Source organism: Burkholderia sp. E168m15, from assembly GCF_016586105.1.
GTDB classification, from domain to species: domain Bacteria; phylum Pseudomonadota; class Gammaproteobacteria; order Burkholderiales; family Burkholderiaceae; genus Burkholderia; species Burkholderia orbicola.
On the sequence record NZ_BCPO01000086.1, the window covers coordinates 1 to 44,036 of the forward strand.

General features: G+C 67.8%; 35 protein-coding genes. 27 read left to right on the forward strand and 8 right to left on the reverse strand.

Annotated elements, in window-relative coordinates; genetic code table 11:
* From JMF86_RS14535 to JMF86_RS14555, 5 genes are all read left to right on the forward strand, one after another.
* On the forward strand, window positions 1-855 hold an 855-nt coding region (locus tag JMF86_RS14535), incomplete at its 5' end, for a DUF3108 domain-containing protein (protein ID WP_201317028.1).
* 253 nt (window positions 856-1,108) lie between these two features.
* Window positions 1,109-1,366 carry a DUF3567 domain-containing protein gene (locus tag JMF86_RS14540; protein ID WP_006477667.1) on the forward strand — a complete coding sequence of 86 codons (258 nt, stop codon included), beginning with the start codon at window positions 1,109-1,111 and terminating at the stop codon, window positions 1,364-1,366.
* Window positions 1,367-1,567: 201 nt separating this feature from the next.
* Entirely contained in the window at window positions 1,568-2,635 is a 1,068-nt protein-coding gene (locus tag JMF86_RS14545; RefSeq protein WP_006477666.1) for a homocysteine S-methyltransferase family protein, read from the forward strand.
* Window positions 2,636-2,664: 29 nt separating this feature from the next.
* Window positions 2,665-5,394, forward strand: coding sequence for a methionine synthase (gene metH, locus JMF86_RS14550; RefSeq protein WP_372237119.1), 2,730 nt, complete (start codon window positions 2,665-2,667; stop codon window positions 5,392-5,394).
* 187 nt (window positions 5,395-5,581) lie between these two features.
* A complete protein-coding gene (locus tag JMF86_RS14555; protein ID WP_054928091.1) occupies window positions 5,582-6,169 on the forward strand; it encodes a hypothetical protein in 588 nt (195 codons plus the stop codon).
* Between the two features lie 314 nt (window positions 6,170-6,483).
* Here the strand turns inward: JMF86_RS14555 and JMF86_RS14560 are convergent, their stop codons facing one another.
* Window positions 6,484-6,807, reverse strand: a complete 324-nt coding sequence (locus JMF86_RS14560; RefSeq protein ID WP_006489103.1) for a DUF1840 domain-containing protein — start codon at window positions 6,805-6,807, stop codon at window positions 6,484-6,486.
* 200 nt (window positions 6,808-7,007) lie between these two features.
* On the opposite strand from JMF86_RS14560, the gene argS reads away from it, so the two are divergent.
* The 6 genes from argS to JMF86_RS14590 all read left to right on the forward strand — a co-directional run bounded on the left by argS (window position 7,008) and on the right by JMF86_RS14590 (window position 15,247).
* Window positions 7,008-8,789 (forward strand): arginine--tRNA ligase, encoded by a 1,782-nt coding sequence (argS, locus tag JMF86_RS14565; protein ID WP_054928092.1) that lies wholly within the window; start codon window positions 7,008-7,010, stop codon window positions 8,787-8,789.
* Between the two features lie 120 nt (window positions 8,790-8,909).
* A complete protein-coding gene (locus tag JMF86_RS14570; protein WP_027809035.1) occupies window positions 8,910-9,806 on the forward strand; it encodes an SPOR domain-containing protein in 897 nt (298 codons plus the stop codon).
* Window positions 9,807-9,876: 70 nt separating this feature from the next.
* Entirely contained in the window at window positions 9,877-10,515 is a 639-nt protein-coding gene (locus JMF86_RS14575) for a thiol:disulfide interchange protein DsbA/DsbL (RefSeq protein WP_011694426.1), read from the forward strand.
* Between the two features lie 19 nt (window positions 10,516-10,534).
* Window positions 10,535-11,308 (forward strand): SDR family oxidoreductase, encoded by a 774-nt coding sequence (locus JMF86_RS14580; RefSeq protein ID WP_077180394.1) that lies wholly within the window; start codon window positions 10,535-10,537, stop codon window positions 11,306-11,308.
* A gap of 486 nt (window positions 11,309-11,794) precedes the next feature.
* On the forward strand, window positions 11,795-13,399 hold the full coding sequence (locus tag JMF86_RS14585; RefSeq protein WP_054928094.1) for an ABC transporter substrate-binding protein: 1,605 nt from the start codon (window positions 11,795-11,797) through the stop codon (window positions 13,397-13,399).
* A gap of 192 nt (window positions 13,400-13,591) precedes the next feature.
* On the forward strand, window positions 13,592-15,247 hold the full coding sequence (locus tag JMF86_RS14590) for an ABC-F family ATP-binding cassette domain-containing protein (RefSeq protein WP_054928095.1): 1,656 nt from the start codon (window positions 13,592-13,594) through the stop codon (window positions 15,245-15,247).
* 16 nt (window positions 15,248-15,263) lie between these two features.
* Here the strand turns inward: JMF86_RS14590 and JMF86_RS14595 are convergent, their stop codons facing one another.
* A complete protein-coding gene (locus JMF86_RS14595; RefSeq protein WP_054928096.1) occupies window positions 15,264-16,343 on the reverse strand; it encodes an MBL fold metallo-hydrolase in 1,080 nt (359 codons plus the stop codon).
* Window positions 16,344-16,645: 302 nt separating this feature from the next.
* On the opposite strand from JMF86_RS14595, the gene aceK reads away from it, so the two are divergent.
* The 9 genes from aceK to bioB all read left to right on the forward strand — a co-directional run bounded on the left by aceK (window position 16,646) and on the right by bioB (window position 26,789).
* Window positions 16,646-18,463 (forward strand): bifunctional isocitrate dehydrogenase kinase/phosphatase, encoded by a 1,818-nt coding sequence (gene aceK / locus JMF86_RS14600; RefSeq protein WP_054928097.1) that lies wholly within the window; start codon window positions 16,646-16,648, stop codon window positions 18,461-18,463.
* A gap of 56 nt (window positions 18,464-18,519) precedes the next feature.
* Window positions 18,520-19,287: a carbonate dehydratase gene (can, locus tag JMF86_RS14605; RefSeq protein ID WP_011546334.1), complete on the forward strand. Its 768-nt coding sequence runs from the start codon at window positions 18,520-18,522 to the stop codon at window positions 19,285-19,287.
* A 112-nt stretch (window positions 19,288-19,399) separates the two neighbouring features.
* Window positions 19,400-20,077, forward strand: coding sequence for an SDR family oxidoreductase (locus JMF86_RS14610; RefSeq protein ID WP_011546335.1), 678 nt, complete (start codon window positions 19,400-19,402; stop codon window positions 20,075-20,077).
* 42 nt (window positions 20,078-20,119) lie between these two features.
* Window positions 20,120-20,554 (forward strand): YchJ family protein, encoded by a 435-nt coding sequence (locus JMF86_RS14615; protein WP_175809922.1) that lies wholly within the window; start codon window positions 20,120-20,122, stop codon window positions 20,552-20,554.
* Between the two features lie 106 nt (window positions 20,555-20,660).
* Window positions 20,661-21,932, forward strand: coding sequence for a dienelactone hydrolase family protein (locus JMF86_RS14620; RefSeq protein WP_201317029.1), 1,272 nt, complete (start codon window positions 20,661-20,663; stop codon window positions 21,930-21,932).
* Between the two features lie 516 nt (window positions 21,933-22,448).
* Window positions 22,449-23,795 (forward strand): adenosylmethionine--8-amino-7-oxononanoate transaminase, encoded by a 1,347-nt coding sequence (bioA, locus tag JMF86_RS14625; RefSeq protein WP_171984273.1) that lies wholly within the window; start codon window positions 22,449-22,451, stop codon window positions 23,793-23,795.
* Complete coding sequence (gene bioF / locus JMF86_RS14630; RefSeq protein WP_077180400.1) at window positions 23,792-25,012, forward strand: 8-amino-7-oxononanoate synthase; 1,221 nt, start codon at window positions 23,792-23,794, stop codon at window positions 25,010-25,012. Before bioA ends, bioF begins: the two co-directional genes overlap by 4 nt.
* Complete coding sequence (gene bioD, locus JMF86_RS14635; RefSeq protein WP_077180401.1) at window positions 25,009-25,728, forward strand: dethiobiotin synthase; 720 nt, start codon at window positions 25,009-25,011, stop codon at window positions 25,726-25,728. Before bioF ends, bioD begins: the two co-directional genes overlap by 4 nt.
* Before the next feature lie 41 nt (window positions 25,729-25,769).
* Complete coding sequence (gene bioB, locus JMF86_RS14640; protein ID WP_074802124.1) at window positions 25,770-26,789, forward strand: biotin synthase BioB; 1,020 nt, start codon at window positions 25,770-25,772, stop codon at window positions 26,787-26,789.
* Between the two features lie 79 nt (window positions 26,790-26,868).
* On the opposite strand, the gene JMF86_RS14645 is transcribed toward bioB, so the two are convergent.
* A complete protein-coding gene (locus JMF86_RS14645; protein ID WP_006483476.1) occupies window positions 26,869-27,786 on the reverse strand; it encodes a LysR family transcriptional regulator in 918 nt (305 codons plus the stop codon).
* A gap of 259 nt (window positions 27,787-28,045) precedes the next feature.
* Between JMF86_RS14645 and JMF86_RS14650 the strand changes: the two genes are divergently transcribed.
* The 6 genes from JMF86_RS14650 (at window position 28,046) to JMF86_RS14675 (ending at window position 33,989) form a co-directional block, all read left to right on the forward strand.
* On the forward strand, window positions 28,046-28,828 hold the full coding sequence (locus JMF86_RS14650; protein WP_077180402.1) for a 5-oxoprolinase subunit PxpA: 783 nt from the start codon (window positions 28,046-28,048) through the stop codon (window positions 28,826-28,828).
* Between the two features lie 22 nt (window positions 28,829-28,850).
* A complete protein-coding gene (locus JMF86_RS14655) occupies window positions 28,851-29,093 on the forward strand; it encodes an acetyl-CoA carboxylase (RefSeq protein ID WP_077180403.1) in 243 nt (80 codons plus the stop codon).
* A gap of 4 nt (window positions 29,094-29,097) precedes the next feature.
* Window positions 29,098-30,555 carry an acetyl-CoA carboxylase biotin carboxylase subunit gene (locus JMF86_RS14660; RefSeq protein ID WP_077180404.1) on the forward strand — a complete coding sequence of 486 codons (1,458 nt, stop codon included), beginning with the start codon at window positions 29,098-29,100 and terminating at the stop codon, window positions 30,553-30,555.
* Window positions 30,552-31,427 (forward strand): allophanate hydrolase subunit 1, encoded by an 876-nt coding sequence (locus JMF86_RS14665; RefSeq protein ID WP_006495445.1) that lies wholly within the window; start codon window positions 30,552-30,554, stop codon window positions 31,425-31,427. Before JMF86_RS14660 ends, JMF86_RS14665 begins: the two co-directional genes overlap by 4 nt.
* The gene (locus JMF86_RS14670) at window positions 31,417-32,412 is read left to right on the forward strand and encodes a biotin-dependent carboxyltransferase family protein (protein ID WP_077180405.1); all 996 of its coding nucleotides are present in this window, start codon (window positions 31,417-31,419) and stop codon (window positions 32,410-32,412) included. The genes JMF86_RS14665 and JMF86_RS14670 overlap by 11 nt, the downstream gene beginning before the upstream one ends.
* A 221-nt stretch (window positions 32,413-32,633) precedes the next feature.
* On the forward strand, window positions 32,634-33,989 hold the full coding sequence (locus JMF86_RS14675) for a cytosine permease (RefSeq protein WP_077180406.1): 1,356 nt from the start codon (window positions 32,634-32,636) through the stop codon (window positions 33,987-33,989).
* A 97-nt stretch (window positions 33,990-34,086) separates the two neighbouring features.
* Here the strand turns inward: JMF86_RS14675 and JMF86_RS14680 are convergent, their stop codons facing one another.
* The 4 genes from JMF86_RS14680 to JMF86_RS14695 all read right to left on the reverse strand — a co-directional run bounded on the left by JMF86_RS14680 (window position 34,087) and on the right by JMF86_RS14695 (window position 37,140).
* A complete protein-coding gene (locus JMF86_RS14680) occupies window positions 34,087-34,812 on the reverse strand; it encodes a copper homeostasis protein CutC (protein ID WP_053524072.1) in 726 nt (241 codons plus the stop codon).
* 96 nt (window positions 34,813-34,908) lie between these two features.
* The gene (locus JMF86_RS14685; RefSeq protein ID WP_077180407.1) at window positions 34,909-35,313 is read right to left on the reverse strand and encodes a hypothetical protein; all 405 of its coding nucleotides are present in this window, start codon (window positions 35,311-35,313) and stop codon (window positions 34,909-34,911) included.
* Window positions 35,310-35,696, reverse strand: a complete 387-nt coding sequence (locus JMF86_RS14690) for a hypothetical protein (protein ID WP_077180408.1) — start codon at window positions 35,694-35,696, stop codon at window positions 35,310-35,312. The genes JMF86_RS14685 and JMF86_RS14690 overlap by 4 nt, the downstream gene beginning before the upstream one ends.
* Window positions 35,697-35,853: 157 nt before the next feature.
* Window positions 35,854-37,140 carry an EAL domain-containing protein gene (locus JMF86_RS14695; RefSeq protein ID WP_011546344.1) on the reverse strand — a complete coding sequence of 429 codons (1,287 nt, stop codon included), beginning with the start codon at window positions 37,138-37,140 and terminating at the stop codon, window positions 35,854-35,856.
* 306 nt (window positions 37,141-37,446) lie between these two features.
* Between JMF86_RS14695 and JMF86_RS14700 the strand changes: the two genes are divergently transcribed.
* Window positions 37,447-39,114 carry a Na+/H+ antiporter gene (locus JMF86_RS14700; protein ID WP_054928153.1) on the forward strand — a complete coding sequence of 556 codons (1,668 nt, stop codon included), beginning with the start codon at window positions 37,447-37,449 and terminating at the stop codon, window positions 39,112-39,114.
* A 96-nt stretch (window positions 39,115-39,210) separates the two neighbouring features.
* On the opposite strand, the gene JMF86_RS14705 is transcribed toward JMF86_RS14700, so the two are convergent.
* The gene (locus JMF86_RS14705) at window positions 39,211-42,783 is read right to left on the reverse strand and encodes an indolepyruvate ferredoxin oxidoreductase family protein (protein ID WP_077180409.1); all 3,573 of its coding nucleotides are present in this window, start codon (window positions 42,781-42,783) and stop codon (window positions 39,211-39,213) included.
* Window positions 42,784-44,036 lie beyond the last annotated feature (1,253 nt).

The window sequence follows — 44,036 nt, forward strand, 5'->3', positions numbered from 1 at the left end:
GCCGCGTCGGCCGCGGGCGCCAGCGCCGCGACACCCGGCCCCGCGACGAGCGGCGTGAAGTTCGCCGCGCCGCCGTCCGGCGACCTGCAGTACGACACGTTCTACAACGGCATGCAGAACATGATCGGCACGATCCACTGGCGCACCGACGGGCACACGTACGACCTGTCGGTGTCGATGCCCGTGCCGTTCGTGGGCCCGTTCACCTATCGCAGCGAAGGCCGCATCGATGCGTTCGGCGTCGCGCCCGACCGTTACGTCGAGAAGCGCGGCAAGCGGCCGGAAGACATCGCGATCTTCAACCGCGAGATCCGGCAAGTCGTGTTCACGCGCACGCCGAACAACGCGCCGCTGCCCGACGGCGTGCAGGACCGCTTCAGCATGCTGATGCAGTTGTCGGGGCTCGTGCGCGGCAATCCCGCCGCCTACAAGCCGGGCGTCACGCAGCAGTTCTTCGTGATCGACAACAACAGCGGCGAGACCTGGCCGATCACCGTGATCGGCGACGAGCAGGTGCAGACGCAGGCCGGCATCATCGCGGCGCGGCACTTCATGCGCCTGCCGCGGCGCGACGGCGACACGCGTCGCATCGACATGTGGCTCGCGCCGTCGCTCGGCTGGCTGCCCGCGCGACTCGTGCAGAGCGAGCCGAACGGGGCGCAGATCGAGCTGCTGTGGCACGGCCGCCTCGCCGCACCGAGCGTGCCTGCCGATGTCGCCCCGCCCGCCGGCGCAACGAACGCGCCTGCCGCCGCGCCGACACCCGATGCATCGCCCGCGCAGCCAGCGGAACCGGCGCAAGCGGCACCGCCCGCGACGCTGCAACCCCCTGCCTCGTCGACTGTCACACAGTGAACGCGCGTGAATCCGCGCCAATCGGCAATTTCGACCGATTACAGATTTCCCGGAAATGGCCGATGACACTCTTTAACAACTATTTCAGTCCACCGGCTCACAATGAGAAACGTTTGATAGACATCGGCTTCTAACCGATACACCCCACGCAACGGGAGAACGGGGTGTGCAGCGCAAGCCCCTTGAAACCGGCAAGGCTTGCCCCACCTAGGGGACAACAAGGCCAGATGCCACTGCGAAGAGGAGTGCCGCCATGCAAATGATCTACAACAGCCCCAACTACTGCGTCGTCGAATTTGCGCCGCAGGCCGGCCATCACCTGATGAATGCCGGCGGATACGAAATCGTCGACAAGAACGCGCAGCGCGAAATCTTCATCGACGGCGAACTTGCCGAACGATTCCGCGCACACGTGAAGCAGCTGATCGAGGATGAACCGTCGCTCGACGAGGTCGACGAATTCCTCGGACAATTCGACAGCCTGATGATGATGCCCGTCGTGCTGCACTGACGAGCGCGGCCCGGCGCGTCACGCGGCCGGGCCATTCGCCGCGCATCGATGCGGCGCCGCGTGCACTCCGATCCTGCCCCCGTCCGGCTCGCCGGCGGGGGCTTTCATTTGGCGGGCCGCCAGGCCGGCACGGCGAGGGCCCGCGCCCCCTTGACGCACCGGCTACAATGACGGTTTTCCGTCTTCGCCGGTCTTCCGCCCATGTCTGCGACTCCTCTCGCCGCTTCCGTCCCGCTCGACGCGCGCTACACGCGCGGCGCCGCCCTGCCCGCGCTGCTGAAATCGCGCATCCTGATCCTCGACGGCGCGATGGGCACGATGATCCAGCGCTACAAGCTCGACGAGGCCGCGTATCGCGGCGAGCGCTTCAAGGATTTTCCGCGCGACATCAAGGGCAACAACGAGCTGCTGTCGCTCACGCAACCGCAGATCATCCGCGAGATCCACGACCAGTACTTCGCGGCCGGCGCCGACATCGTCGAAACCAACACGTTCGGCGCGACGACCGTCGCGCAGGCCGACTACGGGATGGAAGATCTCGTCGTCGAGATGAACGTCGCATCGGCGAAGCTCGCACGCGAATCGGCCGCGAAATACGCGACGCCGGACAAGCCGCGCTTCGTCGCCGGCGCGATCGGGCCGACGCCGAAGACGGCCAGCATCTCGCCGGACGTCAACGATCCGGGCGCGCGCAACGTCACGTTCGACGAGCTGCGCACGTCGTACTACCAGCAGGCGAAGGCGCTGCTCGACGGCGGCGTCGACCTGTTCCTCGTCGAGACGATCTTCGACACGCTGAACGCCAAGGCCGCGCTGTTCGCGCTCGACGAGCTGTTCGAGGACACCGGCGAGCGCCTGCCGATCATGATCTCGGGCACCGTCACCGATGCGTCGGGCCGCATTCTGTCGGGCCAGACCGTCGAGGCGTTCTGGAATTCGCTGCGTCATGCGAAGCCGCTCACGTTCGGCCTGAACTGCGCGCTCGGCGCGGCGCTGATGCGCCCGTACATCGCCGAGCTCGCGAAGCTGTGCGACACCTACGTGTCGTGCTACCCGAACGCGGGCCTGCCGAACCCGATGAGCGACACCGGCTTCGACGAAACCCCCGACGTCACGTCGGGCCTGCTGAAGGAATTCGCGCAGGCCGGGCTCGTGAACCTCGCGGGCGGCTGCTGCGGCACGACGCCCGAACACATCGCCGAGATCGCGAAGGCGCTCGCCGACGTGAAGCCGCGTCGCTGGCCGAACCAGTACAGCGACAACGCCTGACCGACCGCCCCACGTCCTTCATCAAAAGAATTCGCACCGCCATGACCGATCACATGATGCGCCTTGCCGGCCTCGAGCCGTTCAACGTCACGCCCGGGACGCTCTTCATCAACGTCGGCGAACGCACCAACGTCACCGGCTCGAAGGCGTTCGCACGGATGATCCTCAACGGCCAGTTCGACGAGGCGCTCGCCGTCGCGCGCCAGCAGGTCGAGAACGGCGCGCAGGTGATCGACATCAACATGGACGAAGCGATGCTCGATTCGAAGGCGGCGATGGTGCGCTTCCTGAACCTGATCGCGTCGGAGCCGGACATCGCGCGCGTGCCGATCATGATCGACTCGTCGAAGTGGGAGGTGATCGAAGCCGGCCTCAAGTGCGTGCAGGGCAAGGCGATCGTGAACTCGATCTCGCTGAAGGAAGGCGAGGACGCGTTCCGCCACCACGCGAACCTGATCCGCCGCTACGGCGCGGCCGCGGTCGTGATGGCGTTCGACGAAACCGGCCAGGCCGATACCTACGCGCGCAAGACCGAGATCTGCAAGCGCTCGTACGACTTCCTCGTGAATGAAGTCGGCTTCCCGCCCGAAGACATCATCTTCGACCCGAACATCTTCGCGGTCGCGACCGGCATCGAGGAGCACAACAACTACGCGGTCGACTTCATCGAGGCGACCCGCTGGATCAAGCAGAACCTGCCGCACGCGAAGGTGAGCGGCGGCGTGTCGAACGTGTCGTTCTCGTTCCGCGGCAACGACCCGGTGCGCGAGGCGATCCACACCGTGTTCCTGTATCACGCGATCCAGGCCGGCATGGACATGGGCATCGTGAACGCGGGCCAGCTCGGCGTGTACGCCGATCTCGACCCCGAACTGCGCGAGCGCGTCGAGGACGTGATCCTAAACCGCCGCGACGACTCCACCGATCGCCTGCTGGAGATCGCCGACAAGTTCAAGGCAGGCGGCGCGAAGAAGGAAGAGAACCTCGAGTGGCGCAACCAGCCGGTCGAGAAGCGGCTCTCGCATGCGCTCGTGCACGGCATCACGACCTTCATCGTCGAGGATACCGAGGAAGTGCGCGCGAAGATCGCCGCGGCCGGCGGCCGTCCGATCAACGTGATCGAAGGGCCGCTGATGGACGGGATGAACATCGTCGGCGACCTGTTCGGCCAGGGCAAGATGTTCCTGCCGCAGGTCGTGAAGTCGGCGCGCGTGATGAAGCAGGCGGTCGCGCACCTGATCCCGTTCATCGAGGAAGAAAAGCGCCTGCTCGCGGAAGCGGGCGGCGACGTGCGCGCGAAGGGCAAGATCGTCATCGCGACCGTGAAGGGCGACGTGCACGACATCGGCAAGAACATCGTGTCGGTCGTGCTCCAGTGCAACAACTTCGAAGTGGTCAACATGGGCGTGATGGTCCCGTGCAACGAGATCCTCGCGAAGGCGAAGGTCGAGGGCGCAGACATCATCGGGCTGTCGGGCCTCATCACGCCGAGCCTCGAGGAAATGGCGTACGTCGCGTCCGAAATGCAGCGCGACGACTACTTCCGCGTGAAGAAGATTCCGCTGCTGATCGGCGGCGCCACGACGTCGCGCGTGCACACGGCCGTGAAGATCGCGCCGCACTACGAGGGCCCGGTCGTCTACGTGCCGGATGCGTCGCGCTCGGTGTCGGTCGCGTCGAACCTGCTGTCCGACGAAGGCGCGGCGAAGTATCTGGACGAGCTGAAGTCCGACTACGAACGCATCCGCGACCAGCACGCGAACCGCAAGGCGCAGCCGATGGTCACGCTCACCGAAGCACGCGCGAACAAGACCAAGGTCGACTGGGCCGGCTACCAGCCGGTGAAGCCGAAGTTCATCGGCCGCCGCGTGTTCAAGAATTACGACCTGAACGAGCTCGCGAACTACATCGACTGGGGCCCGTTCTTCCAGACCTGGGACCTCGCGGGCCCGTACCCGGCGATCCTGAACGACGAGATCGTCGGCGAATCGGCGCGGCGCGTGTTCTCCGACGCGAAGTCGATGCTCGCGCGCCTGATCCAGGGCCGCTGGCTGACCGCGAACGGCGTGATCGCGCTGCTGCCGGCCAATACGGTCAACGACGACGACATCGAGATCTACAGCGACGAGTCACGCTCGGAAGTGCTGCTCACGTGGCGCAACCTGCGCCAGCAGAGCGTGCGCCCGGTGGTCGACGGCGTGATGCGGCCGAACCGTTCGCTCGCCGACTTCATCGCGCCGAAGGAGTCGGGGGTGGCCGACTACATCGGGATGTTCGCGGTAACGGCCGGCCTCGGCGTCGACGTGAAGGAAAAGCAGTTCGAAGCCGACCACGACGACTACAGCGCGATCATGCTGAAGGCGCTCGCCGACCGTTTCGCGGAAGCGTTCGCCGAAGCGATGCACGCGCGCGTGCGGCGCGAACTGTGGGGCTATGCGAGCGGCGAGACGCTCGACAACGACGCGCTGATCGCCGAGAAGTACGCGGGCATCCGCCCGGCGCCCGGCTATCCGGCTTGCCCCGACCACCTCGTGAAGCGCGACATGTTCGACGTGCTGCACGCGGACGAGATCGGCATGAGCGTGACGGATTCGCTCGCGATGCTGCCGGCGGCGAGCGTGTCGGGTTTCTATCTCGCGCACCCGGACAGCCGCTACTTCTCGGTCGGCAAAATCGGGCAGGATCAGCTCGAAGACTACGCGCAACGCATGGCGCTGTCGCTGGACGACGCGCGCCGCGCGCTCGCGCCGCAACTGTAACCGCGTCGACTGCGGCGACCCGCCGCTTCCATCGCCACGCGCCCCGATCCAGGGGCGCGTCGCACAACGACTTGATTTATCAGGATAACTAATCTCAATAATCGAGATCGAAGTCCTGCAACGCCGGGCTTTCGGGCCAACGCGCGTGGGCGACATAACGCGCCCTTCTCCCTCAGTTCTTCCTGCCATGTCGACCTTCGAGATCCGGATCACCGAAACGCCAGCGGACAGCGCGAGCCCGTTCCCGCCGACGATCTACCGCGGCGAGCGCTGGGATCTGAGCCATCTGCGTCCGTTGGCATTCACCTGCGATCTGGAAACCGGCTTCGACGTGACGGTTCTGGTCCTGTTCTCCTGCCACTGCTTTACGCGCAGCCTCAAATGGGACGGACGCACCCGCGACACCATTCCGGATGACGAGATCTACGACGATGGCCGCGAAACGCGCGTGCTCTGCGCAGACCGGTACCGCGCGTCACGGGAGCTGCTGCGCGGCGTGATCGTCGGGCTGGCGACGCGCCGGATCGTCGTCGCGGATGAACGGCAACCCAATTTCGTGACGGTGGAAGCGGTCGCATCGGACGGCACGCAACGCGTGTATGCGGTGTTCTTCGAGGTTTCGAAGGACCGGATCAGGAAACGCCGGCTCATCCTGCGCGTACAGTCGGCCTACATGCTGGATGGCGGCCTGAACCGGCGCCAGCGGGAAGCCCGGAAAGTCGCGCTGCGCACGTTGCTGCGAGCAAGCCTCGAAGGCCGCAAGATCCGGGCGTAGAAAAACCAACGGCCGCCTTTCGGCAGCCGTCGCATGCGGGATTCTCTTTCCGTCGTTCGACGAAATACCCACTCCAGGTGGGACCCGGTTGCCCGGGCGGCGCTATGTTTTCGCACCCGCTTTCACATAGTCTTGCGTTGAATTATAAGGGATTTCATCCTTCGGTCAAGGCAGGCGCCGCGCTACCGCCCCGATTTCGCGCACGCCATCCGCTCGACATAAATTTTCATCAGACAAAAGAAAAAGCCCGCTCGAAAGCGGGCTTTTTCCTGTCTGGCGAACCTTTCGATCTGCCAAGCAAGGAAGAAGGAAGCTCAGAAGCCCCAGTGCACGTCGGCCTGGCCGGCCTTCGCTTCGCGCAGCATCGTCAGGAACGGCGCGACGCGTTGCGCCAGGCTCGGCGGCACTTCATGGTGCGCGTGGTCGGCTTCGTCCTCGTGGAAATGGCCGGCGTGCTCGGCGCGCTCCTGCTTCGCCTGCGCGACCGCGCCTTCCAGCTTGGCGATCGCGTGGTCCAGTTCGTCGTGCGTGATCACACCGCGCTCGCCCAGCTGCTTGCCGACGAGACCCAGCACATACACGGCGAAATCCTTCAGCACGTCGAGATCCTGTGCCGCCTTGCTCTTGAACGTAATCATGACAATTCCCTTTTCATCTTGTTGTGCCTGCGCGGCGCGGTTGGGGAACGCCGGCAGACCGGCGTCCGGCCTCGCGGACGCGGGCCGCCTGAGCGGCATATTAGCACCTGTTAAAATTCTGCGATCCCTGAAACGCGCGCTTAAAAAGCGTGCCGGCGGGCCGGCGTTTCCGGCCGCCACCAACGAAGCCTTCTACCAGCATGCTGCCAGCACACAAACAGACCCTCGAAGCCCTGCTCGCGGATAGCGTCAAGCAGGTCGCACACGCGCTGAAAGGCGCCGACGCAGCATTCGTCGCCCCCGCCATCACGCTGGAGCGCCCGAAGGTCGCCGCGCACGGCGACGTCGCGTGCAACGTCGCGATGCAGCTCGCGAAGCCGCTCGGCACGAATCCGCGCCAGCTCGCCGAGCAGATCGTCGCCGCCCTCACCGCGCAGCCGGCCGCGCAAGGCCTCGTCGAAGCCGCCGAGATCGCCGGGCCCGGCTTCATCAACCTGCGCCTGTCGGCCGCCGCGAAACAGGCGGTGATCGCCGCCGTGTTCGAGCAGGGCCGCGCGTTCGGCACGTCGGATCGCGAGAAAGGCAAGCAAGTGTTGCTGGAATTCGTGTCGGCCAACCCGACCGGCCCGCTGCACGTCGGTCACGGCCGTCAGGCCGCGCTCGGCGACGTGCTCGCGAACGTGATCGCGAGCCAGGGCTACGCGGTGCACCGCGAGTTCTACTACAACGACGCGGGCGTGCAGATCGGCAACCTGGCGATCTCGACGCAGGCGCGCGCGCGCGGCCTGAAGCCGGGCGACGCGGGCTGGCCGGAAGCCGCGTACAACGGCGAGTACATCGCCGACATCGCGCGCGACTACCTGAACGGCGAAACGGTCGCCGCATCCGACGGCGAGCCGGTCAAGGGCACGGGCGACGTCGAGGATCTCGACGCGATCCGCAAGTTCGCGGTCACCTACCTGCGTCGCGAGCAGGACATGGATCTGCAGGCGTTCGGCGTGAAGTTCGACCAGTACTACCTCGAGTCGTCGCTGTACAGCGAAGGCCGCGTCGAGAAGACGGTCGACGCGCTGGTCAAGGCCGGCATGACCTACGAGCAGGACGGCGCGCTGTGGCTGCGCACGACCGACGAAGGCGACGACAAGGATCGCGTGATGCGCAAGTCGGACGGCACGTACACGTACTTCGTGCCGGACGTCGCTTACCACGTGACGAAGTGGGAGCGCGGCTTCACGAAGGTGATCAACATCCAGGGTTCGGACCACCACGGCACGATCGCGCGCGTGCGCGCCGGCCTGCAGGGGCTGCATATCGGTATCCCGAAGGGCTATCCCGACTACGTGCTGCACAAGATGGTCACCGTGATGCGCGACGGCCAGGAAGTGAAGATCTCGAAGCGCGCGGGCAGCTACGTGACGGTGCGCGACCTGATCGAATGGTCGGGCGGCGCGGCCGCGGGCCAGGAAGCGGCCCCCGACCTGATCGACGAGGCAACCATCACGCGCGGCCGCGACGCGGTGCGTTTCTTCCTGATCTCGCGCAAGGCCGATACCGAGTTCGTGTTCGACATCGACCTCGCGCTGAAACAGAACGACGAAAACCCGGTCTATTACGTCCAGTACGCGCATGCGCGGATCTGCTCGGTGCTCAACGAACTGAAGTCGCGCTACAACGTCGACGTCGCGCAACTGCCGGGCGCCGACCTGTCGCAGCTGACGAGCACGCAAGCGGCGTCGCTGATGCAGAAGCTGGCCGAGTATCCGGACATGCTCACGCACGCAGCGAACGAGCTGGCACCGCACGCGGTCGCGTTCTACCTGCGCGATCTCGCTGGCGAATTCCACTCGTTCTACAATGCGGAGCGCGTGCTGGTCGACGACGAGGCGCCGCGCAATGCGCGCGCCGCGCTGCTCGCCGCGACCCGGCAGGTGCTCGAGAACGGCCTGGCGGTGCTCGGCGTATCCGCGCCCGCCAAGATGTAAGGATGTCAGCGCGGCCCCGAACCGGGCCGCGAATGGCTGCGGCAGCGGCCGCCGTCGGATGCGCGTCGTCGGATACCCGCCGCAGCCTTTTCACGATTCTTTTTGCAGGTGACTCAAGCAATGGCACAACCACGCCGAACTTCGAAGCAGTCGAAACAAGCCGGAGGGACATTTCTTGGAATCGTGCTGGGCCTGATCGTCGGCCTCGCAATCGCCGTGGTGGTGGCGCTCTACATCACGCGTTCGCCGTCGCCGTTCGTGTCGAAAGTCGCGCCGCCGCCGGCCGACAACGGCGCGAGCCAGCCGCAGCAGTTCGACCCGAACCGCGCGCTGCAGGGCAAGACGCCCGGCCAGCCGGTGCCGCAGGCCGCGCAATCGGCGCCGCCGAACACCGCGCCCGGCCAGGCCGCGAACCAGACCCAGGGCGGCCTGCTGCCCGAGCCGCAGATCGTCGAAGTGCCGCCGTCGGGTAACACGAACGGCGCCACCGGCTCGAGCAACACCACCGCGTCGAACACGCCGTCGTCGGGCAACGGCGTCGCCGTCGCGCCGAAGCCGGCCGATACCACGCCGCCGCCGAAGAAGACGCAACAGGCGCAGCAACAGCAGCAAGGCGGCGAGGACGACCTCGCCCGCTTCGCCGCGCAGAAGCAGGCGCAACAAGCCGCCGCGCAAAAGCAGCAGCAACAGCAGCAGGCCGCGAACACGCCGAAGCCGACGTCGTCGGCCGGGGCCGCGGCAGCAGCAGCGGCGAAGCCGCCGACCGCGAACGACGCGAACACCGGCTACTTCCTGCAGGTCGGTGCGTACAAGACGGAAGGCGATGCCGAGCAGCAGCGTGCGCGCCTCGGCTTCCAGGGCTTCGAATCGAAGGTGTCGAAGCGCGACGTCAGTGGCGTGACCTATTTCCGCGTGCGGGTCGGCCCGTTCTCGAAGTTCGAGGATATGAACTCGGCCCGCCAGCGCCTGTCCGATGCAGGTGTCGACACGGCGGTGATCCGCTTCACGAAGCAGTAAGCCAACCGGCCGAGCCCACGCAGAACCCGTTACGTTCCGTAACCCGAGCAACTGATTCGACGTTCACAACATGAAAAAACTGCTTAGCACGCTCCTTCTGTCCCTGGGCCTGGCCGCCGGCCTCGCCCAGGCTTCGCCCGCCGCGCCGGCCGCCGGCAAGGACTTCGAGGTGATGAAGTCGCCGCAGCCGGTATCCGCGCCGGCCGGCAAGGTCGAGGTGATCGAGTTCTTCTGGTACGGCTGCCCGCACTGCTACGAATTCGAGCCGACGATCGAGGCCTGGGTGAAGAAGCAGGGCAACAACATCGACTTCAAGCGCGTGCCGGTCGCATTCCGTGACGATTTCCTCCCGCACTCGAAGCTGTTCTATGCGGTGTCCGCGCTCGGCATCTCCGAGAAGGTCACGCCGGCGATCTTCAACGCGATCCACAAGCAGAAGAACTACCTGCTGACGCCGCAGGCGCAGGCCGACTTCCTGGCCACGCAGGGCGTCGACAAGAAGAAGTTCATGGACGCGTACAACTCGTTCAGCGTGCAGGGCGAGGTGAACCAGTCGGCCAAGCTGCTGAAGGACTACGCGATCGACGGCGTGCCGACGGTCGTCGTCCAGGGCAAGTACAAGACGGGCCCGGCTTACACGAACAGCATCCCGGGTACCGCGCAGGTGCTCGACTTCCTCGTGAAGCAAGTTCAGGACAAGAAGCTCTGATCCCCGTCCGCGCGCCGGCATGACTACTCCGCTGAAGGTCTTCATCACCGGCGCGTCGAGCGGCCTCGGCCTTGCGATGGCCGAGGAATACGCCCGCCAGGGCGCCACGCTCGCCCTCGTCGCGCGACGCACCGATGCACTCGATGCGTTCGCGCGGCGGTTCCCGAAGCTGTCCATCTCCGTCTATTCCGCCGACGTGCGCGACGCCGAGGCGCTCGCGACGGCCGCCGCGTCGTTCATCGCCGCGCACGGCTGCCCCGACGTCGTGATCGCGAACGCGGGCATCAGCCAGGGCGCCGTCACGGGCCAGGGCGATCTCGCGGCGTTCCGCGACGTAATGGACATCAACTACTACGGGATGGTCGCGACGTTCGAGCCGTTCGTCGGCCCGATGACGGCCGCGCGCCACGGCACGCTGGTCGGCGTCGCGAGCGTCGCCGGCGTGCGCGGCCTGCCCGGCTCCGGCGCGTACAGCGCGTCGAAATCGGCCGCGATCAAGTATCTGGAAGCGCTGCGCGTCGAGCTGCGCCCGGCCGGCGTCGGCGTCGTGACGATCGCGCCCGGCTACATCCGCACGCCGATGACCGCGCACAACCCGTACCGGATGCCGTTCCTGATGGACGCCGATCGCTTCGCCGCGCGTGCGGCACGCGCGATCGCCCGGCAGCACGCATTCCGCGTGATTCCGTGGCAGATGGGCGTCGTCGCGAAGGTGCTGCACGTGCTGCCGCGCTGGCTGTACGACCGCCTGTTCGAAAAGGCGCCGCGCAAGCCGAAGGCCGGCGCGCACTGAGCGCGTCGTGGATCCCGGCGCACGTCTCGCGCCGGGGCGCGGCTTGATCGCCGCGGTCGGATCGCGCGGAGCCGAGCGGATTCCCGCCCTCCTGCGTTTCTGCGTTTCTGCGTTTCTGCGTTCTTGCGTTCTTGCGTTCCCGCGTTCCGGACTCCGTGGCGCACCACATGTCACGCATCGCTGGCGCGATCGTATCTGTTTCGTCGCTCGAGTCGCGCCACGCATGTGCTCAGCGCCTCGCGTTCGACCGCCGTCTCGGCGCCGTTGCCTCGCGCATCGCTCTTGACCTGCCCACACCGCCGCCCCAACACGCATTCCGTCGCGAACGCAGCCGTTTTTCGGTCAATTCACCGCGTTCCGGCGCCTTTTTTCGCGCGTCGCACGCTTTGACGGTATGCTATTCGCCAGCCGCGTCGGCCCTGCCCGCTTCCGGGCCGCGCCTGCCTCCGTCATTCAGCGAAAAACACACGCCACGTGGGAGATCCTATGCACGTCAAGCTGTTCGCCGCGGCCGCCGTGGCCACGGCCCTCGCCGCCCTTGCCGTCCCCGGCCTCGCCGCCGCCAAGCCGCTCACCGTCTGCACGGAATCGAGCCCGGACGGCTTCGACGTCGTGCAGTACAACTCGCTCGTCACGACCAACGCATCGGCCGACGTGATCTTCAACACACTCGTGTCCTACGACGAAGCCGCGAAGAAGGTCGTGCCCGCGCTCGCGGACAAATGGGAAGCGAGCGCCGACGGCCTCACGTACACGTTCCACCTGCGCCCGAACGTCGCGTTCCAGACCACCGACTATTTCAAGCCGGGCCGTGCGCTGAACGCGGACGATGTCGTGTTCACGTTCACGCGGATGCTCGACGATGCGAATCCGTGGCACAAGGTGGCCGGCGCGAGCGGCTTTCCGCACGCGCAGTCGATGGGCCTCGTGAAGCTCGTGAAGTCGGTCACGAAGGTCGACGACAGCACGGTGAAATTCGTGCTGAACGAGCCGAACGCGACCTTCGTGCCGATCCTGACGATGGGCTTCGCGTCGATCTACTCGGCCGAATACGCGGACCAGCTGCTGAAGGCCGGCAAGCAGGCCGACCTGAACGCGAAGCCGGTCGGCACCGGCCCGTTCGTGCTGAAGAGCTACACGAAGGACGCGCTGATCCGCTACGACGCGAATCCGACGTACTGGGGCGCGAAGCCGAAGGTCGACCGGCTGATCTACGCGATCACGCCCGACCCGTCGGTGCGCCTGCAGAAGGTGAAGGCCGGCGAATGCCAGATCGCGCTGTCGCCGAAGCCGCAGGACGTGCTCGCCGCGAAAGGCGAAAGCGCGCTGAAGGTCGTGCAAACGCCCGCGTTCATGACCGCGTTCGTCGCGCTGAACACGCAGAAGAAGCCGCTCGACAACGACAAGGTGCGCGAGGCGCTGAACCTCGCGTTCGACCGCGCGACCTACCTGAAGGTCGTGTTCGACAACACCGCGACGGCCGCGAACAACCCGTATCCGCCGAATACGTGGAGCTATGCGAAGGACGTCGCGCCGTATGCGTACGATCCCGCGAAGGCGAAGCAGTTGCTCGCGCAGGCAGGCTTCCCGAACGGCTTCTCGACCACCATCTGGACGCGCCCGACCGGCAGCGTGCTGAACCCGAACCCGAAGGTCGGCGCGGAACTGCTGCAGGCCGACCTCGCGAAGATCGGCGTGAAGGCCGAGGTGAAGGTGATCGAATGGGGCGAGCTGATCAAGCAGGCGAAGCTCGGCCAGCATGACATGCTGTTCATGGGCTGGGCCGGCGACAACGGCGATCCGGACAACTACCTGTCGCCGCTGTTCAGCTGTAATGCGGTGAAGTCGGGCATCAACTTCGCGCGCTTCTGCGATGCGCAGCTCGACAAGCTGATCGCCGACGGCAAGTCGACCGCCGACCAAGCCAAGCGCGCGAAGCTCTATGAAAGCGCGCAGAAGATCATCCACGACCAGGCGCTGTGGATCCCGCTCGGCTACCCGACCGCGGCCGCGTTGACGCGCACGAACGTGAGCGGCTATCACGTGAGTCCGTTCGGACGGCAGAACTTCACGACGGTCGCCATGCAGTAACCGTGCGTGGCGCGCAAGCGACGGCGTGCACGCCGCTCGCTTGCGGCCCGCGCGCCGCGCTTGCTACACTGCGCGCCTGTTCCTCATACCGGACGCCAGCCAAAGTGAACCACTAAGCCTTCCCGAAATGTTTTCGCCGCCCGTGCCACGCACGCCGCGCGCGAAGGTCTTCACGCATTTTTGGAGGTGCTCATGGCTGCTGCCACGCCCACCGGCGCGCTCGTCGCGCTTCATCACGTTTCCTTCCGCTTCGACGACGGCATCACGCTGTTCGATTCGCTCGACCTGTCCATCGATCGCACGCCCACCGGCATCGTCGGCCGCAACGGCGTCGGCAAGAGCCTGCTCGCGCAACTGATCGCCGGTTGCCGTACACCCAGCGCGGGAACGATCGAGCGGCATGCGCACGTCGTCTACGTCGCACAGCAGCATGATCATGACCGCGACGACACGGCGGCGGCGGCCCCGCGGACCGTCGCGCAGATCGCCGCGCTCGATGCACCGCTCAGCGCGCTCGCGCGTCTCGCGGACGGCCACGCAACACCGAACGACTTCGACCTGATCGGCGATCGCTGGGATCTCGCGGAACGCCTGCGCATGGCACTCGACGCGGCCGGCCTGCACGACGTCCACGCCGACACGCCCGCGCACGCGCTAAGCGGCGGCCAGGTCGCACGCGTGGCGCTGATCGGCGCGCTGCTGTCCGGCGCCGGCCTGCTCGTACTCGACGAACCGACCAACCATCTCGATGCACCGGGCCGCGCGTGGCTGCGCACGGCGCTCGACGGCTGGCGCGGCGGCGTCGTCATCGTCAGCCACGACCGTGCGCTGCTCGCCGGCGTGCAACGCATCGTCGAGCTGACGCCGCACGGCGCGCGTTCATATGGCGGCAACTATGCGCTCTATCGCGCGCAGCGCGACGCGGAACAGGACGCCGCGCACGCGGCGCTCGACCATGCGCGCACCGAGCGCGGGCGCGTACGGCGCAGGCTCGAACAGGAACACGACACGACCCAGCGTCACGCGGCCGCGTCGCTGCGCGACGCGAAGACGGCCAACCTGTCGTCGATGGCGCGTCAGAGCCGCAAGGGCGCCGCGCGCGCGATCATGGGGACCGTCCGGCGTCATCAGAGCGACTTCAAGGCGACGCTCGACGCGCGCGTGCAGGAAGCGGCCGCGCGCGTCGAAGCCGACGCACCGGTGCTGGTATCGCTGCCGGGCACCGAGGTCAGCGCGCGCCGCCAGCTGTTCACGCTCGAACGCGCGCAACTGCCGTGGCGGGTGGCGGGCGACGCCGACGCGATCACGTGGTCCGCAAGCGGCGCCGTGCGCATCGCGCTGACAGGCCCGAACGGCTGCGGCAAGTCGACGTTGCTGAGAATGCTCGCGGGCGAGCTCGCGCCGCGTTCGGGTACCTGCACGACGCACGTGAGCGCCGCGTATCTCGACCAGCGGCTCGCGCTGCTCGACGCCGAGCGCTCGATCGTCGAGCAACTGGGCCTGCTCGATACGCCCCTTGCCGAAGGTGATCTGCGCAGCCGTCTCGCGCTGCTGCAACTCGACGCGACGCGTGCGACGCAACCCGCGCGGCAACTGAGCGGCGGCGAACGGCTGAAGGCCGCGCTCGCGTGCGCGTTGTGGCGCGGCACGCCCGCGCAACTGCTGCTGCTCGACGAGCCGACCAATCACCTCGATCTCGAATCGGTGCGGGCGATCGAAGCGGCGCTGGCCGGCTTCCCCGGCGCGATCGTGGTCGCGTCGCACGACGCCGCGTTTCTCGCGGCGCTCGAACCAACGCACACGATGCAGTGGCATCGCGACGGATGGCGTTACGAACCCGTCGCGTAAGCGCTACGAAGAACGCTCAGCCCGCGGTACGGAACCGCAGCACCCCGTCGTCGCCCTGCTCGCGCACGAGTTCGCCCGCGAGCCACAGCAGGTTCAGGTGCGCAAGCGCCTCGCCGAGCGCGAACGTCATCTGGTGGATATCGAGCTCGCGGCGGCGGAACATGATCGGCACGATATCGGCCGCGCTCATCGACTGCTCCGCACACGCGACGCGCACCTCGGCCAGGCGCGCATCGTGGTGTTCGCGCAGTTGCGCGATGCGTGTGCGCACGCCGCGGAACGGCTTGCCGTGCGACGGCAGCACGAGCGTGTCGGGCGCCATCGTCTCGTAGCGGCCGAGCGATTCGAGGTACAGCGCGAGCGGGTTCGCTTCCGGTTCGAGGTCGAACACCGACACGTTCGTCGAGATGCGCGGCAGCACCATGTCGCCGGAAATCAGCACGCCGTCCGCTTCGCTGTGGAGCGCGCAATGTTCAGGCGAATGGCCGAAGCCGGTGACGACGCGCCACGTGCGCGCGCCGATCGTCACCGCGTCGCCTTCGCGCAGGCGCCGGTAGCGCGGCGGCACGGCCGGCACGAGGTCCGCGTAGTAGCTGCGGCGGTTGCGCAGCTTGTCGAGCGCGGCCGGATCGGTCAGCCCGTGGCGCGCGAAGTGATCGGCGGCGGCCGCGCCGCCCGCGTTCGATCCGTTGCCGGCCGCCATCAGGCAGCCGAACATATATTCGCCGAGCGTCATCCACAGCCGCACGTTCCAGCGGCCCTTGTCACCGCCTTCGCACAGCCAGTTCGCGAGGCCGAAGTGATCGGGGTGGCAGTGCGTGACGAGCACGCGCAGCACGGGCAGGCCGTCGAGCTGCGTGTCGAAGATCTGCTCCCAGTGCGTGCGGATCACGTCCGACGCGATCCCGCAATCGACCACCGTCCAGCCGGCCTGCCCGTCGATCTCGTCGCGCAGCAGCCAGAGATTGATGTGATCGAGCGAGAACGGCAGCGGCATGCGCAGCCAGCGCACGCCGGGCGCGACCTCGAACGTGTCGCCCGCGGCGGGCAGCTTATCGGCGAAGGGGTAATCGAGTTGGTGTTCCAGGGCGTTCATCGGTGGGGCGTCTCGTCGTTATCGGTGCGAATGCGCGCCGGCGGCACGCGCGGCGGGCGGTGCGTCGATTCTATCGCCGTCGCGAGAAAGACGTGCCCGGCGCCCGGCGGCCCGTCAAAAAAAGTTCGTGTCAGAATCGGTTCCGTACCCGTATCTTTACGCGAAGTTGCACCGAACGGCCCCTAACGGCGAGCAACACGCCGATTGGCGACCGCTCACGCGCCCCGCCGAAAGTCATTGAAACGCCGACTTGGGCGCTAAAATGGCGGGTGCTTACAGCCCCTTGAACGAGCCTGCACGCGATGAATCACTTCCCCAAACTGCTGTCGTCGCAGATCGGTTTCGACGTCGCGCAGACGATGCTCGAATACTTCGATCGCCATTACCGGATCTTCCGCGAAGCGGCGGTCGATGCGAAGACGCTGTTCGAGCGCGGCGACTGGCACGGGCTGCAGCGGCTCGCGCGCGAGCGGATCACGTCGTACGACGAGCGCGTGAAGGAATGCGTCGAGGTGCTGGAAGACGAATACGACGCGGAGAACATCGACGACGAAGTGTGGCAGCAGATCAAGCTGCACTACATCGGCCTGCTCACGTCGCACCGCCAGCCCGAGTGCGCGGAAACCTTCTTCAATTCGGTGTGCTGCAAGATCCTGCACCGCTCGTATTTCAGCAACGATTTCATCTTCGTGCGCCCGGCGATCTCGACCGAGTATCTGGAGAACGACGAGCCGGCCGCGAAACCGACCTACCGCGCGTACTATCCGGGCACCGACGGGCTCGCGGTCACGCTCGAGCGCATCGTCACGAACTTCCAGCTCGACCCGCCGTTCGAGGATCTCACGCGCGACATCGGCTGCGTGATGCAGGCGATCGACGACGAATTCGGCCACTTCGACGAAGCGCCGAATTTCCAGATCCACGTGCTGTCGTCGCTGTTCTTCCGCAACAAGAGCGCGTACATCGTCGGCCGCATCATCAACGCCGACCGCGTGCTGCCGTTCGCGGTGCCGATCCGCCACGTGCGCCCCGGCGTGCTCGCGCTCGACACCGTGCTGCTGCGCCGCGACCTGCTGCAGATCATCTTCAGCTTCTCGCATTCGTACTTCCTCGTCGACATGGGCGTGCCGTCCGCGTACGTGGATTTCCTCTGCACGATCATGCCGGGCAAGCCGAAGGCCGAGATCTACACGTCGGTCGGGCTGCAGAAGCAGGGCAAGAACCTGTTCTACCGCGACCTGCTGCACCATCTGTCGCATTCGAGCGACCGCTTCATCATCGCGCCCGGGATCAAGGGCCTCGTGATGCTCGTGTTCACGCTGCCGTCGTTCCCGTACGTGTTCAAGATCATCAAGGACCACTTCCCGCCGCCGAAGGAAACGACGCGCGCGCAGATCATGGAGAAGTACCAGCTCGTGAAGCGCCACGACCGCCTCGGGCGGATGGCCGACACGCTCGAGTATTCGAGCGTCGCGCTGCCGCTCGCGCGGCTCGATCACGCGCTCGTGCGCGAACTCGAGAAGGAAGTGCCGTCGCTGCTCGAATACGAGGACGACAAGCTCGTGATCAAGCACCTGTACATCGAGCGCCGGATGACGCCGCTGAACCTGTACCTGCAGAACGGCAGCGACGCGGACGTCGAGCACGGCGTGAAGGAATACGGCAACGCGGTGAAGGAACTGATGAAGGCGAACATCTTCCCCGGCGACATGCTGTACAAGAACTTCGGCGTCACGCGCCACGGCCGCGTCGTGTTCTACGACTACGACGAGATCGAATACCTGACCGACTGCAACGTGCGGCGCGTGCCGCCGCCGCGCAACGAGGAAGACGAGCTGTCCGGCGAACCGTGGTATACCGTCGGCCCGCACGACATCTTTCCGGAGACCTACGGGCCGTTCCTGCTCGGCGACCCGCGCGTGCGCAGCGTCTTCATGAAGCATCACGCGGACTTTTTCGACCCCGCGCTGTGGCAGGCGAGCAAGGACAAGCTGATGCAGGGCGAATTGCCCGATTTTTATCCGTACGACGCGACCCTGCGTTTTTGCGTGCGCTACCCCGCGCGCTTCGGCGCGACGGGCGAGAACGACGGCGCAGGCGACGCGCAGCGCGCCGCCTGACGCCGGTAACACCCGATCCGATATCGACTTGATTTCCGCCAACGGAATCCACACCGATGACTACCCAAGACAATCCGCTTTCACATCTGTTCGACAACAACGATGCCTGGGTCAAGCGCCAGCTCGCCGACGATCCCGATTTCTTCGCACGGCTCGCCGACCAGCAGGCGCCGGAATATCTGTGGATCGGCTGCTCGGATTCGCGCGTGCCGGCGAACCAGATCATCGGCCTGCCGCCGGGCGAAGTGTTCGTGCACCGCAACATCGCGAACGTGGTCGTGCACAGCGACCTGAACTGCCTGTCGGTAATCCAGTTCGCGGTCGACATCCTGCGCGTGAAGCACATCATGGTCGTCGGCCACTACGGCTGCTCGGGCGTAAACGCGGCGTTGCACAACCGCCGCGTCGGCCTCGCGGACAACTGGCTGCATCACGTGCAGGACGTGCGCGAGCGCCATGCGGCCCTGCTCGACGAATGGCCGGTCGGCGAAGCGCGTTACCGTCGCCTGATCGAGCTGAATTCGATCGAACAGGTCGTCAACGTGTGCCGCACGACGATCGTCAACGACGCGTGGGCGCGCGGCCAGTCGCTCACCGTGCACGGGCTCGTGTACGGCGTGCACGACGGCCGGATGCGCAACCTCGGGATGTCCGTGTCGAACTTCGACGCGCTCGACGCAACCTACAAGCGCTGCGTGGCGGCGCTGACCGCGCGCGGCCAACATGCGCCCGACAACGACATGGTCGCGGCGGACGCCGCGCAGCTCGACGGCGTCGCGCAGGCGGTCGCCGCCACGCTGAAGCCGTGCGACGACGCGCAGTAACGTGCGGTGACGCGCCAGCTGCCCGGCGGCGGCTGCCGCGCGGGCGCGGCACGCATCGAACGGATCTGACACCGGCACTGCCACGGCGGCGCCAATCCAAGGAGCGACGGACATGAAAACCGTATTGATCGTCGGCGCATCGCGCGGCCTCGGCCGCGAATTCGTCCGGCAATACCGGCGCGACGGCTGGAACGTGATCGCCACCGCACGCGACGCGGCATCGCTCGACGCGCTGCGCGCGCTCGGCGCGCAGCCGCATGCGCTCGACATCGCGCGGCCCGAGCAGATCGCGGCGCTCGGCTGGAAGCTCGACGGCGAACGGCTCGATGCGGCCGTGCTGGTGTCGGGCGTGTACGGGCCGCGCACCGAAGGCGTCGAGACGATCACCGCCGAGGATTTCGACGCGGTGATGCATACCAACGTGCGCGGGCCGATGCAGTTGCTGCCGATCCTGCTGCCGCTCGTCGAGGACGCGCGCGGCGTGCTGGCCGTCGTGTCGAGCCGGATGGGCAGCATCGCCGAGGCGACCGGCACGACCGGCTGGCTGTACCGCGCGAGCAAGGCCGCGCTGAACGACGCGCTGCGCATCGCGTCGCTGCAGACGCGCCATGCCGCGTGCATTTCACTGCATCCCGGCTGGGTGCGCACCGACATGGGCGGCGCGCAGGCCGCGATCGATCCGGAAACGAGCGTGACCGGCATGCGTCGCGTGATCGCCGAATCCGCTTCGGACGTGTCCCAGGCGAACGGCCGGTTCTTCCAGTACGACGGCGTCGAGCTGAGCTGGTGAGTGCGCCGGCCGGCAACTCAGCGTTGTTAATTCACATTTCGCATGATTTTGACCCGACCTGACGCGTGCCCGTGCGGCGGCGCGTCTCCCGCGCCCGCTAAATCGCCGGCGCCGCGCTATGCAGCCTGCTGCGGCCGCTTCATCGACGGCGGCGAAGCCGTCCCAACCGCACTCGAATTGATGCGTTCGCGGTACAGCGCGTACGTCCTCGGCGCGACCGATTACCTGCGCGCGACGTGGGCCGCGCGCACCTGCCCGCCCGATCTCGACACCGACCCCACCGCGCCGGACGCGCCCCGCTGGCTGGGCCTCGCGGTCAAACGCCACGCGCCACTCGACGACCGGCACGCGGAGGTCGAATTCGTGGCCCGCTACAAGGTCGGCGGCCGCGCCTACCGGCTGCACGAGACGAGCCGTTTCGAGCGCGACGAGCAGGGATTCTGGCGCTATGTCGACGGCGAAGTAAGTGAACGCTGACAAATAGTTGCCATGTCAGACGCCGGGTTATTCCCGCATTGCACAACCTGATTTTGTCGGGCTACGATGGGCTCGAATTGGTCATGTTGCATGGCAGGGCTTACGGATGGCGTTCAGCAAGGTATTGGTGGGATGGATGGCGGCCTGTGCGCTGTCGGCCGCTCAGGCCGGTACGCTGCCGAGCGCCAACACGGGTGCAGGCGCCAGCGGGTCGCTCGCGCACGCCGAGCACTTCGACTACGCCGACGCGAACCTGCCGCAGGTTGCCGCCGACCTCAACGAACAGATCCTCCGCATTCCGGCCGACGCGTCGGGCGCCGTCACGCTCGAGGCGACGCTCTTCAAGCCGAACGGCCCCGGCCCGTTCCCGCTCGTCGTCTTCAACCACGGCAAAAATACCGGCGATCTCCATCAGCAGCCGCGCAGCCGGCCGCTCGCGTTCGCGCGCGAATTCGTGCGCCGCGGCTATGCGGTGATCGCGCCGAATCGCCAGGGCTTCGCCGGTTCAGACGGCACGTACCGGCAGGAAGGCTGCAACGTCGGCAAGAACGGCCTCGCGCAGGCCGCGGACGTCGATGCGACGGTACGCTACATGGCGCGCCAGCCGTACGTCGATGCGTCGCGCATCGTCGTCGCCGGCACGTCGCACGGCGGGCTCGTGTCGGTCGCCTACGGCACCGAAGCCGCGGCGGGCGTGCGCGGCATCATCAACTTCTCCGGCGGGCTGCGCCAGGACCTGTGCGACGGCTGGCAGCGCAACCTCGTCGACGCGTTCGACCAATACGGTGCGCACACGGCCGTGCGGTCGCTGTGGCTGTACGGCGACAATGATTCGGTGTGGACGCCCGCGCTCGTCGCGCAGATGCACGATGCGTACGTGTCGCACGGCACGCAGGCGCAGTTCATCGATTTCGGCCGCTACAAGGACGATGCGCACCGGCTGATCGTCGATCGCGACGGCGTGCCCGTCTGGTGGCCGGCCGTGCACGCGTTCCTCGCCGAACTGAACCTGCCGACCGCGGTGCGCTATGCGGTCGCGAACCCGCACGAACCGAAGGCTACCGGCTATGCGTCGATCGACGCGGTCAACGCGGTGCCTTACGTCGATGAAGCCGGCCGCGAAGGCTATCGCCGCTTCCTGAACCAGCATCCGAGCCGCGCGTTCGCGGTGTCGTCGGAAGGCGCGTGGTCGTGGGCCGAAGGCGGCGACGATCCGATGGCGCTCGCGCTCGACAACTGCGCGAAGCAAGGCGCGGGCGCCTGCCGGCTGTATGCGGTCAACGACCGCGTCGTGTGGAACGACAGCACGACGCAGACGGCCGACAACGGCGGCGACAACACCCGCGCCACCGATACGCGCGCGCTGGCTTCGCGCTGACGCGCGGTTGTCGTTTCTCCCGCTTCCCCTTCGCGCGCCGTCGATTCAACGTCACCGCGGCACTCCGCCGCCTGCTTGTCAAATCGAGCACACGCCGCGTAATGCTCGTTTTTACGAGCAATCGACCTGAATTCGCGCCAGATTTCGTCCGGTCGTCCGGCGTTGCGCCGCCCCGCGTCGATCGATCCCGCGCACAACCAGTTCGCCCCCCTTGTCGCCGTCAGCATCTCACCCTCATTGCTCCCCCTATTTCGACGCTCCATCGCGCCCCGGCCCACGATTTTTTTCTGTCGGGGGGTGTCACTCGAACGTCGTCATCTGCGCGCATTTCGCCTGATCCGCCGCGTTCCGTTCCGAGCACCCCCGAACTGCGCCGAACTCCCGCCCAGTAAGGCTGTGCGGCGTTTGTAACCGCTAGTGCAACGTCCGGCGGAACACGCTAATCTCTGCGCGTTTCGTGTCCCGCCGCGCGGCATCCCGTCGATGCCGCGCGGTCGTTTTACCCCCGGAGTCGCCTTGAGTACGCCAGCCACCGACGACTGGGTCGCGCGCAGCCTGCGCGCGGTCTGGCACCCCTGCACCCAGATGAAGCATCACGAGCGCCTGCCGCTCGTCCCCGTCGCGCGCGGCGCGGGCCTGTGGCTGTACGACCGTGACGGCCGCCGCTACTTCGACGCGATCAGCTCCTGGTGGGTCAACCTGTTCGGCCATGCGAACCCGGACATCAACGCGGCGCTGAAGGACCAGCTCGACACGCTCGAGCACGCGATGCTCGCCGGCTGCACGCACGAACCCGCGATCGAGCTCGCCGAACGGCTGCACGCGCTCACCGCGCGCACGCTCGGCCATGCGTTCTTCGCATCCGACGGCGCGTCGGCCGTCGAGATCGCGCTGAAGATGAGCTTCCACGCGTGGCGCAACCGCGGCCGCGCGAACAAGCAGGAATTCGTCTGCGTCGCGAACAGCTATCACGGCGAGACGATCGGCGCGCTCGGCGTGACCGACGTCGCGCTGTTCAAGGATGCGTACGACCCGCTGATCCGCCACGCGCACGTGGTCGCGTCGCCCGATGCGCGCGGCGCGCTGCCGGGCGAGACGGCCGCCGACGTCGCCGGCCGCGCGCTCGCGGACGTGCGGCGTCTGTTCGTCGAACGCGGCGACCGGATCGCCGCGCTGATCGTCGAGCCGCTCGTGCAGTGCGCGGCCGGCATGGCGATGCACGATCCGTCGTACGTGCGCGGGCTGCGCGCGCTGTGCGACGAATTCGGCGTGCACCTGATCGCCGACGAGATCGCGGTCGGGTGCGGGCGCACCGGCACCTTCTTCGCGTGCGAGCAGGCCGGCGTCTGGCCCGATTTCATCTGCCTGTCGAAAGGGATCAGCGGCGGCTACCTGCCGCTGTCGCTGGTGCTCACGCGCGACGACGTGTTCGCGGCGTTCTACGACGACGACACGACGCGCGGCTTCCTGCACTCGCATTCGTACACCGGCAACCCGCTCGCATGTCGCGCGGCCGTTGCGACACTCGACCTGTTCGCGCGCGACGACGTGCTCGCGAGCAATGCCCGCAAATCGGCGACGCTGCGCGCCGCGCTCGCGCCGCTCGACGCGCACCGCCAGGTGCGCCACCTGCGCGAACGCGGCACGCTGTTCGCGTTCGACGTCACGCTCGACGGCGACGCGGCGCGCGGCTTCTCGCGGCGTTTCTTCGAACACGCGCTCGAACGCGAGCTGCTGCTGCGCCCGATCGGCACGACCGTGTACCTGATGCCGCCATACGTGATGAGCGACGACGACATCGCGTGGCTCGCGCAGCGCACGCGCGACACGCTCGACGCGACGCTGGAGGATCTCGGCCGATGAGCCTGCTCGACACCCTGCAACGCGGCCTCGCCGACCTCGACGCGCAAGGGCTGCGCCGCGTGCGCCGCATCGCCGACACCGCGTGCGACGCGCGCATGACCGTGAACGGCCGCGAAATCGTCGGCTTCGCGAGCAACGACTACCTCGGCCTCGCCGCGCATCCGGCGCTCGTCGCCGCGTTCGCGGAAGGCGCGCAGCGCTACGGCTCCGGCAGCGGCGGCTCGCACCTGCTCGGCGGCCATTCGCGCGCGCACGCCAGACTGGAAGACGAACTCGCGGGCTTCGCGGGCGGCTTCTCCGATGCGCCGCGCGCGCTGTATTTCAGCACCGGCTACATGGCGAACCTCGCCGCGATGACGGCGCTCGCCGGCAAGGGCGCGACGATCTTCTCCGATGCGCTGAACCATGCGTCGCTGATCGACGGCATGCGGCTGTCGCGCGCGAACGTGCAGGTCTATCCGCACGCCGATACGGCCGCGCTCGCCGCGCTGCTCGACGCATCGGAGGCCGAAACGAAGCTGATCGTCAGCGACACAGTGTTCAGCATGGACGGCGACCTCGCGCCGCTCGCCGAACTCGTCGCGCTGGCCGAACGCCACGGCGCGTGGCTCGTCGTCGACGACGCGCACGGCTTCGGCGTGCTCGGCCCGCAGGGTCGCGGCGCGCTCGCGGCCGCCGCGCTGCGTTCGCCGCATCTGGTGTACGTCGGCACGCTCGGCAAGGCGGCCGGCGTCGCCGGCGCGTTCGTGATCGCGCATGAAACCGTGATCGAATGGCTGATCCAGCGCGCGCGCAGCTACATCTTCACGACCGCCGCGCCGCCGGCCGTCGCGCATGCCGTGTCGGCAAGCCTCAAGGTGATCGCGGGCGACGAAGGCGACGCGCGCCGCGCGCACCTCGCCGCGCTGATCGAACGCACGCGCGCGCTGCTGCGCAATACGCGCTGGCAGCCGGTCGATTCGCACACGGCCGTGCAGCCGCTCGTGATCGGCAGCAACGATGCGACGCTCGCGGCGATGCGCGCGCTCGACGCGCACGGCCTGTGGGTGCCCGCGATCCGGCCGCCGACGGTGCCGGCCGGCACGTCGCGGCTGCGCGTGTCGCTGTCGGCCGCGCATTCGTTCGACGATCTCGCCAGGCTCGAAGCCGCGTTGATCGAGGCCAGCGAGGCGGCCGCGGCCTCCGTTGGAGCGGCCCGGCAGGAGGCAGCAGCATGACCGCCCCGCTCTCCGTCTTCGTCACCGGCACCGACACCGAGATCGGCAAGACCTTCGTGTCGGCCGCGATGCTGCACGGCTTCGCGCGGCACGGGCTGCGCGCGGCCGCGCTGAAGCCGGTCGCGGCCGGCGCGTACGAACGCGACGGCGTGTGGCGCAACGAGGATGCGGACCAGCTCGACGCCGCCGCGAACGTCGTGCTGCCGCCCGAACTGCGCACGCCGTTCCTGCTGAAAGCGCCGGCCGCGCCGCATATCGTCGCCGCGCAGGAAGGCGTGACGCTCGACCTCGACACGATCGTCGCGTGCCATCGCGAGGCGCTGACGCGCGCGGACGTGGTCGTCGTCGAAGGCGTCGGCGGCTTTCGCGTGCCGCTGAACGATACGCAGGACACCGCCGATCTTGCGGTCGCGCTGGGCCTGCCCGTCGTGCTGGTGGTCGGCGTCCGGCTCGGCTGCATCAGCCACGCGTTGCTGACGGCCGATGCGATTCGCCAGCGCGGCCTCACGCTCGCGGGCTGGGTCGCGAACCACGTCGACCCGGCCATGTCGTTCGCCGACGAGAACGTCGCGACGATTCGCGACTGGCTTGCGCGCGAGCACCGCGCGCCACTCATCGGCCGCATCGCGCACATGACGCCGGCCGCCCCCGAATCCGCCGCGGCGATGCTCGACATCGCCGCGCTCGTCGAGTCGCTGCGCGCCGCGCGGCATTGACCCAACCGATCCCCCAATCCCGCCCAGGACAGGAAAACGAAATGACCCAAGCCCAGACCGCCGCCGTGCAACCCGCCGCGATCCCCGTGGCCGCCCCGGCGTCGCAGCGCTGGCGCGTCGCCGACGTCGTCGCGCTGTTCGAGCTGCCGTTCAACGATCTGATGTTCCGCGCGCAGCAGGTGCATCGCGAGCACTTCGACGCGAACGCGGTGCAGCTGTCGACGCTGCTGTCGATCAAGACGGGCGGCTGCGAGGAAGATTGCGGCTACTGCTCGCAGTCGTCGCATCACGACACGGGCCTGAAGGCCGAGAAGCTGATGGACGTCGACACGGTGCTCGACGCCGCGCGCGCGGCGAAGGCGAACGGCGCGAGCCGCTTCTGCATGGGCGCCGCGTGGCGCAACCCGAAGGAGCGCCACATGCCGGCGCTGACCGAGATGGTGCGCGGCGTGAAGGAGCTCGGTCTCGAGACCTGCATGACGCTCGGCATGCTGGAAAACGAACAGGCCCGGCAGCTCGCCGATGCGGGCCTCGACTACTACAACCACAACCTCGACACGTCGCCGGAGTTCTACGGCCAGGTGATCTCGACGCGCACGTACCAGGATCGCCTCGACACGCTCGACCGCGTGCGCGACGCGGGCATCAACGTGTGCTGCGGCGGCATCATCGGGATGGGCGAGTCGCGCCGCGAACGCGCGGGCCTGATCTCGCAGCTCGCGAACCTGAACCCGTATCCGGAATCGGTGCCGATCAACAACCTCGTCGCGATCGAAGGCACGCCGCTCGAAGGCACCGCGCCGCTCGATCCGTTCGAGTTCGTGCGCACCATCGCGGTCGCGCGCATCACGATGCCGAAGGCCGTCGTGCGCCTGTCGGCCGGCCGCGAGCAGCTCGACGACGCGATGCAGGCGATGTGTTTCCTCGCCGGCGCCAACTCGATGTTCTACGGCGACCAGTTGCTGACGACCAGCAACCCGCAGACGCAGCGCGACCGCGCGCTGTTCGAGCGCCTCGGCATCCGCGCGAGCCAGGCCGACGCGCTGTCGGACAACGCGTAAGCGGCAACGGCCGGCGCGCCGCGCCCGCCAACGAAAAAGCCGGGGCGCGCCCCGGCTTTTTCACGCCCGCGCGCACCACTCAGGTCGCGCCGCCCAGTGCGCGCGGCTCCATGAACGTGTGCCGGAAATAGTCGCGCACCGCGTGCATCGCGGGACTCAGCTCGATGTTCTTGCGCCACGCGAGGCCGACGCTCATCGGCGGCACCGGGTCGCGCAGCACGATCGTCTCGATGCGCCGCCCTTCGAGCGACCATGGGCGATACACCATGTCGGACAGGATCGCGACACCGCTGCCGTTCGCGACCATGCTGCGCACCGCCTCGACCGACGAGGTGCGCAGGATCACGTTCGGCCGGTACGGCGTCTCGTTCCAGTAACGCAGCGCGGTCTGCCCGGCCTCGTCCACCGTCAGCATCACGAACGGCTCGTGCGCGACCTCCGCGAACGTGACGCTCTCGCGCCGCAGCAGCGGATGATGCGCGCCGACCCACAGCCTGCGCACCGAATGGATCACCGGCTCCAGCACGAGCTCCGGATTCGACACGTTCGACGTGAGCAGCACGGCCATGTCGTAGCGGCCCGCGATCAGCCCTTCCTCGATCGACTCGCGGTTCAGCTCGTGCAGGTGGATCGTCAGACGCGGATAGAGCGTATTGAGCCGCAGCACGTGATGCGGCAGGAAGTAGCCGAGCACCGTGTAGCTCGCGGCGATCGCGAGCGTGCCGGTCAGCGTGCTTTCGAGATTCGGGATCCGCATCGCCTCGTCGACCGACGACAGGATCGTGTACGCGTGATTGAGAAAACGCCGCCCGGTATCGGTCAGCGTCACGCCCGCCGACGTGCGCACGAACAGCTGCGTGCCGAGACTGTCCTCCAGTTCCTTGATCGCGCTCGTCACGGCCGACTGCGAGATGGTGAGCTGGATCGCGGCCTGCGAGATCTGTCCGAGCTCGGCGGTCGCGACGAAGTACTTGAGCTGTCTGAGCGTCAGGGCCATGCGCGGTGGAAAACTGATGGGGGCATGGCAACCATCATATCAACCGTCCGTTTCGCGGCAATCCGGACCCGCCCGACCCGCGCACATCCGCCTGCCGCGGCGCCGGGCGGCCGCTTCCCGCGATATCTGAAAAATCGATACGTTCGCATATAAAAATAGAACTATTTTGACGCACCCCGCACGGCTAACCTGCGTTCAACACGGTGTCGACACGCGCTGCGGCGCACGCGAAACCGGAGAACCTGGAGGAACGAACCGTATGAGGAAGCACAGTGTCGACCTGAATTCGGACATGGGCGAAGGTTTCGGCCCGTGGACGATCGGCGACGGCGTCGACGAGCAGATCATGCCGCTCATCAGCTCGGCGAACATCGCCACCGGTTTTCATGCCGGCGACCCGAACATCATGGCGCGCACGGTGCAGCTCGCGCGCGACGCCGGCGTCGGGATCGGCGCGCATCCGGGCTTTCGCGATCTCGCGGGCTTCGGTCGCCGCACGATCACCGAAACGCCGCAGACGCTCGTCCACGACATCCTGTATCAGCTCGGCGCGCTGCGCGAGTTCGCGCGGCTCAACGGCGTGGGCCTGCAGCACGTCAAGCCGCACGGCGCGCTCTACATGCACGCGGCGGCCAACGAGGCGTTCTCGCGGCTGCTGATCGAGACGCTGCAGCGCGTCGATCCCGGCCTGTGGCTGTACTGCATGGAAGCGTCGGTCACGTATCGCGTGGCGAGGGAATACGAACAGCCGGTGATCCGCGAGTTCTACGCCGATCGCGACTACGACCGCAGCGGCTCCATCGTGTTCACGCGCCGCGTCGGGCGCCTCGACCCGCAGCAGGTGGCCGACAAGGTGCTGCGTGCGTGCATCGACGGCAAGGTGCGCACGATCGACGGCGACGACATCGACATCGATTTCGATTCGGTCTGCATCCACAGCGACACGCCCGGCGCGCTCGAACTCGTGCGCGAAACGCGCGACGCGCTGGTCCGCGAAGGCATCCGGACCGCCGGCCCGCGACCGCTCGCCGCTCATCACTGAACCCGATTCAAGGAGACGCAAGATGGCATTGCACGACATCGTCAGCCCGCTGCCGGGCACGTTCTACCGACGCCCGTCGCCCGAGGCGGATTACTACGTCGCGGTGGATGCGACGATCGCGGCCGGCGCGGTGGTCGGCCTCGTCGAAGTGATGAAGCAGTTCACCGAGATCGAATCCGATGCGGCGGGCCGCGTCGTCGAGCTGCTCGTCGACGATGGCGAGCCGGTCGACGCCGGCCAGGTGCTGATGCGGATCGAGGGGTGATGCGATGAAGCCGGCAAACGCCCCCGACACCTTCTATCGACCGTCGCGGATCAAGACCGTGCTGGTCGCGAACCGCGGCGAAATCGCGGTGCGCGTGATCCGCGCGGCACGCGAGCTCGGCATGCGCGCGGTCGCCGTGGTCAGCGACGCGGACCGCGACAGCCTCGCCGCGCGCATGGCCGACGAAGCGATCCACATCGGATCGTCGCATGCGGCGAAGAGCTATCTGAATCCGGCCGCGATCCTCGACGCCGCGCGGCAATGCGGCGCGGACGCGATCCATCCGGGCTACGGCTTCCTGTCCGAGAACGCGGCGTTCGCCGCGCAGGTCGAGGCGGCCGGGCTGATCTTCGTCGGCCCGGGCGCACAGGTGATCGCGACGATGGGCGACAAGGCGCGCGCCCGCGACACCGCGCGGCGCGCGAACGTGCCGACCGTGCCGGGCAGCGACGGCGTCGTCCAGTCGCTCGACGCGGCCCGCGCGGTCGCCGCGTGCATCGGCTATCCGATCATGATCAAGGCGGCCGCGGGTGGCGGCGGGCGCGGCATCCGCGTCGCGCACGACGCCGCGCAGCTCGACGCCGAACTGCCGCTCGCGCAGCGCGAGGCGCAGGCCGCGTTCGGCGACGGCGGCGTCTATCTCGAACGCTTCATCGCGCGAGCGCGGCACATCGAGGTGCAGGTGCTCGGCGACGGCCGCGACGTCGTCCACCTGTTCGAGCGCGAATGCTCGCTGCAGCGGCGCCGCCAGAAGATCCTCGAGGAAGCGCCGTCGCCGTCGCTCACGCCGGCGCAGCGCGACGCGCTGTGCGCGTCGGCCACGCGCCTCGCGCGCGAAGTCGGCTACCGCAGCGCGGGCACGCTCGAATACCTGTTCGACGATGCGCGCGGCGAGTTCTACTTCATCGAGATGAACACGCGCATCCAGGTCGAGCATCCGGTGACCGAGGCGATCACCGGCATCGATCTCGTGCGCGAAACGCTGCGCATCGCCGACGGCGAGCCGCTGCGGTTCGCGCAGGCCGACATCGCGATGCGCGGCGCCGCGCTCGAATGCCGGATCAACGCGGAAGATCCGCTGCAGGATTTCCGCCCGAATCCGGGCCGGATCGACGCACTGGTGTGGCCGACCGGCCCGGGCGTGCGCGTCGATTCGCTGCTCTATCCGGGCTACGTCGTGCCGCCGTTCTACGATTCGCTGCTCGCGAAGCTGATCGTGCACGACGAGAGCCGCGCGGCCGCATTGCGGCGTCTGTCTCGCGCGCTCGGCGAGCTGCAGGTCGGCGGCCTGAAGACCACCGCGCCGCTGCACGTCGCGCTGCTCGCGGACGACGACGTGCGCGCGGGCCGCTATCACACGAATTTTCTCGAAGCGTGGATGCCGTCATGGCGCGAGGCCGCGACGGCCGCCGCCCGGCAGCACGAAACCGCGGACGCCGCGCGCGTCGGGGAGGCCCTGTGACGACCCGTTATACGTTCGGCGGCGACGAGTTCGTGTTCGTCGAGATCAGCGAGGCGATGTCGCTCGACGCCTTCTTCAAGGGCACGGCGATCACGCGCGAATTGCAGCGGCGCGCGGTGCCGGGCATCACCGAGATCTGTCCGGCGAACGCGTCCTACCAGGTGCGCTACGACCCGGACGTGATCGAGCCCGACACGCTCGTCGCGCTGCTCAAGGCGATCGAGGCCGAGGTCGGCGACGCGCCGCTCGAACTCGATACGCGCATCGTCGAGGTGCCGGTGCTGTACAACGACCCGTGGACACACGAGACGCTGATGCGGTTTCGCGAGCGTCACCAGGACCCGTCGTCGACCGACCTCGAATATGCGGCGCGGATCAACGGCAAGCGCGACGTCGACGACTTCATCGCCGCGCACTCGGGTTCGCCGTGGTTCGTGTCGATGGTCGGCTTCGTCGCGGGCCTGCCGTTCATGTACCAGATGGTCGAGCGCGCACGCCAGCTCGAAGTACCGAAATACCTGCGGCCGCGCACCGACACGCCGAAGCTGACGGTCGGCCACGGCGGCTGCTTCGGTTGCATCTACTCGGTGCGCGGCGCGGGCGGCTACCAGATGTTCGGCGTGACGCCGGCGCCGATCTTCGATCCCGCGCAGCGGCTCGACTACCTGCGCGATTTCATGGTGTTCTTCCGGCCTGGCGACATCGTGAAGTTCCAGCCGATCGATCGCGACGCCTATGACGCCGCGGTGGCGGCCGTCGAAGCGGGTACCTTCTCGCTGCGCGTGCGCCCCGTGAAATTCTCGCTCGACGCGTTCCGGCGCGATCCCGATGCGGTCAACCGTTCTCTCGTCGAGGTGCTGCATGCCCGCTGACGCGCACAACCTGATCGAGGTCGTGAAACCCGGCCTCGCGACGTCGGTCCAGGATACGGGCCGGCAAGGCTACTACCACGTCGGCATCCCGCCGTCGGGCTCGCTCGACCAGTACGCGTCGCGCGCGGCGAACCTGCTGGTCGGCAATCCGGAACAGGCGGCCGTGCTCGAATGCACGCTGCTCGGCCCGGAGCTGCTGTTCCATGCGGACGCGCTGGTCGCCGTCACGGGCGCCGAGATGACCCCGAAGATCGACGGCGTCGGGCAGCGCTGCAACGTCGCGCTGTGGATTCGCGCGGGCAGCGTGCTGTCGTTCGCCTACGTGAAGGGCGGCGCCCGCGCGTACCTGGCCATCGCGGGTGGCATCGACGTGCCGGTCGTGCTCGGCAGCCGCTCGACCTACACGCTCGGCGCGATCGGCGGCCACGCGGGCCGGCGCCTGCAGAAAGGCGACCGTTTGCCGATCGGCGCGGCGCGCGGCACGCTTCGCGAAGGGCGCGAGCTGCCGGCGTCGGTCAGCCGGCCGCTGGACAGCCAGGTCGAACTGCGCGTGCTGCCGGGGCTGTACCACTACCGGCTCACCGACGCGTCGGCGCACACGTTCTTCGATGACGAATGGACGGTCGCGCCCGAGGCGGACCGCATCGGCTACCGCTACAAGAACGGCCGGCCGCTGCAGTTCCGGCCGCGCGAGCAGCCGTTCGGCGCCGGGGCCGATCCGTCGAACATCGTCGACGCGTGCTATCCGATCGGCTCGATCCAGGTGCCGGCCGGGGTCGAGCCGATCATCCTGCATCGCGATGCGGTGTCGGGCGGCGGCTACGCGACGATCGGCACGGTCATCAGCGCCGACATGGACCTGATCGGCCAGATGCAGCCGAACCATCGCGCGCGCTTCGTGCGCGTGACGATGGCCGACGCGCTCGCCGCGCGCCGCGAATACCAGCGGCGCCTCGCGCTGCTGCGCGCCGTACTGAAGGACTGAGCGCCACGCGTCCGGCCGTCGCGCCGGGCGCCGTGCGCCGCCCTCCGCTTTCATCCTTCGCTTCCGTTTCCCGTCCGTGCGGCCGCGCGCAGCGCGGCGGGGACGCCTGCGCGCCGTTTTCGCCGGACCGGTTGCCCGCCCCGACGTCGGGGCAACCCCGCGGCTCGCATGGGCCGCGGCCCAGACGTCGTCCGCTGTTTCGCTCATCGAGGAGCACGCTCATGGCCAACCTGGCTCAGGCCCGCACCGACGAGGATCTCGACCTGTCGACGCTCGCCATTCCCGATCACGCACGCATGCCGCCCTTTGCGCTGACGATGGCGTGGTGGGCCGTCTGCAGCGCGGTGTTCTACATCGTCGTCGGCGCGACGCTCGCGCTCACCTACGGCGCGCGCAACGCGCTGATCGGGATGGCGCTGTCGGTCGTCTCGTACGGCATCGTCAATTCGATCATCAGCCGTTACGCGATCCGTACCGGCCTGTCGGTCGCGCTGTTCTCGCGCGTGCTGTTCGGCAGCGCGGGCGCGGCGCTCGCGACGCTGATCTTCTTCGCGACGGCGATCTACTACGCGGTGTTCGAGGGCTCGGTGATCGCGGTCGCCGCGCATCACCAGTTTCCAGCGCTCGACTACAAGTGGGCCGCGCTGATCGTCGTCTGCTACAGCGTGCCGCTCGTGTTCGGCAGCGTGCAGCACTGGCTCGACAAGTTCAACGGCGTGCTGCTGCCGTTCTACCTGTTCGGGTTGCTCGCGGCGGTCGGGCTCGCGACGGCCGAGTACGGCTATCACGCCGCGTGGCTCGATTTCGGGCCGGCGGGCGGCGCCCCGGCCGGCGGCTGGTGGCAGTGCTTCGTCTACTACATGGGCGTATGGGTGCTGATGATGTTCACGTTCGACTACGCGCGCTTCGGCCGCAAGGCCGACGCCCGCTATCACGGCCGCTTCAACTTCGGGATGCCGTTCTACCTCGTCACGTTCCTCGTCAACGGCGCGGCCGGCATCTATCTCGTCAGCACGATTCCCGGGCTCGGCACGCTGTCGGAAGTGTCGGTCGTGCTCGCGCTGCTGAAGCTGATGGGCGTGTGGGGGCTGCTGTTCGTGTGGGTCACGCAGTCGCGCATCAATACCGCGAACTACTACCTCGCGACCGTCAACATGCAAGCGTTCTTCCAGAAGGTCGCGGGGCTGCGCGCGCCGAAATTCGTGTGGGCGGTCGTGGTCGGCGCGGTCGTCTATGCGCTGATGATGGCCGACATCTTCTCGCGGATCCTGCAAGCGCTCGCGTACCAGGGCATCTTCGTCGTCGCGTGGGTCGGCGTCGCGCTCGCGCACATCTTGTCGGCGCGCTACGGGCAGCTCGTCGGCGACGACGTCGAATGCCGCGACGCGCACGTGCCGGTGTTCAATCCGGGCGGCCTAACCGCGTGGTTCGCGGGCGCGTTCGCGGGGCTCGCGCTGAACCAGGCGACCGGGTTCGCCGCGTCGCTGTCGGCGCCGGCCACCTTCGCCGTGTCGTGGCTCGTCTATCGCGCGCTGCTCGGCACCGCGAAGCGGACCTGGTTCGTGCGGAACACGTGACGCGCCGCGGCTCGGCCGATCGTCTGCATCCGACTGCCCTGCGCGTCGCGAATCGAAAGTCTTCTCGACGCACCCACGCGCAGCTTCGGCATGCGCGTCACACGTGCGACGCCGCGCCGTCCAGCGCCGCGCGCACGCGCTCGACGCGTTGCGCGTCGACGGGCGCCAGCACCTCGCCGCGCGGCCGCACACCCGAGCCGAAATGCACCGCGCGCACGCCGGTGGCGCGGACGAAGTCGCCGACCGCGTCGATCGTGAGCCCCGAGCCGGCCAGCACCGTGCAGGTCGTGCCCGCCGCCTGCCGCACGAGCCGCGTGATCGTCGCGACCGCATCGAGCACCGACGGATGGCCGCCCGACGTCAGCACGGACGTGACGGCCGGCACGCGCAGCAACGCGTCGAACGCGGCGTTCAGATCGCGCGCGACGTCGAATGCGCGGTGAAACGTGAGCGCGCGCCCGTCGGCGGCCGCCGCGATCCGGGCCAGCGCACCGAGATCGACGTCGCCATGCGCGTCGAGCGCGCCGAACACGACCCCGTTCGCGCCGGCCGCGACCGCCGCGCGCACGTCGCGCTCGATCACGCGCAGGTCGTCGGCGTCATAGACGAACGAGCGGCTGTGCGGACGCACGATCACGTTGACCGGAATCGGCACGGCGGCCACGACGGCCTCGATCAGGCCGACGCTCGGCGTCAGCCCGCCTTCGGTGATCGCGGTCACGAGTTCGAGGCGGTCGGCGCCCGCGCGGGCGGCGGCCTTCGCATCGCCGACGGTCGTGGCGATCACTTCGAGGAGAACGGAGGAAGCGGCGTGTCGGTTCATGGGCGGCCCGCGAATCATCTGGACAATTCGCGCATCCTAGCCGAGCCGCGTGACGGACGCCAGCGTGGCGGCCGCCGCGGACTTCAGCCCAGTACGTCAGCCGCGCCGCACGAGCCAGACGCCGACGAGCGCGGACAACGCCGTCACCGCGGTGCCGGACACGAACCGGAACATGCGCGCATCGAAGTACGCGCCCTGCTGCTGCATCACGTCGACGATCGCCGGTGTGAGCACGAGCATCCCCCAGCCGAGCATCCCGAGCGCCGTGGTCGCGGCCGCGACGAGCAACGTGATGCCCGCGCCGCGCGCACGCGGCCGGAATACGCCGGCAAACGCACCCGCGGCCAGCAGCACGGCCGACACCGCGAACAGCACGGCAACGAATACGGCCGTCGCGCCCGCGTAGCCGACTTTCATGAACGAGGCCATCTGCGCGGCCATCACGCAAAAGCCGGCGATCGAGAACAGCACGATCGCCAGCGCGTTGCGCACGACGCTCACGCGAAGGCGTGCCGGAAATACGCGGTCGCCGGGCGCCGGAACAGCAGATAGACGAACACCGCGAACAGCAGGAAGCCGGGAATCAGCACCATGAACATCGACTTCGGCATGTTGACGAACGAAAACGCGAAGCCGAACACCGACGTCGCGAGGTAGGCCTTGCGCGACCACTCGCGCCCCTTGAGGATCGCGACGCCGATCACGACGTTCGCGGCTTCGATGATCACGCTGATGCCGAGCGTCGCCCAGACTGGCAGCAGGTAGTGCGACAGCAGCGCCTGGGTGGTCGGCATGCCGATCGAGAACGGCGTATACACGCAGGTGATCGCGTTGGTCACGATGATGATCCACGCGAGGATGGTCAGCGAAATTGGTCTTTTCATGGTGTTTTCCTTTTTATATTCGCCGCCATGGTGGCCCCCGGGACGGCGCGCGCGGTCACGACGGCCGCGCTCGCGCCATTGTCGGGGAAGCGCACGGTGAACGCAACGGCCGCCCCCGCAGCCCCGCGCGCCCTCTCCGCATGCGAGCCGTGCGTCGCTACGCGGCCTGCGCGTCGTCGTCGAGCCAGTCGATATCGCCGCACAGCACGCGCTGCGCATCGCCGACGCGCACGGCCACCGACAGCGTCACGCACGGCTGCGCCTCGTTGATCGACAGGTACGGCCGCGTGACCTGCACGCGCCCCGGCTCGGCGATCGCCGAGCGGAAATACGGCCGGCGCAGCCAGTTCGCGCCCTGCGCGTCCGCCAGCGGCGAAAAACGCGCCTCGGCCAGCGCGCGATCAGCGCGCAGCACGACGTTGCGGCCCGACTGCCGGCCCTGCGCATCGAGCAGGAAGCAGCGCGCGGCGGCGTCGAGCGCGAGGAAATTCCAGCACACCTCGTCGAGCGGCTCGCCGGCCTCGAGGCGCTCGGCCGCGCGTTCGAACGCGCGCAGGTACGGGGCGAGCCGCTGCGTGTCGCGCCGCTCGCGCGCTTCAGTCTGCTGACGAAAGCGCTCGGTCAGCTCGCCGATGCAGCCGGTCGCGGCCGCGCTGTCGGGCAGCCCCGGCGCCGGGCGGCCGAAGTAGTAGCCCTGCACGAAATCGGCCTCGCACGACAGCGCGATCTGCGCTTCGTGCTCGGTCTCGATCCCTTCGACGAGCACCAGCTTGCCGGCCTCGTGCAACAGCGTCACGAGCCCGTGCAGGATCGCGGTGAGCCCGGTGCGGTGCGCCGCGTGCGACAGCATGATGCGGTCGAGCTTCACGATGTCCGGGTTCAGTTGCCAGATCCGTTCGATGTTCGAGTGGCCCGCGCCGAAATCGTCGAGCGCGATCAGGAAGCCGTGCGTGCGGAATTCGCGCACGGCCTCCGCGAGCCGCTCGACGTCGTCCGCGCGCTGTTCGAGCACCTCGAGCACGATGCGGCGGGGCGGCATGCCGAGCCGCTTCAGGTTCGCGAGCAGCGCGGCCGCCTGGAACGGGTCAGTGAGCACGCCGGGATGGACGTTGAGAAACAGCCACTCGCGCTCCGCGCCGAGCAGCGCGAAATTCTCCAGATGCAGCGCCTGCGCGAGCCGGTCGAGCTGCAGCAGTTCGTCGCGGCGCGCGGCTTCGCCGAACACGTCGAGCGGCGACACGGCGCGGTCGAGCGCATCGTGCGCGCGCAGCAGCGCCTCGTAGCCCACCGCGCGCTGATGCGACAGGCTGAATATCGGCTGGAACACGGTCGTGAGCGTCAGGTCGCGATGCTGCGTCGCCAGCCGTTCGAGGCCGGAGCTCATCTCCCGCTCGAACCGGTACGGCGACGCGGCGGCCGGACGCTCCTGTTGCACGATCGTCATGCTTCCTCCTGGTGATGCAATCGAACGCGACGTCCGCCGAAACGGACGACGAACGGGACGGCGCGCAATGTCATGGTTGGACCCTCGGTTGCCCGGCGCGGGCCGGGTGGCTACCCACCTTCAAGCAAGCTCCGTGCAAGGCGCGCAGAACCCATGCGCCGCGCGGCCGCACGCGGCCACCGCACCACCGTGGCGCGCTACTCGCGCACCATTTCCGTGCGCACGCACCGACCGCTTGAACGCGCCCGTCACGTCGGCACGCTACACTCCGTACGATCGTTTCATTTCACGTCATTCGCCGTATCGATGGAAATCGTTTTCACAGTCCTCATTCTGCTGCTGACCGTCGCACTGTCCGGCGCCGTCACGCGCCTCCTGCCGTTGCAACTGCCGTTGCCGCTGATGCAGATCGCGTTCGGCGCGATGCTCGCGTGGCCGAAGCTGAACCTGCACGTCACGTTCGATCCCGAGATCTTCATGCTGCTGTTCATTCCGCCGCTGCTGTTCGCGGACGGCTGGCGGATTCCGAAACGCGAGCTTTATCTGCAGCGCCGCGCGATCCTGATGCTCGCGTTCGGGCTCGTGTTCATGACGGTACTCGCAGTGGGCTACTTCGCACACTGGCTGATTCCCGAGTTGCCGCTGCCGATCGCGTTCGCGCTCGCTGCGGTGCTGTCGCCGACCGACGCGGTCGCACTGTCGGGCATCGCCGGCAAGGGCCGCATTCCGCCGCAACTGATGCACATCCTCGAAGGCGAGGCGCTGATGAACGACGCGTCGGGCCTCGTCGCGCTGAAGTTCGCGATCGCGGCCGCGCTCACCGGCGTGTTCTCGCTGCGCGCCGCGTCGGTCACGTTCGTGATCGTCGCCGCCGGCGGGCTCGCGACGGGCGCGATCGTGTCGTGGGTATTCAGCGCGCTGTCGACGCGCTTCCTGAATGCCGAGCAGGAAGGCGATCCGGCCCCCGGCATCGTGATGACGCTGCTGGTGCCGTTCGCCGCCTACCTGTTCGCCGAGCACCTCGACCTGTCGGGCGTGCTCGCGGCCGTGTCGGCCGGGATGATGATGAATTACACGAGCTTCTCGCGCAAAAGCACCGTCGCGTCGCGCGTGCGCGCCGAAAGCACGTGGGCGATGATCGAATTCGTGTTCAACGGCATGGTGTTCATCATGCTCGGGCTGCAGTTGCCGCACATCATCGGCCGCGCGCTCGTCGACGCGCACCATACGAGCGACGCGCTGGTCGGCCGCATGATCTTCAACGTGTGCGCGATGATGCTCGCGCTGTATGCGATCCGCTTCCTGTGGGTGTGGCTGCTGCGCTGGTTCGCGAGCCGCCGCGCCGCGCGCCATGGCCTCGCCGGCACGATGGCCGGCGTACGCACGATCGCGGTGATGACGGTCGGCGGCGTGCGCGGCGCGGTCACGCTCGCCGGCGTGCTGTCGATTCCGGTCGCGCTGTCCGACGGCGCGCCGCTGCCGGGCCGCGACACCGCGATCTTCATCGCGTCGGCCGTGATCCTCGGCTCGCTGATCGTCGGGGTGATCGGCCTGCCGCTGCTGCTGCGCGGCGTGCGCTCGACGCGCAACCCGCTCGGCAACGAGGAGCGCATCGCACGCTCGGCCGCCGCGCAGGCCGCGATCCGCGCGGTCGATTCGTCGCACGACGCGATCTCGGCCGATCTCGACGAATCGGGCGCGGCGCGCTGCGCGGACATCTCCGCGCGCGTGATGGATCAATATCGCCGCCGGCTCGCCGCGCTGGCCGACGACGGCCCCACGCCGCGCGCGCAAGCGCAGCAGGCCGAAACGATGGAGCTGCAGATGCGGATCGCGGCCGTGCGCGCGGAACGCTCGGCGCTGTACCGGCTGCGCAGCGACAGCAAGATTTCCGACGAGACGCTGACGAAGCTGCTCCGCGAGATCGACCTGTCTGAAACCGCGCTGTCGACGCGCAAGAAAGGCATTGTTTGACGGGGCCGGCTGCGGCCCGCGCGCAGCCACCCAGGACCATAAAAAACGGCGACGCTCGCACGAGCATCGCCGTTTTCACATCCACTCACGCTCGCGTTACTTCGCGACGACGACCGGAATCCCCTTCAGCATCCCCGCGCCCTTCATCTCGTCGAGCGCATGCTGCACGGCCGCGCTCGTCGCCGCGTCGATGCCGAGCTGCAGCGCGAGCTCGCGTTCCGCACGCTTCACGCCGGCCAGGTTGCGCACCTTCACGTGACCGAAGCCGCGCACGCGCGCGTGCAGGTCGGCCAGTTGCACGACCTGCGCCGTATTGCCGGGGGTCATCGCGGCGAACGCACGCGTGAGCGTCGTTTCGTAGTCGTCGGCCAGCGCGCGCTCCATCTTGCGCTCGACCGTGCGGCCGAACGGATCGAGCCACGTGCCGCGCAGGCTGCGCACGCGCGCCAGCATGCCGAACACCGGCCACATCCACTGGCCGAACACGCGCTTCTTCGGCGTACTGCCGTCGCTGCCGGCCTTCGCGACCGTCGGCGGCGCCAGGTTGAACTTCACGCGGTACGTCTGCCCCGGCACGCCTTCGAACTGCGCTTCGAGCGCCGTGCGGAACGCGTCGTCCGTGTACAGCCGCGCGACTTCGTATTCGTCCTTCACCGCGAGCAGCCGGTAGAACGTCGTCGCAACCGCGCGCGTCAGCGCATCGTCGCCCTTCGCGCGCGCCGCGTTCACCAGCGCCCGATAGCGCTCGACATAGCGCGCACCGCCATACGCGTCGAGACGCGCCTCGCGATCGGCGATCAGCTCGGCAAGCGTCTCCGGCGCGGCGTGGACGGCCACCGCATGACGCGCGTTCCACAACGCGTCGAGGCCCGCCGCGTCGCCGGCCGCCATTCGGCCGATCGAGAACGCAAGCTTGTTCATCGGTACCGCGACGTTGTTCAGCTCGATCGCGCGCATCATCGCGGCGAGCGACACCGGCACGAGGCCGAGCTGCCACGCGTAGCCGAGCATCAGGATGTTCGCGCCGATCGAATCGCCGAGGAATTTCGCGGCGAGCGCCTGCGCGTCGCAGCTCGACAGGTAGCCGTCGCCGGCCGCGTGGTGCATTTTTTCAAGCAATGCGTCCGCATGCAGGTTCGCGTCGGGGTTCTGCACGAACGACGCGTTCGGAATCCGGTGCGTGTTGACGACGATCCGCGTGCGCGCGTGACGCACCGTCTGCAGCGCCTCGGCGCTCGCACCGACGACCATGTCGCACGCGAGCAGCACGTCGGCCTGCTGCGTGTCGATGCGCACCTGGTTCAGCCAGCGGTCGCTCGACGCGATCCGCACGAACGACAGCACCGAGCCGCCCTTCTGCGCGAAACCCATGAAGTCGAGCACCGATGCGCTCTTGCCTTCGAGATGCGCGGCCATGCTGATCAGCGCGCCGACCGTCACGACGCCCGTGCCGCCCACGCCCGTCACGAGCATGTCGAACGGCGCCGCGTCGAGGTGCGTCGCCGGCACCGGCAGCGCGTCGACGCGCGCGGCGAGCGCGGCTTCGTCGAACGCGGCGCCGGCCGCCTTCTTCAGCGCCGCACCTTCGACCGTCACGAAGCTCGGGCAGAAGCCGTTCACGCACGAATAGTCCTTGTTGCACGACGACTGGTCGATGCGGCGCTTGCGGCCGAGCGGCGTCTCGAGCGGCTCGACCGACAGGCAGTTCGACTGCACGCCGCAGTCGCCGCAGCCTTCGCACACCGCGTCGTTGATGAACAGGCGCTTGTCCGGGTCGGGGAATTCGCCTTTCTTGCGGCGGCGACGCTTCTCGGCCGCGCAGGTCTGGTCGTAGATCAGCACGGTGACGCCCGGCGTTTCGCGCAATTCACGCTGCACCGCGTCGAGTTCGCTGCGGTGATGGAACGTCGTGCCGGTCGGGAACTGCCCGTGATGACCGTCGTACTTCTCCGGTTCGTCCGACACGACGACGAAGCGCGACACGCCCTCCGCCTCGACCTGCCGCGCGATCTGCGGCACCGAGATGCTGCCGTCGACCGGCTGGCCGCCCGTCATCGCGACCGCGTCGTTGTAGAGGATCTTGTACGTGATGTTCGCTTTCGCGGCGACCGCCTGGCGGATCGCGAGGATGCCCGAGTGGAAGTAAGTGCCGTCGCCGAGGTTCTGGAATACGTGCTTCGTGTTGGTGAACATCGCGTGCGCGGCCCAGTCGACGCCCTCGCCGCCCATCTGGATCAGCCCCGTCGTGTCGCGCTCCATCCATGACGCCATGAAATGGCAACCGATGCCGGCCTGCGCGATCGAGCCTTCCGGCACCTTCGTCGACGTGTTGTGCGGGCAGCCCGAGCAGAAATACGGCGTGCGCTTCACCGCGTCGGCCTCGTTCGACAGGATCTGCGGCGCGACGAGATCGACCACGCGCTCGCGCCGGTCGAGCGCCGGCTTGTGCCGCGCGAGCCATGCCGCGAACACCGGCAGGATGCGCGACGGACGCAGTTCGCCGAGCTCGGACAGCAGGCACGCACCGGCCGCGTCGTGCTTGCCGAGCACGCGCGGACGGGCGCCTTCGGTGCGGTTGTACAGGTAGTCCTTGATCTGCTGCTCGATGACCGGGCCCTTCTCCTCGATCACCAGCACTTCGGCGAGCCCGTCGACGAAGGTTTCGATGCGCGTCATTTCGAGCGGATACGACAGGCCGACCTTGTAGATCCGCACGCCGGCCGCGTCGAGGTCGGCGACCGTCAGGTCGAGGCGGCGCAGCGCTTCCATCAGGTCGAGGTGCGCCTTGCCGCAGGTGACGATGCCGACGTTCGCCTGCGCGCTCGGCGCGATCCACTTGTCGATGCTGTTGGCACGCGCGAAATGGCGCACCGCGTCGAGCTTCGCCGCGAGACGCGCCTCGATCGTGAGGCTCGGCAGGTCGGGCCAGCGGTTGTGCAGGCCGCCCGCCGGCGGCGTGAAGCCTGCCGGCGCCGGCCAGCGCGTCTGCAATGCATCGAGGTCGACGGTCGAGCCCGACTCGACCGTTTCCGAGATCGCCTTGAAGCCGACCCACGCGCCCGAGTAGCGCGACAGCGCCCAGCCGTACAGGCCGAATTCGAGCATGTCGGCGATGTTCGACGGGTTCACGACCGGCATGTGCCACGCCATCATCGCGAAATCGCTCTGGTGCGGCATCGACGACGACACGCAGCCATGGTCGTCGCCCGCGACGACCAGCACACCGCCGTGCGGCGACGAACCGTACGCGTTGCCGTGCTTCAGCGCATCGCCCGCGCGATCGACGCCCGGGCCCTTGCCGTACCACATCGCATACACGCCCTCGACCGTACGCTCCGGGTCGGCCTCGACCCGCTGCGTGCCGAGCACGGCCGTGCCGCCGAGTTCCTCGTTGATCGCGGGCAGGAAGCGCACGCTGCTGGCGTCGAGCAGTTTCTTCGCCTTCCACAGCTGCTGGTCGACCATGCCGAGCGGCGAACCGCGATAGCCGCTGACGAAGCCGGCCGTGTTGAGCCCCTGTTCGGTATCGACCGCGCGCTGCATCAGCAGCAGGCGGATCAGCGCCTGCGTGCCGGTCAGGAAGATCCGGCCGCGCGTCGCGGTCAGGTTGTCGGTCAGGCGGTAGTCGGACAGGGCAGGCGTGCCGTCGACGGGCTGGCGGGCGGTCATGAGGGGATGTCTCCGGATTGTGCTGTCGTGCTGTTCTGGGCCGTGCGCGGCGGGGCGTCGGATGACGCAGGGTGCCGGCAGCGAATGGCTCTATTTTTTCGCGCGCGGCCGAGAATGTTTTTTCTCATCTTGCTCGGAGGGGCCTGCCGTGAGAAAAACTGCGCAGCTTTTTGACGGGATTTGAGAGAGTTCTCGCGCGGGGCGGCCGGAGTGTGATGGGGAGGCGTGTCGCGGTGGTCGGATGGTCCGGCGGAAAAGGCGGGGCGTGCCGCGGGGCTCACCGTCAGCAGGGTGGATGGCGCTCGAACCCCTTGCGACAAGGGTTTCGGGGCATCGGGCCGTCACCCTCACCGTTGGAATGCACAGCATTCGGATTGGCTGGCGACGTCGGATGTCCACAATGCCGCGCCGCTCTGTCGATCGGCTCGCGCGCTCACCGTTCGATTGCACAGCGTTTCGAGTGGCGTCGGGGCCGGGATATCCACATCAGGAATCGGCATGCGGGGCGCTCACCGTTGAAATTCACAGATTGGCGAGTGAATTTCGGCGGCGGATATCCACATCGGAAACCGCGCGTTTCGTCGGTCCTCCGCCTGCGCTCACCGTTCGAATACACAGGGACGAGCGTGGGTTTGCCGGCTGGACATCTCGCCTGAACACGCTGGTCGAGCGATTGCCGGCTCGCTCTCACCGTTGAAATACACAGGGCTTCGACTGGCTGGCGGGGTAGTTGTCCACGTGCGGAACTGCGTTGCCTCCCGACCATACGCGCACTCTCACCATTGAAAACCACAGCGCTTCGAGTGCTTGAGCAGGCCGGATATCCACATGGACGTGCGTTCTCCGATCGATAGCTGACGCACGTTTCGAAGCGTACCGCCAAGGGGCAATCCATATCGGAAGCGGCTCGTCACCCGATCGGACGCGGATGCTCACCGTCGAAATACACAGTGCCGCGAGTCGTTTCGACGGATGGATATCCACATGGACGTGCGTTCTCCGATCAATAGCTGACGCACGCTTCGAAGCGTACCGCCAAGGGGCAATCCATACCGGAAGCGGCTCGTCATGCGGTCGGGCACGGATGCTCACCGTCGAAATACACAGTGTCGCGAGTCGTTTCGACGGACGGATATTCACATGGAGGTGCGTTCCCCGATCAATAGCTGACGCACGTTTCGAAGCGTACCGCCAAGGGGCAATCCATACCGGAAGCGGCTCGTCATGCGGTCGGGCACGGATGCTCACCGTCG

Coding starts and splice junctions, on each gene's coding strand:
- JMF86_RS14540 (WP_006477667.1), top strand. CDS start 1,109: ATGCAAATGATCTACAACAGCCCCAACTACTGCGTCGTCGAATTTGCG.
- JMF86_RS14545 (WP_006477666.1), top strand. CDS start 1,568: ATGTCTGCGACTCCTCTCGCCGCTTCCGTCCCGCTCGACGCGCGCTAC.
- JMF86_RS14555 (WP_054928091.1), top strand. CDS start 5,582: ATGTCGACCTTCGAGATCCGGATCACCGAAACGCCAGCGGACAGCGCG.
- JMF86_RS14560 (WP_006489103.1), bottom strand. CDS start 6,807: ATGATTACGTTCAAGAGCAAGGCGGCACAGGATCTCGACGTGCTGAAG.
- argS (WP_054928092.1), top strand. CDS start 7,008: ATGCTGCCAGCACACAAACAGACCCTCGAAGCCCTGCTCGCGGATAGC.
- JMF86_RS14570 (WP_027809035.1), top strand. CDS start 8,910: ATGGCACAACCACGCCGAACTTCGAAGCAGTCGAAACAAGCCGGAGGG.
- JMF86_RS14575 (WP_011694426.1), top strand. CDS start 9,877: ATGAAAAAACTGCTTAGCACGCTCCTTCTGTCCCTGGGCCTGGCCGCC.
- JMF86_RS14580 (WP_077180394.1), top strand. CDS start 10,535: ATGACTACTCCGCTGAAGGTCTTCATCACCGGCGCGTCGAGCGGCCTC.
- JMF86_RS14585 (WP_054928094.1), top strand. CDS start 11,795: ATGCACGTCAAGCTGTTCGCCGCGGCCGCCGTGGCCACGGCCCTCGCC.
- JMF86_RS14590 (WP_054928095.1), top strand. CDS start 13,592: ATGGCTGCTGCCACGCCCACCGGCGCGCTCGTCGCGCTTCATCACGTT.
- JMF86_RS14595 (WP_054928096.1), bottom strand. CDS start 16,343: ATGAACGCCCTGGAACACCAACTCGATTACCCCTTCGCCGATAAGCTG.
- aceK (WP_054928097.1), top strand. CDS start 16,646: ATGAATCACTTCCCCAAACTGCTGTCGTCGCAGATCGGTTTCGACGTC.
- can (WP_011546334.1), top strand. CDS start 18,520: ATGACTACCCAAGACAATCCGCTTTCACATCTGTTCGACAACAACGAT.
- JMF86_RS14610 (WP_011546335.1), top strand. CDS start 19,400: ATGAAAACCGTATTGATCGTCGGCGCATCGCGCGGCCTCGGCCGCGAA.
- JMF86_RS14615 (WP_175809922.1), top strand. CDS start 20,120: ATGATTTTGACCCGACCTGACGCGTGCCCGTGCGGCGGCGCGTCTCCC.
- JMF86_RS14620 (WP_201317029.1), top strand. CDS start 20,661: ATGGCGTTCAGCAAGGTATTGGTGGGATGGATGGCGGCCTGTGCGCTG.
- bioF (WP_077180400.1), top strand. CDS start 23,792: ATGAGCCTGCTCGACACCCTGCAACGCGGCCTCGCCGACCTCGACGCG.
- bioD (WP_077180401.1), top strand. CDS start 25,009: ATGACCGCCCCGCTCTCCGTCTTCGTCACCGGCACCGACACCGAGATC.
- bioB (WP_074802124.1), top strand. CDS start 25,770: ATGACCCAAGCCCAGACCGCCGCCGTGCAACCCGCCGCGATCCCCGTG.
- JMF86_RS14645 (WP_006483476.1), bottom strand. CDS start 27,786: ATGGCCCTGACGCTCAGACAGCTCAAGTACTTCGTCGCGACCGCCGAG.
- JMF86_RS14650 (WP_077180402.1), top strand. CDS start 28,046: ATGAGGAAGCACAGTGTCGACCTGAATTCGGACATGGGCGAAGGTTTC.
- JMF86_RS14655 (WP_077180403.1), top strand. CDS start 28,851: ATGGCATTGCACGACATCGTCAGCCCGCTGCCGGGCACGTTCTACCGA.
- JMF86_RS14660 (WP_077180404.1), top strand. CDS start 29,098: ATGAAGCCGGCAAACGCCCCCGACACCTTCTATCGACCGTCGCGGATC.
- JMF86_RS14670 (WP_077180405.1), top strand. CDS start 31,417: ATGCCCGCTGACGCGCACAACCTGATCGAGGTCGTGAAACCCGGCCTC.
- JMF86_RS14675 (WP_077180406.1), top strand. CDS start 32,634: ATGGCCAACCTGGCTCAGGCCCGCACCGACGAGGATCTCGACCTGTCG.
- JMF86_RS14680 (WP_053524072.1), bottom strand. CDS start 34,812: ATGAACCGACACGCCGCTTCCTCCGTTCTCCTCGAAGTGATCGCCACG.
- JMF86_RS14690 (WP_077180408.1), bottom strand. CDS start 35,696: ATGAAAAGACCAATTTCGCTGACCATCCTCGCGTGGATCATCATCGTG.
- JMF86_RS14695 (WP_011546344.1), bottom strand. CDS start 37,140: ATGACGATCGTGCAACAGGAGCGTCCGGCCGCCGCGTCGCCGTACCGG.
- JMF86_RS14700 (WP_054928153.1), top strand. CDS start 37,447: ATGGAAATCGTTTTCACAGTCCTCATTCTGCTGCTGACCGTCGCACTG.
- JMF86_RS14705 (WP_077180409.1), bottom strand. CDS start 42,783: ATGACCGCCCGCCAGCCCGTCGACGGCACGCCTGCCCTGTCCGACTAC.